This window comes from Armatimonadia bacterium (genome assembly GCA_039679385.1).
GTDB lineage: Bacteria > Armatimonadota > Zipacnadia > Zipacnadales > JABUFB01 > JAJFTQ01.
This window is the reverse complement of the sequence record JBDKVB010000100.1, coordinates 1-57,671: the sequence shown is the minus strand read 5'-3', so window position 1 is coordinate 57,671 and position 57,671 is coordinate 1. Positions and strand designations below refer to the sequence as shown.

General features: G+C 64.5%; 46 protein-coding genes and 5 tRNA genes (1 of these 51 running past the window's edge). 18 read left to right on the top strand and 33 right to left on the bottom strand.

The genetic code is table 11. The features are described from left to right. The 10 genes from ABFE16_12015 to ABFE16_11970 all read right to left on the bottom strand — a co-directional run. A protein-coding gene (locus tag ABFE16_12015; GenBank protein MEN6346015.1) for an FprA family A-type flavoprotein crosses the window boundary here: on the bottom strand, positions 1 to 1,153 show its 5' portion. 53 nt of this gene lie to the left of the window's left edge; only the first 1,153 of its 1,206 coding nucleotides appear in the window; its start codon is at positions 1,151 to 1,153; the stop codon falls past the left edge of the window. 375 nt (positions 1,154 to 1,528) lie between these two features. After that, entirely contained in the window at positions 1,529 to 2,056 is a 528-nt protein-coding gene (locus ABFE16_12010) for a ferritin (protein ID MEN6346014.1), read from the bottom strand. Continuing rightward, entirely contained in the window at positions 2,053 to 2,445 is a 393-nt protein-coding gene (locus ABFE16_12005; GenBank protein MEN6346013.1) for a desulfoferrodoxin, read from the bottom strand. Before ABFE16_12005 ends, ABFE16_12010 begins: the two co-directional genes overlap by 4 nt. A gap of 78 nt (positions 2,446 to 2,523) precedes the next feature. Next, positions 2,524 to 3,096 (bottom strand): rubrerythrin, encoded by a 573-nt coding sequence (rbr, locus tag ABFE16_12000; GenBank protein MEN6346012.1) that lies wholly within the window; start codon positions 3,094 to 3,096, stop codon positions 2,524 to 2,526. 12 nt (positions 3,097 to 3,108) lie between these two features. Next, positions 3,109 to 3,549 (bottom strand): transcriptional repressor, encoded by a 441-nt coding sequence (locus ABFE16_11995; GenBank protein ID MEN6346011.1) that lies wholly within the window; start codon positions 3,547 to 3,549, stop codon positions 3,109 to 3,111. 235 nt (positions 3,550 to 3,784) lie between these two features. Continuing rightward, positions 3,785 to 4,369, bottom strand: a complete 585-nt coding sequence (gene hisB / locus ABFE16_11990) for an imidazoleglycerol-phosphate dehydratase HisB (protein ID MEN6346010.1) — start codon at positions 4,367 to 4,369, stop codon at positions 3,785 to 3,787. A gap of 43 nt (positions 4,370 to 4,412) precedes the next feature. After that, a complete protein-coding gene (hisD, locus tag ABFE16_11985; GenBank protein MEN6346009.1) occupies positions 4,413 to 5,699 on the bottom strand; it encodes a histidinol dehydrogenase in 1,287 nt (428 codons plus the stop codon). Between the two features lie 25 nt (positions 5,700 to 5,724). Beyond that, positions 5,725 to 8,568 carry a hypothetical protein gene (locus ABFE16_11980; GenBank protein MEN6346008.1) on the bottom strand — a complete coding sequence of 948 codons (2,844 nt, stop codon included), beginning with the start codon at positions 8,566 to 8,568 and terminating at the stop codon, positions 5,725 to 5,727. A gap of 25 nt (positions 8,569 to 8,593) precedes the next feature. Then, a complete protein-coding gene (locus ABFE16_11975; protein MEN6346007.1) occupies positions 8,594 to 13,081 on the bottom strand; it encodes a sugar-binding domain-containing protein in 4,488 nt (1,495 codons plus the stop codon). Between the two features lie 77 nt (positions 13,082 to 13,158). Continuing rightward, positions 13,159 to 13,299 carry a hypothetical protein gene (locus ABFE16_11970; GenBank protein MEN6346006.1) on the bottom strand — a complete coding sequence of 47 codons (141 nt, stop codon included), beginning with the start codon at positions 13,297 to 13,299 and terminating at the stop codon, positions 13,159 to 13,161. A 430-nt stretch (positions 13,300 to 13,729) separates the two neighbouring features. On the opposite strand from ABFE16_11970, the gene ABFE16_11965 reads away from it, so the two are divergent. The 3 genes from ABFE16_11965 to ABFE16_11955 all read left to right on the top strand — a co-directional run bounded on the left by ABFE16_11965 (position 13,730) and on the right by ABFE16_11955 (position 16,025). Continuing rightward, positions 13,730 to 14,536, top strand: coding sequence for a M55 family metallopeptidase (locus tag ABFE16_11965; GenBank protein MEN6346005.1), 807 nt, complete (start codon positions 13,730 to 13,732; stop codon positions 14,534 to 14,536). Positions 14,537 to 14,676: 140 nt separating this feature from the next. After that, the gene (locus tag ABFE16_11960; protein ID MEN6346004.1) at positions 14,677 to 15,639 is read left to right on the top strand and encodes a Gfo/Idh/MocA family oxidoreductase; all 963 of its coding nucleotides are present in this window, start codon (positions 14,677 to 14,679) and stop codon (positions 15,637 to 15,639) included. A 155-nt stretch (positions 15,640 to 15,794) separates the two neighbouring features. Next, complete coding sequence (locus ABFE16_11955; GenBank protein ID MEN6346003.1) at positions 15,795 to 16,025, top strand: hypothetical protein; 231 nt, start codon at positions 15,795 to 15,797, stop codon at positions 16,023 to 16,025. A 146-nt stretch (positions 16,026 to 16,171) separates the two neighbouring features. Here ABFE16_11955 and ABFE16_11950 read toward each other — a convergent pair whose 3' ends face one another. Then, positions 16,172 to 16,951 (bottom strand): M55 family metallopeptidase, encoded by a 780-nt coding sequence (locus ABFE16_11950; protein MEN6346002.1) that lies wholly within the window; start codon positions 16,949 to 16,951, stop codon positions 16,172 to 16,174. A gap of 164 nt (positions 16,952 to 17,115) precedes the next feature. On the opposite strand from ABFE16_11950, the gene ABFE16_11945 reads away from it, so the two are divergent. The 4 genes from ABFE16_11945 (at position 17,116) to trpE (ending at position 22,776) form a co-directional block, all read left to right on the top strand. Further along, positions 17,116 to 18,525: a hypothetical protein gene (locus tag ABFE16_11945; protein MEN6346001.1), complete on the top strand. Its 1,410-nt coding sequence runs from the start codon at positions 17,116 to 17,118 to the stop codon at positions 18,523 to 18,525. A gap of 358 nt (positions 18,526 to 18,883) precedes the next feature. Next, positions 18,884 to 19,846 (top strand): tryptophan--tRNA ligase, encoded by a 963-nt coding sequence (gene trpS, locus ABFE16_11940; protein MEN6346000.1) that lies wholly within the window; start codon positions 18,884 to 18,886, stop codon positions 19,844 to 19,846. 575 nt (positions 19,847 to 20,421) lie between these two features. Further along, the gene (locus ABFE16_11935) at positions 20,422 to 21,090 is read left to right on the top strand and encodes a hypothetical protein (GenBank protein MEN6345999.1); all 669 of its coding nucleotides are present in this window, start codon (positions 20,422 to 20,424) and stop codon (positions 21,088 to 21,090) included. A 177-nt stretch (positions 21,091 to 21,267) separates the two neighbouring features. Beyond that, on the top strand, positions 21,268 to 22,776 hold the full coding sequence (trpE, locus tag ABFE16_11930) for an anthranilate synthase component I (protein MEN6345998.1): 1,509 nt from the start codon (positions 21,268 to 21,270) through the stop codon (positions 22,774 to 22,776). 69 nt (positions 22,777 to 22,845) lie between these two features. Here the strand turns inward: trpE and ABFE16_11925 are convergent, their stop codons facing one another. Next, the gene (locus ABFE16_11925; protein ID MEN6345997.1) at positions 22,846 to 25,413 is read right to left on the bottom strand and encodes a DEAD/DEAH box helicase; all 2,568 of its coding nucleotides are present in this window, start codon (positions 25,411 to 25,413) and stop codon (positions 22,846 to 22,848) included. Positions 25,414 to 25,675: 262 nt separating this feature from the next. Here ABFE16_11925 and ABFE16_11920 point away from each other — a divergent pair, with 262 nt between their 5' ends. Together ABFE16_11920 and ABFE16_11915 are read left to right on the top strand one after the other, a co-directional pair. Beyond that, positions 25,676 to 26,392: a hypothetical protein gene (locus tag ABFE16_11920; protein ID MEN6345996.1), complete on the top strand. Its 717-nt coding sequence runs from the start codon at positions 25,676 to 25,678 to the stop codon at positions 26,390 to 26,392. A 126-nt stretch (positions 26,393 to 26,518) separates the two neighbouring features. Next, on the top strand, positions 26,519 to 27,643 hold the full coding sequence (locus ABFE16_11915) for a PfkB family carbohydrate kinase (GenBank protein MEN6345995.1): 1,125 nt from the start codon (positions 26,519 to 26,521) through the stop codon (positions 27,641 to 27,643). Positions 27,644 to 27,745: 102 nt separating this feature from the next. Here ABFE16_11915 and ABFE16_11910 read toward each other — a convergent pair whose 3' ends face one another. Next, on the bottom strand, positions 27,746 to 29,707 hold the full coding sequence (locus ABFE16_11910; GenBank protein ID MEN6345994.1) for a DUF6785 family protein: 1,962 nt from the start codon (positions 29,705 to 29,707) through the stop codon (positions 27,746 to 27,748). Between the two features lie 270 nt (positions 29,708 to 29,977). Here ABFE16_11910 and ABFE16_11905 point away from each other — a divergent pair, with 270 nt between their 5' ends. The 3 genes from ABFE16_11905 to ABFE16_11895 all read left to right on the top strand — a co-directional run bounded on the left by ABFE16_11905 (position 29,978) and on the right by ABFE16_11895 (position 31,996). Next, complete coding sequence (locus ABFE16_11905) at positions 29,978 to 30,475, top strand: hypothetical protein (GenBank protein ID MEN6345993.1); 498 nt, start codon at positions 29,978 to 29,980, stop codon at positions 30,473 to 30,475. 211 nt (positions 30,476 to 30,686) lie between these two features. After that, positions 30,687 to 31,220: a hypothetical protein gene (locus tag ABFE16_11900; protein ID MEN6345992.1), complete on the top strand. Its 534-nt coding sequence runs from the start codon at positions 30,687 to 30,689 to the stop codon at positions 31,218 to 31,220. A 245-nt stretch (positions 31,221 to 31,465) separates the two neighbouring features. Beyond that, on the top strand, positions 31,466 to 31,996 hold the full coding sequence (locus ABFE16_11895) for a zinc-ribbon domain-containing protein (GenBank protein MEN6345991.1): 531 nt from the start codon (positions 31,466 to 31,468) through the stop codon (positions 31,994 to 31,996). A gap of 135 nt (positions 31,997 to 32,131) precedes the next feature. Here ABFE16_11895 and ABFE16_11890 read toward each other — a convergent pair whose 3' ends face one another. The 9 genes from ABFE16_11890 to ABFE16_11850 all read right to left on the bottom strand — a co-directional run bounded on the left by ABFE16_11890 (position 32,132) and on the right by ABFE16_11850 (position 42,552). Beyond that, positions 32,132 to 33,064 carry a carbon-nitrogen hydrolase family protein gene (locus tag ABFE16_11890; protein MEN6345990.1) on the bottom strand — a complete coding sequence of 311 codons (933 nt, stop codon included), beginning with the start codon at positions 33,062 to 33,064 and terminating at the stop codon, positions 32,132 to 32,134. A 173-nt stretch (positions 33,065 to 33,237) separates the two neighbouring features. Further along, positions 33,238 to 33,810: a hypothetical protein gene (locus ABFE16_11885; GenBank protein MEN6345989.1), complete on the bottom strand. Its 573-nt coding sequence runs from the start codon at positions 33,808 to 33,810 to the stop codon at positions 33,238 to 33,240. A gap of 156 nt (positions 33,811 to 33,966) precedes the next feature. Beyond that, positions 33,967 to 35,874, bottom strand: coding sequence for a PEGA domain-containing protein (locus tag ABFE16_11880; GenBank protein ID MEN6345988.1), 1,908 nt, complete (start codon positions 35,872 to 35,874; stop codon positions 33,967 to 33,969). 142 nt (positions 35,875 to 36,016) lie between these two features. Then, complete coding sequence (locus ABFE16_11875; GenBank protein MEN6345987.1) at positions 36,017 to 36,973, bottom strand: hypothetical protein; 957 nt, start codon at positions 36,971 to 36,973, stop codon at positions 36,017 to 36,019. Positions 36,974 to 37,049: 76 nt separating this feature from the next. Further along, positions 37,050 to 37,994 carry a metallophosphoesterase gene (locus ABFE16_11870; GenBank protein ID MEN6345986.1) on the bottom strand — a complete coding sequence of 315 codons (945 nt, stop codon included), beginning with the start codon at positions 37,992 to 37,994 and terminating at the stop codon, positions 37,050 to 37,052. Continuing rightward, positions 37,994 to 38,512: a hypothetical protein gene (locus tag ABFE16_11865; protein MEN6345985.1), complete on the bottom strand. Its 519-nt coding sequence runs from the start codon at positions 38,510 to 38,512 to the stop codon at positions 37,994 to 37,996. Before ABFE16_11865 ends, ABFE16_11870 begins: the two co-directional genes overlap by 1 nt. 106 nt (positions 38,513 to 38,618) lie before the next feature. Continuing rightward, positions 38,619 to 40,091 carry an aldehyde dehydrogenase family protein gene (locus tag ABFE16_11860; GenBank protein ID MEN6345984.1) on the bottom strand — a complete coding sequence of 491 codons (1,473 nt, stop codon included), beginning with the start codon at positions 40,089 to 40,091 and terminating at the stop codon, positions 38,619 to 38,621. A gap of 142 nt (positions 40,092 to 40,233) precedes the next feature. Continuing rightward, the gene (locus ABFE16_11855) at positions 40,234 to 41,286 is read right to left on the bottom strand and encodes an SIS domain-containing protein (protein MEN6345983.1); all 1,053 of its coding nucleotides are present in this window, start codon (positions 41,284 to 41,286) and stop codon (positions 40,234 to 40,236) included. A 75-nt stretch (positions 41,287 to 41,361) separates the two neighbouring features. After that, on the bottom strand, positions 41,362 to 42,552 hold the full coding sequence (locus ABFE16_11850) for a GNAT family N-acetyltransferase (GenBank protein MEN6345982.1): 1,191 nt from the start codon (positions 42,550 to 42,552) through the stop codon (positions 41,362 to 41,364). Positions 42,553 to 42,765: 213 nt separating this feature from the next. Between ABFE16_11850 and ABFE16_11845 the strand changes: the two genes are divergently transcribed. The 4 genes from ABFE16_11845 to ABFE16_11830 all read left to right on the top strand — a co-directional run bounded on the left by ABFE16_11845 (position 42,766) and on the right by ABFE16_11830 (position 49,057). Then, positions 42,766 to 43,464, top strand: coding sequence for an MtnX-like HAD-IB family phosphatase (locus tag ABFE16_11845; protein MEN6345981.1), 699 nt, complete (start codon positions 42,766 to 42,768; stop codon positions 43,462 to 43,464). Between the two features lie 12 nt (positions 43,465 to 43,476). Further along, positions 43,477 to 46,032 (top strand): heparinase II/III family protein, encoded by a 2,556-nt coding sequence (locus tag ABFE16_11840; protein ID MEN6345980.1) that lies wholly within the window; start codon positions 43,477 to 43,479, stop codon positions 46,030 to 46,032. Between the two features lie 157 nt (positions 46,033 to 46,189). Beyond that, the gene (locus tag ABFE16_11835; protein MEN6345979.1) at positions 46,190 to 48,037 is read left to right on the top strand and encodes a hypothetical protein; all 1,848 of its coding nucleotides are present in this window, start codon (positions 46,190 to 46,192) and stop codon (positions 48,035 to 48,037) included. Between the two features lie 36 nt (positions 48,038 to 48,073). Next, positions 48,074 to 49,057: a GNAT family N-acetyltransferase gene (locus ABFE16_11830; protein ID MEN6345978.1), complete on the top strand. Its 984-nt coding sequence runs from the start codon at positions 48,074 to 48,076 to the stop codon at positions 49,055 to 49,057. Between the two features lie 100 nt (positions 49,058 to 49,157). On the opposite strand, the gene murB is transcribed toward ABFE16_11830, so the two are convergent. From murB to ABFE16_11790, 8 genes are all read right to left on the bottom strand, one after another. Then, entirely contained in the window at positions 49,158 to 50,069 is a 912-nt protein-coding gene (murB, locus tag ABFE16_11825) for a UDP-N-acetylmuramate dehydrogenase (GenBank protein ID MEN6345977.1), read from the bottom strand. Positions 50,070 to 50,189: 120 nt separating this feature from the next. Beyond that, complete coding sequence (locus tag ABFE16_11820; GenBank protein MEN6345976.1) at positions 50,190 to 51,287, bottom strand: PRC-barrel domain-containing protein; 1,098 nt, start codon at positions 51,285 to 51,287, stop codon at positions 50,190 to 50,192. 86 nt (positions 51,288 to 51,373) lie between these two features. After that, a complete protein-coding gene (locus tag ABFE16_11815; protein MEN6345975.1) occupies positions 51,374 to 52,258 on the bottom strand; it encodes a UTP--glucose-1-phosphate uridylyltransferase in 885 nt (294 codons plus the stop codon). Between the two features lie 246 nt (positions 52,259 to 52,504). Next, positions 52,505 to 52,580, bottom strand: a tRNA-Thr gene (locus ABFE16_11810). A 78-nt stretch (positions 52,581 to 52,658) separates the two neighbouring features. Further along, positions 52,659 to 52,734: transfer RNA gene (locus tag ABFE16_11805), tRNA-Phe, on the bottom strand. Positions 52,735 to 52,791: 57 nt separating this feature from the next. Then, a tRNA-Val gene (locus tag ABFE16_11800) sits at positions 52,792 to 52,868 on the bottom strand. A 21-nt stretch (positions 52,869 to 52,889) separates the two neighbouring features. Then, positions 52,890 to 52,964 (bottom strand) — tRNA-Glu (locus ABFE16_11795). A gap of 12 nt (positions 52,965 to 52,976) precedes the next feature. Continuing rightward, a tRNA-Lys gene (locus tag ABFE16_11790) sits at positions 52,977 to 53,052 on the bottom strand. 354 nt (positions 53,053 to 53,406) lie between these two features. Here ABFE16_11790 and rpoZ point away from each other — a divergent pair. Then, positions 53,407 to 53,793 carry a DNA-directed RNA polymerase subunit omega gene (gene rpoZ, locus ABFE16_11785; protein ID MEN6345974.1) on the top strand — a complete coding sequence of 129 codons (387 nt, stop codon included), beginning with the start codon at positions 53,407 to 53,409 and terminating at the stop codon, positions 53,791 to 53,793. A 255-nt stretch (positions 53,794 to 54,048) separates the two neighbouring features. After that, positions 54,049 to 55,185 carry a molecular chaperone DnaJ gene (gene dnaJ / locus ABFE16_11780; GenBank protein ID MEN6345973.1) on the top strand — a complete coding sequence of 379 codons (1,137 nt, stop codon included), beginning with the start codon at positions 54,049 to 54,051 and terminating at the stop codon, positions 55,183 to 55,185. Between the two features lie 103 nt (positions 55,186 to 55,288). Here the strand turns inward: dnaJ and ABFE16_11775 are convergent, their stop codons facing one another. The 3 genes from ABFE16_11775 to ABFE16_11765 all read right to left on the bottom strand — a co-directional run bounded on the left by ABFE16_11775 (position 55,289) and on the right by ABFE16_11765 (position 57,670). After that, the gene (locus ABFE16_11775) at positions 55,289 to 56,635 is read right to left on the bottom strand and encodes a sugar ABC transporter substrate-binding protein (GenBank protein MEN6345972.1); all 1,347 of its coding nucleotides are present in this window, start codon (positions 56,633 to 56,635) and stop codon (positions 55,289 to 55,291) included. A 70-nt stretch (positions 56,636 to 56,705) separates the two neighbouring features. Next, on the bottom strand, positions 56,706 to 57,452 hold the full coding sequence (locus tag ABFE16_11770) for an RsmE family RNA methyltransferase (GenBank protein MEN6345971.1): 747 nt from the start codon (positions 57,450 to 57,452) through the stop codon (positions 56,706 to 56,708). Positions 57,453 to 57,544: 92 nt separating this feature from the next. Next, complete coding sequence (locus tag ABFE16_11765) at positions 57,545 to 57,670, bottom strand: IS4 family transposase (GenBank protein MEN6345970.1); 126 nt, start codon at positions 57,668 to 57,670, stop codon at positions 57,545 to 57,547. Position 57,671: the final 1 nt, after the last annotated feature.

Below are 57,671 nucleotides of genomic sequence, written 5' to 3'. Positions count from 1 at the left end.
TCTTGCCGGCCTCACGGCACTCCTGCAGCACTTCCGGCGTAGGTCGGTACTGGCACTCCAGCGGATCACGGAGGATCTCGAACTTGGTCTCCTCCAATTCGCGCTGAACAGCCGCTGCGCCACCCTTCGACCAGCCGTAGGAGCCGAAGCTGAAGCCCGCCTTGCAGATCGGTCGCAGGCCCTTAAGGTAAGTCAGGCCGCCGCCGATCACCGGCATCATCCCTCCGTTGAGGGTGGGTGAGCCGACGGCAATCGTTGCTGCATCCAGGGTCTCGGTGGCAAGCTCGGTGTAGTCGCCAGCGCGGATGTACAGCAGCTTCGCCGTGATGCCGGGCTGCGAGGCGCCTTCCAGGATCGCCCGCGCCATCATCGCCGTGCTCTCCCACATCGTGTCGTACACCACGAGGACCTTGGGCGACGGTTTGCAGACGACCCAGTCCTGGTAGGCCGCCAGAATCCGATCCATGTGACTGCGCCAGATGGTTCCATGCGAAGGCGCGATCATCTTGATGTCCAGCTTCGAGGCCGCCTCAAGCGCCCGCTGAATGGGCTTGCCCGCCCACATGATGATGTTGGCGTAGTAGGTCTTGGCTTCCGCTAACACGGTCTCTATCGGCTCTTCGTCATCAAACCGGTGGCACGAGGCGTAGTGCTGACCGAAGCCGTCCATCGAGAAGAGCAGGCCGTCCTGAGAGACGTAGGTCATCATCGAGTCCGGCCAGTGGACCATCGGCGTCTCAAGGAAGGTTAGCGTCCGATTGCCCAGTTCCAGCGTGTCACCCGTGCCGACGAGTTGCCAGTTCCAGTTCGAGGTGTCGTGGTAGCCACTGAGGATCGCCTGGCACTTCTTGTTGGTGACCACGGTTACCTGCGGACAGGCCTTGACGACGGCTCCCACCGACCCGCCATGGTCCGGCTCGGCATGGTTCACGACCAGGTAGTCCAGCTTTGCGAGCGGCAGCAGCTCAGTCACGCTCTTCAGCAGATGACAGGCGTAGGGCGCCTTCACCGTGTCGACCAGAGCGTTCTTGGTGTCGCGAATCAGATAGGAGTTGTAGCTTGAGCCGCGGCGCGTCTGGTAGCCGTGAAAGTCCCGGACCGTCCAATCCACGTAGCCGACCCAGTCGATGTTGGGGAACAGCGATCTCGTCATAGGAGTATCCCTTCCTGCAGCCTTCCGGCGCGTCCCGACGATCTCGACGCCCGAGTCCCCTTCTCACCAGCCTCCAACCACGCCGGACGTGCTGCTCTTGTGCGTGCCCTTGCCTGACCTACTTTATCTTCTTCGGCTCGCACAGGTCACCCTTCTTCTTCGAGATCGCGCCGCACTTCTTGCACTTGTAGTTCCCCGGCTTGTCCTCGTCCTTCTTCTTGCCCTTCAGACACATTCAGCTCACCCCGGGGCTCTTGGACATGCAAGGGTCCGGAGCCATCAGATGCACAGGGGAGACGACGCCGACTCCTGAGGCTGCCCCGGTTCGGCCCGGAGCGTCGTCCCCCCGTGTGCTGCTTCCGGTAGTTGCCTGGACTAGATCACGCCGGCGCCGACAGCCTCGGCCGGCAAAGTGAAGATGCGCGTCGCCAGTTCCCGGTCCTTCATCAGCAGCCCCTGTCCATTGTCGCCGATGAGCTTCAGCTCGAGGCCGATCTCGGTCGCACTGGCCTCCTCCTCAACCTGCTCGGTCACGAACCACTGCAGGAAGGCGACACTCGCGTGGTCCTTCTCTTCGGTCGCCATGTTCACCAGGTTGTGGATTCGCGAGGTCACGAACTGCTCATGCTCCAGCACGTGCTTGAAGGCGGCGAGCGGCGATTCCCACTCGTTCGGCGGGCCCTCAATCGGCAGCATGTGGGCTCGGCCGCCGACCTCGTTGAGGTAGGTGTACATCATCATCGCGTGCGTCCGCTCTTCCTTCACCTGCACGCGCATCCAGTTCGCAAACCCCTTCAGTCCCAGTGAGTCGAAGTACCCCGCCATCGCCAGGTACAGGTACTCCGAGTACAGCTCCTTGTTGATCTGCTCGTTGAAGGCGTCCTGCATCTTGGCGCTGATCATTCGGCGCTCGCCTCCCAGAGCCCATGCAGATTGCAGTGCTCCCGAGCCGTCACGGCGCTTGCCTCAAGGCAGAACTCGGCCTCCGGTGCGTCGCCCGGGTTGAGGAAGGCCTTGTAGGAGCGGCCGTCGGCGATCAGCTCGATGAACTGGATGTAGTGCTCGTCCAGCATCGGGTGGGCCACACTGCCGACCTTGACCTTGTAGCCCGACGCCGTCTTCTCGATGACCGGTACATGCTTCTCTGTCGCCGCATCCACAGTGTTGGCTTCCAGCAGCTCCATGCCACCGCCGCAGCAGTCGATATCACAGGACTCGCAGTCGCAGGGCACGATGACCTCGACAATCGCCCCGCAGTCGGCACACTTGTACATTTCCAGTTTGTCAGCCATCCGCGTCTCCCTCCGTCGCTGTCAGATTACCCGGGCTTGCCCGGGACTGTTGCTCTTGCCGGGGCGCTCTGCACCCGTCTAGTAGTTCTCGCCCAGGAGCTCAAAGTGTGCCTGGGGATGGTCGCAGGCCGGGCATACCTTCGGCGCCTTCGGACCCTCGTGAAGGTATCCGCAGTTGCGGCAGCGCCATACGACCGGTGCGTCCTTCTCGAAGACCTTGCCGGCCTCGATATTGGCCAGCAGGGCCAGGTAGCGCTTCTCATGCTGCTTCTCGGCAACCGCGATCGAGCGGAAGATCCGCGCGATGTCCTTGAAGCCCTCTTGCTCGGCGACCTCGGCGAAGCCCGGATACATGGACGACCACTCATGGTTCTCGCCGGCAGCAGAGGCCTTGAGGTTGCCTGCGGTCGTGTCGATGATCCCCGCCGGGAAGGCGCCGCTGATCTCCACGTCGCCGCCCTCGAGCAGCTTGAACAGCCGCTTGGCGTGCTCCTTCTCCTGGTCCGCGGTCTCGGTGAAGATCGCGCAGATCTGCTCGTAGCCTTCGGCCTTGGCCTTGCTGGCCGCGTAGGTGTAGCGGTTCCTGGCCTGCGACTCTCCTGCAAAAGCTGTGAGGATGTTCTTCTCGGTCTGCGAGCCCTTCAAAGCCATTGTCTGTCCCTCCTAGTTGGTCTGATCGGGTTGTGTTGCTTCGCGACAAGTCTGGCAGTACCCCTCAAACACAAGGTGATGCCCGGTGATCGTGTATCCACTTGCGACGTGTGCGCTCTCGTCCAGGTTCTCCGGGTCGGGAATCTCGACGTCGTCGACCCGCCCGCAGCCCAGGCACCGAACGTGGCAATGCTCCCTCACCACAGCGTCGAAATGGGCCGACGCAGTTCCCGCCTCCAGCTCCTGCACCAGCCCCAGTTCCTGCAGAACCGCCAGGTTTCGGTACACTGTCGCGAGGGTGATATGGGGCAACTCGTCCCGGACCTGGTCGAAGATCTGCATCGCTGTCGGGTGCGAAGTGGTGCCCTGCAGGAACTCGAGGATCGCCTCTCGCTGCCGTGTTACGCTCCGCCCCGTCCCCTTGGTCGCCTCGCTCAGCCTCTGCTGTGTCATGGCTCTCTCTTTTGATAATGTGATACATTCCTAATTATAGATAGCCTGGTTATGCATGTCAACCCCGTCCGCAAAAAAGGCGGAGGCAAGAGCGTCCTCAAGACGCCGCACGCCTCCGCCGGGATTCTGCCAGGACAGAAGTGAGAGTCGGGATAGGCCACGGTCAGACCCCTAACTCAGGGGGCCGGACCTGCTCGCCGCAGTGGGGTTCGGTGCAGGAGCGCCTTCGTCTCGGCTACAGGACCCCCTTGGTCGATGGCACGCCAGTCTTGCGCGGATCGATCTGGGTCGCCTCATCCAGGGCTCGTCCGAGGGACTTGAAGGCCGACTCCAGGATGTGGTGCGTGTTCCGGCCGGACTGCTGTATGACATGAATCGCCATCCCGGCGTTCGCAGCCAGGGCGATGAAGAACTCACGCGCGAGTTCCGAGTCGAAATCGCCCACCTTCTCTGTGGGCAGGATCAGGCCGTACTCCAGATGTGAGCGCCCGCCGAAGTCGACGACCACGGTCACCAGCGCTTCGTCGAGCGGCGCCATGCCGGTCCCGAAGCGGACGAGACCCTTCTTGTCGCCCACTGCCTTCGCCAGGGCTTGGCCGAAGACGATGCCCACGTCCTCCACGGTGTGGTGCGCATCGATGTGCAGGTCGCCGGTGGCCTTGAGGGTGAGGTCAAAGAGCCCGTGCTTGGCCACGTGGGAGAGCATGTGGTCGAAAAACCCGACGCCGGTGTCGATGTCGAACTCGCCGGTGCCGTCCAGGTTCAGGGTGAGCGTGATCTGGGTTTCCTTCGTCTCGCGGTTGAGGGTTGCGGTCCGCATCAGTTCCTCCAGCTTGCGGTGTCGGTGGTGCTCAGTAGGTCTGCTATCGCTGCCGGCGACGCACGGCCTCAGCATGGGCGGTCAGGCCCTCGCCCTCGGCCAGCTCAATCACGTCTCCAGCGAGTCGATCGAGACCGTCGGAGTTCGCGTAGATGACCGACGAGGTCACCAGGAAGTCATTGACTGACAACGGCGACGAGAAGCGTGCCGTTCCGTAGGTCGGCAGCACGTGACTTGGCCCGGCTGCGTAGTCTCCCAGCGGCACCGGCGCCTTCTCTCCGAGGAAGATGCAGCCTGCGTTTTCGATCCCCTCCAGCAGGTCAAAGGGGTCCTGCACCAGGATCTGCAGGTGCTCCGGGGCGATGTCGTTGGCAATCGCCACAGCCTGACGCAGCGTCTCCGTCACCACGACCAGGCTGCACTCCTCCAGCGAGCGCCGGGTGAGCTCCGAGCGGCCCAACTCGGAGAGCTGAGCTTCCACCTCAGTCTGCACGGCCGCCGCCAGGTCAGGGCTGTCGGTCAGAAGGATGACCGTGTTATCGCCGGTATGCTCGGCCTGGGTGAGCAGGTCGGCCGCGACTAGATCAGGCTGCGCGTGCCGGTCCGCGATGATCAGTGACTCGCTCGGCCCGGCGAGGGACTCGATGCCGACCACTCCGAACACATGCTTCTTCGCCACCGCGACCCAGGGCGAACCAGGGCCCACGATCTTCACGACCGCCTCAATGGTTTCGGTCCCGTAGGCCAGGGCCGCGATTGCCTGTGCGCCACCGATACGATAGGCCTCATCGACGCCGCACTCCGCAGCCGCCACCAGCATCGTCGGGTCCACTGAGCCATCGGTGCGAGGCGGGGTCGCCAGGACGATTCGCTCGACACCGGCTACCCGCGCCGGGATCGCGCTCATCAGTAGGGAAGAGGGCAAAGGCGCGTGCTTGGCTGGAGTGTAGATTCCGGCTGAGCGGACCGGGGTCACCTGGTGGCCCATTACGAGCCCGTCGAAGGTCTCCAGCCACGAGTGGTGCTTCGCCCGCTCCTGGAACCGCTGCACATTCTCGCGAGCACGCCGGAAGGCGCCGATCCAGGCCGCGTCGACTTCGGCATAGGCCGCCTGGATCTCCTCCTCGGTGATCGGCAGGTGCTCCGCCGTGAAGGTCGGGCAGTCGAGTTTCCGGGTGTGCTCGACCACGGCTACGTCTCCGCGGTCTCGCACATCCTCCATAATCTGCCGCACGCTGTCCTCGACCTCGGTCGGCACTTCCTCGAAGGTCCGGTGCCTCAGGGCCTCCAGAGCCGACAGGTCTCGCGAGCGTGCGTCAAGGGTCTTCATCAGGGCCATTTCCAGTTCCACCGTTCTAGGGGGCGGGAAGCCCGGCCGGGGCTAACCACCTGCTCTCGAGTGGGTGCTCACTGCTTCGGGGCTTGCCCGAAGTCACGAGCCACTTCCGAGCAGCCTCCTCTGTGGGCACGACACCGGGGTCGTCCGTTAAGCATAGCATATCGAGTCGCGGATTTGAAACTGCGGTCCCCGGGCCTTCTCGCGCGTAGAGGCGGAAGGTGAAGGGACCTTGGGGCAGTCGGAAGGTGATCGGCTGGCCGGGAGGCGCTGTCGTGGTGCCTGCGCCGCGGCCCGTCCAATGCCACTTCTTCTCGTTTGCGCCGCAGTTCCCCAGGGTCGGCTCAGCACCGAGCGTTACCTCTTCTTGCGGTGTCACGATCCCGAAGGAGTCGTCGGTCCCGCTCGGGTAGCGCACCCGTGCCCAGAGGGTCCAGCGCCCTTCGTGCGGGATTTGCACCGTGTACTCCGCATACCAGGGCTGTGGTGTCTCCCGGCTCTGCCGGCCGGTGCACACGATCACGTCACCAAAGGCCTCCGCCTCCCTGACACCAACCTTCGACCCCAGGGCCATGTGTCCTTCGAGTCTCTTGTAGTCCTCGGCCTGCACAAAGATCAGGGCCGGCGGCTTGATCTGGAGCTGTGAGCTCTCCAGCGCCTGCCGGAGTCGGTCCGGCGACAGGCCGGTGCACAGGAGCGTGGTCCGGAAACAGCCTATTGGGACCGAGATGCTTCCCTTCTGCGCCGTCACTCCCAGCCGCTCTCCCACAAGGTTCGTCGCCGTGACCTGCGACGCCTCAAGCGGGATCAGCAGTTGCCCCTCGCGCAAGGGGTGCCAGACTGTCGCGACGCTGCCGGTGCCGAGACTCCCGACACAGGCCCGTAGCTCCTGCAGAGCTCCCGTCAGCTTCAGCGGCGTCACCGATGCGAAGCTCACCTTTCCCGGTTCCTCGATGAGTGCGAAGTCTCTGCCGATCTCGCCCAGCTTCCGGCGGGTCTCCTGCGGCACCGACCCCGCCAGCCGCAGACGCTCATACTCGCGGACGAGCTTGAGAATCTCCGGCGTCAGCGGGTGCGACTCCATCTGCGAGAAACCGGTCTCCAGCGAGATCGGTGCATCCAGCGCCAGGGACTTGCCCAGCAGGTACTCGACTTCATCCAGTTGCAGCCCGTCGGTGTTGGCTTCGCGCGGCCAGATGCCGAACCAGCCCAGTTCACCCGGCATCATATCCTTGCACCAGGCCTCGACCTGCCGCACGGACTTGTCGATGTGGTCGCGGACCGTCGGCCACTTATCGAGCGGGACGCCGGCGAGGATGTTGCCATGAATCGTGTTGAGGTAGGTGTCGACGGTCGCCGCTCGTGCGTAGGAGTGCCATAGCGTGTGCGGCCGTACCGTGCCCATGTGGATGATTGGCCGGCGCGTGAACCGGCGCATCGTCTGTTCCTGGAAGTTCGCGCTGAAGTAGTTGAACCGCAGCGTGTTCACGTCCTCGCCGCCGTCGAAGTACACCATGTCGAAGCCGCAGTCGTTGAAGATGCCGGCGATGCGGTCGGCCACCTCGGCCATGAGAGTGGTCTCCTGGTCGATGATGTAGCCGTTGATGCAGCCATCCACGCCGTAGTGGACCGCCGCTTCGCCAGTCTTGTGGGCCGAGGCCTTCGTTCCCCAGGCTCCGCGCTTGCAGCCCAGGAAGCGGCTGCCCGACGGGTCGATGCTCTCGTACTGCACGATCTCGTCGCCGAGGATGACCTCCTGGTGCTTGGTGACCCCGCCTTCCCAGGTCTTCTGCTTCGACACGGGACTCCCGGGCCACTGGCTGAGGTCGTCCTTCACCGCGATCGTGGTCTGGTCGGCGGTCACGTCGGCGGCGAGAGCCGTCTGGCGGTCCTTCCAGAAGCGTCGATCGGGCACCGGAGTCACGTAGGGGTCGATCTTGGAGACCTTCGAGACGAAGCAGTGCATCCCGACCAGGATGCCGTGGGCATGGAGCTTGTCCACGACCGCCTTCAGCCCGTCCTTGCCGTGGGGGTAGCGCCCCTCGTTGAACAGGTAGTGGCCGACACTGCGGCACCAGGAGCCCGAGGCGATCATCACCTGCTTGATGCCGCTGCGCTCGCAATAGTCGACGACCTGGTCGACCTCGGACTCCCCGAAGGTGAGGAACCAGTAGGAGCCACGGCTCATGGCAAGGTCTTTGACCGGCGTGCCGTCGGCGTCTTCGTTGGTGAGCAGCCCGCAGGCATGGGACAGATCGCGAGCTACCCGCTTGAAGTCGGAGGTGGGGCAGACCACCACAGCCACTGCGGCGCCTTCCAGCTTCGGCCCGGGTGCGTCCTGGCTGAAGGCTCGCAGGAGCGCGAACTTGCCACCGCTCGCGCCGCAGTCCGTTTGCTGCGAGGCCGACAACAGCGCCACCGCCGTTCGATCATCCCAGGCGCAATCGAGCCGGGTGCCGATCTGGTCGGTGATGCAACAGGGGAGCTGCAGCAGCGTCACCGTCTGCGGGCGAGTGCCCTTGATCTCCACCAGCCGCAGCACAGGGCAGTCGGCTGCCGTGCTCACCTCGTAAGTTAGCACCGTGTCGGTCCCGGCGAAGCGCAGCGACAGCCGCTTACCGTCATAGCTCGCCCCCGAGGCCGCGAAGGTGCTGGCACCTGTCGTCACCCTCGCCACAGGCAGAGCCGCACCTTCGGCCATGCACCCGCGGTTACTCGTGCGGTCAAGCACAGAGCGCCAGGCGCCATCCTCGCCGATCACCAGCAGCATCCGGGCGGTCTCCAGCGTCACCTGTGCCTGCGCTGCCACGGCGAGACTGATCGTTGCCAGGATCAGGCATACCGCGAGCCCTGCGCGGCTCATACTCTCACTCCTCTTGGAGCCTTCCTCAGGGCGTCGCCTCGAAGGCCACTCCCAGGTTCTGGAGCAGGATCGAGACGATGCGCTGCTTCTTGGCAAGGTTCTGCGGCGTCTCGGCCTCGGCAAGACGGGTGATGCCCTGCGCATCCGGCTGCTGTGGTGCCGACTCAGCCGGTGCCATCGTCGCAGGCACCTTGACCTGATTCAGCACGAAGCCGCCCTTGCCCCGCGGATAGCGCACGAGCCCGCCGACATTGACCAGCGGGAACACACGGTCCCGGTACCAGTCGGGCAGCTCGCGCAGAATCTGCACGTTGTCGATGCCGACCAGCGGCATCTCCCGGTGGGTCCGGATGCTGCGCACCACCAGACCGACACTGCGCTCAGCGGTCGCTCCCTGCAATTGCACCTCGGAGGACAGGGCCGTCGCATCCGGCAGCACCATCGTCGCAGCGCGCTTGCCGTCGAGCTGCACTTCGAGGTCGCGGATTGTGTTGTAGTTGGCGTTGTTCCAGACCCGCACGCTCTCGATCTTGCTCGGAAGCGGCAGCGTGAACTCAAAGGGTGGCGAGCGGCTCGCCGGCCAGTCGCCATGCCAGATCTGGACGATGTAGCGCCAGGACTCGTCACCGGTCATCCCGTTGACCCAGTTGAAGGGGTCCTTGTCATCGAAGGTCGGCTTGTAGGGTTCGTTCTTCTGCCCCGGCACGCGACAGAAGGGGGCCAGGTCCGCGCCGTCCACACAGTAGGTGAAGACATCGCGCGAGATCCACTTGTCTCCGGTCCACGCCGCGAGGGTGTCGGCGGAGTACTGGACGACGTCGCGGTTGCCCAGTCCTGCCATCAGTTGGTCCGGCACCACCGTGACCCGCTCCATCCGGAAGGGGCGCATCAGGTGGCGGGTCCCGAGGAGGCTGTTGTACGCCTCGAGTCCGTCCGGCTCAAGGCCCCACAGCATCACCCAGCCTCCGCCCTCGGTGTAGCGGTCCAGTTGAGGACGCAGAGCGAGCAGGGCCTCCAGGTTCCTGCGTGATGCGCTCAGGACCAGCACCGGGTGAGCGACCGGGTCGAGGGCCTCCTGCAGCCTCGCCACCTGACTCTGGCGGCAGTGCAGGTCCGCAACCATCCTGGCGATGTCCGGTCGATCGGGTGCCCAGACCACCACCGACCGCGAGGGCGGCTCATAGCCGTCCGCGTAGCGCAGCATGTTGGCGAGGAGAACTCGCGCCGCAGGCTCCACGTCCAGCTTCGCTCCAAGGCGGAGTTGAGTGGCGAGAAGTTGGCCCTTGCCGCAGGGCATCTCCACCAGCGCCGTGCAGTCGAGGTTGTCACCGCACTCAACCCAGGAGCGACCGCCACCGGTCGGCTTCACCCACATCTTCTTGACCGTCGGCGGGTCACCCGCCCAATTGCTGAAGTCCTGGGCGCCCAGACCCGCGAGCATCGGAGTACCGAGGCCCTGTGCGAAGGCATATCCAGCGCCCACACCCGAACCGGGGACCTCGCGGTTGTTCCGTCGCTCCCGCAGCACCTTGAGGGGCGTCGGAAGCTCGGAGCCGTCGATGGGGTTCTCCTGCTCGAGGAAGATCACGCGTCCGCCGCCCTGGGCATAGCGCACGAAGTCTGCGACCGACTGCCCGGACTGCAGGAAGTCGGCACCCACAACGACAAGGCCGTCCGGTGTGGTCACGGCAGTGAGGTTGGTGACCTGCGTCGCCGCGACGCCCTGCCCCTTCAGCCAGTCGGTCAGCTTCGGCTCAGCCTCCAGCACAAACAGCGGTCGCTTGAGCGACAGCGAGAGCCCCTGCGGGAAGAACGCGAGTTGTTTCACGTCGCGGAAGGCCGGTGCACCCTCCTGACTTGCCTCCAGTACAAGCTGGGCCGGCGTGCGCTGCGTCACCTGGGGAAGGTTGCCGGACAGACTGATCTGCTGCGCGAAGCCGGGCTCGATCGTGAGGGCCTGCGTCCCGCCGAGGACTCTTCGCCCGTTCATCTCCAGCGACCAGGTGAACTTGACGGGCGCGGGTGAGAGGGTGTCGTTGAAGACCTTCAACGTCCGCGTCAGCTCTGTGCCTCCAGAGAAGGAGCCGTTCTGCTCCCGCACGAAGGCCGCCACCGGGGCCATGCTGATCCAGCAGTCCTCAAAGCCGTCCATGCCGCCCCAGGGGAAGAACATGGCAACGTCGTTCCAGCGGTAGCCCTCCATCAGAGAGCGCAGGTAGCGGGCGAACCCCTTGCGAGCCTCGTCGCGACCCATGAACACGCTATCGCCGCCGACCCACGCCCAGCTTGCATTGGTGCCGCTGAAGTAGGACATCTCGCCCATGACGAGAGGTCGTTTGCGATCCCACCACCAGGCGCCGTTGCGGGTCGTTCCGGTGTCATAGCGTTCGAGCGTGTAGGCGTTCTCGGGGTAATACTGGTGCTCGGCCTCAGCGTAATGCAGGCAGTTGATCTCCAGCGAGTTGTCGGCCAGCGCTCCGCCGCCGTCCAGCATGCAAGGGCGCGTCGGATCAAGACCATGCGCCACATCGACGAGGTACTTGCGAGCGTTGGCCTCTACCTGGTCCATGATCCCCGCGTAGCCCAGGCGCCCGTTGATCAGCAGCAGCTCGTTCTCCAGACTGTACACGACGATGGAGGGGTGGTTGCGGTAGGCCTCCACCACCTGCGCGGTGTGCTCGGCGAAGTTCTCCCACGTCACCGGGTTGCGCAGGTCGTAGTTGATGAACATCCCGTCGACCATCGTGGAAAGCCGCCCGGGGATCCCGTGCGTGTCAGTCCAGTCGAGTTGAGCGCTGCGCGGTCCGAGGAGCTTCCCGAGACCCAGGTCGGCGCTGAACCTCTCGAAGCGGTTGTTGCCCTTGCGGAAGTGCGCCAGTGCGAGTTCGGGCGTGTCCCCATCCAGCCCGCCGAGCAGGTTCCAGAAGTTGCACCGCACTCCGTTGATCCGCACGTAGATTCCGTCGAGGGTGACCTCGCGGAATCCGAAGCGCTGGTCGTGGGTGTCCGTCGGCGTCCCTGCGACGGAGACGGAGGTGTGCAGTCGGTACATGCTCGCGGGGTCCTGCCAGGGCCACCATAGCTTCGCCTCCGGCCAGGGCGAGGAGAGTGTGACCGTTGCCGTTCCGCCGGCAGGTACCTGGACGGTTCCGGCAGGAAGAGTCCTCTCCACCTGGCCGGAGCGATCAAAGACTGCCTCCGCCTTAACCGCAGCCTCCACAGCGCGATCCGTGGCATTGCGCAGTCTCACCTGGGCCGTGATCTGCTTGCTCGCGACGGCGGTCTGGACGAAGACGTTCTCGACGTAGACCCGCCCTGTCGAGACCAGGCTGATCGGGTCCGTGATCCCGAAGACGGTTCCGTCGGTGTCGCCCTTGGTCGAGGGGTACAGCGGCGCGACGAAGCGCGTCCACTTGAGGAAGCTCGTGTCGGCCATCGGCAGGTTGCGTCGCTCGTCGAGGGTGACCTTGTGGTACTGCGCGTCGATCGCGTACCAGCCGTCCTTGATGCCGATCCAGATCTCGTTGGTTTGGCCCGGCTTGAGGGCGGAGGTGATATCGCAGGCCCAGGGGATTCGTGTGCTCTTGTGCCAGCCCACGAACTGCCCGTTCACCAGCACCGAGGCGATCCAGTTGGTGCCGCCGAAGTGCAGGGAGAAGCTTCGACCCGCCAGCGAGGCCGGGACTTCTACACGGGTGCGGTACCAGACACGATGCGCCAGGTGGTGCAGGGGACTGGCCTTGAGATCGGAAGGCACCTGGATGCCGCGCCAGTGCGGAGCTGCAGGGACTTCGCGCACCGGCTCGTAAGTGCCCTGATCCATGTCGGGGTCATCGAACCGCGCGATCTGCCAGACGCCCTTCAGCGACAACGTCTGACGGCCCGTGCCCTCGGCCGCAGGCAACTCGAAGACCTGCTGCGCTGCCTGCCGGTCAAGGTCGCTGTCCGGCTCCTGATCGGGCTTCAGCGGACCGTCGGGCTGCCAGTTGCCTTGCGCGAGCGCAATCACATCGAGCGCGAGGATGAACCGCTTCCCGTTGGGCTTGTCGGCGAGAAGCTCCAGCACATGGGTTCCGGCCGTCAGGTTCAGGGCTCCGCAGTCATACCACCCGATCTCATACCACGTGCCGAGAGCGGTCAGATTCGTCGTGAGGTCCTGCGGGCTGATCGTCTTCCACTCGCCCTGGTCGATGCGCCAGTTGAGCGGTGCCCGCACAAACTCAAGGCCCAGGCGGATCCACAGATGATAGGATCCGGCCTGGGCCACTTTGAGGTTATAGACCAGTTGTCGCCCCGCGCCGATCTTGCCCTCTGCCACTTCCTGATCGGTGAGCGAGCCGACGAGAAGCTTGCCCTCACTCACGACCTCCGGCGGACCTCCGGAAGTCTTCAGGTCGAAGTTCGCCTCGTCGGCAGTCTCGGCTTCGCGCCACACGTAGGCAGGTTGAGCCGCCACAGCTACCGTCATCGCCAGGACCGACAGAACCATCACGGCACGAGCGCAGCGTCCCACGGGACACTCCTCCTGTCAGCGAAGGGTCGTTTTGTCGTCCGTCGTCAACGGTCGCGCGCCGGTGGTTGCCTCGGTGCCTACCACTTCCGCTGCAGCATCACCAGCGCCTGGTCGGTCGTCGAGACACGGAACAGGCCTGCGCAGAGCGTGCCCGGCATACACCTGTCGGGGTCACTGAGGATTCCGGCACAGACTGCACTTCGCGCCGTGACGCGCATATTCCTTCGACCTGGCCACGTTGTGGGGAAGGGAAGAATCGAGGCAGAAAAAAAGCCAGCGCGCGTCCCGGGGGGTGGCCGCCCGCTGGCCCATCGCCGCTCGAATCGGAGGATTCTCGCGGGACAACTGAATGTTACGAGGAGCCGGGGCTTGTGTCAACGGTCTGGAACCCTGTTACACATTTCCACAGGTAAACTTTAGGTGCGCTTAACTGCTCGTTGCGCCACGACACGCACTATCCATAGTTGGAGTAGAGCATCTGACCTAACACGGAACGGTCACGATGCCCGCACAAGGTGCGGGTCGAGCACGAGGGGAAATCCGCACTACAGACGGGGTGAGTGACTTCGCCCGGGGCTGATCCGTGAGCCCCTCGAGTGAACCGGGCGGGCACCACCGCAACTGCCATGCACAACGGGAGTGAAGCTGATGAGGGTCTACCTGATGACTGACCTGGAAGGGGTCGCCGGTGTCTGGAAGTTCGAGGAGCGTGACGACGTCTCCGCCGAGAACTTCGAGTACCGAATGCGTGCTCGTCGCTTGCTGACGCGTGAAGTCAATGCCGCGGTTGCCGGGTTCTTTGAGGGCGGCGCGACGGAGGTGATCGTCAATGACGGCCATGGCGCAGGCTACACCATCGACGTTGAGTTGCTGGACGAGCGCGTGACGGTCGTCCATGGCAAGGAGCGCCCTTTCTGGCTTCCTCTTCTGGACGCCACCTGCGATGCCACAGCCCTCGTGGGTGCTCATGCCAAGGCCGCAACTCCCCAGGCCAACCTATGCCACTCCATGAACCTGACGGTCCGCAACTACACCTTCAACGGCATCTCGCACGGTGAGATCGGGATGCAGGCAATGATCGCCGGTCACTATGGTGTCCCCATGATCTTCCTGTCCGGCGACGCCTACGCTTGTCGTGAGGTCGAGGGCTTCATCCCGGGCATCACGACAGCCGCCGTCAAGCAGGGCCTCTCACGACTCTCTGCCGCTTCGATGGCGCCACCGGCTGCCTGCCGACTGATCCAGGCCCAGGCGAAGAGGGCCATGGGCACGATCGGCCAAGTCGAGCCCTACAGCATCCCCGGGCCGCTGGTATTCCGTGACGAGCGCTACGCACCCTCCTTCGACCCGGAGAACCCGCCTGCCGTCGGCACGGTCATCGATGCCCACACCCTGGAGATCAAGGCCCCCGACATCATCGAGTTGTTCTACCTCAAGTATGGCTACCCGCGCTAGATGGTGGGGCCCCGGGTCGGCAGCGTCCCTGCGTCTCTCGAAGACGAGGTGACGGAGAAGGTGCAGCCGCTGCGAGTGCCGAATTGCCGAGGGCTCATGCACCCAGTGGCTGTGCCCAGCAAGCCAGGAGGAGTTCAGTTATGGCCAGCAAAGTGAAAGTTGCCCTGATCGGCGCCGGCGGGATGGCCAACAGCGTCCACTACCCGTCCCTGGCGACCTTTGACGATGTCGAGCTTGTCGGCCTGTGCGATCTCATGCCCGACAAGCTGAAGGCCACGGCCGAGAAGTACGGCATCAAGAAGACCTTCTCGGACTACAAGAAGATGATCGAGGATACCGCGCCGGACGCCTTGTACGTCCTCATGCCGCCTCATCATCTCTTCGACATCGCCATCCACGCGCTCACCAACAAGATCAACCTGTTCATGGAGAAGCCCCCCGGTGTCACGGCGGAGCAGACGCGGCAGATGGCACGCTGCGCTGAGCGCAACGGGTGTATCACCCTCGTGGGCTTCAACCGACGCTACATCCCCTTGCTGCGCCAGGTCCGCGACATGGTCCTCGACCGTGGCGGCCCCATGCTCCAGGTTCTCTCATGCTTCTTCAAGTGGCACACCGGCGGTCCCTACTACAACGGCGCGATCGACATCCTCTCCTGTGACGCCGTGCATGCGGTCGACACCATCCGCTTCCTGGGCGGCGACGTGAGGAAGGTCGTCGGAGAGGTCAGCTCCCAGGGCATGTCCTTCGACACCCGCTTCAACGCCCTGATGGAGTTCGAGAACGGTGCCGCCGGAATCCTCATGGCCAACTGGCGTGTCGGCGGCCGCATCCACCAGTTTGAGATGCACGCCGAGGGTATCTCGGCCTATGTCAACCCGAACGCCGATGCCCACATCTACGTGGAGGGCGCCGAGAAGCCGAAGCGCATCACCACGCAGAAGGCCGCCGGCAGCGATGAGTTCCGTGTCTTCTACGGCTTCGAGGGCGAGAACCGCGCCTTCATCGACGCAGTGAAGACCGGCCAGCAGCCCGAGACCTGCTTGAGCGATGCAGTGAAGACCATGGAGTTGGTGGACAGGATCTACCACGAGCGTCTCTAGAGGTGCCAACCCCAGAAGACAGGTCCGCGTCCCTCGGGGAAGAAGGAATTGGGGGCGCGGGAGGGGAATGAGTTCTGAGACAGTTAACTCCGAGCCCCTCAGGCTGCCCTCGTGCAGCGGTAAGGCGAGGGTCCAACCAGGGAGGATCAGCTAGCATGGCTAGTCAGCAAGCCAGCCCGCTGGCCATCGTCACCGCCATCATTGTCCTGCTGGTAGTCCTGTTCGTCATCTACCAGCTCACCTGGGCCAAGCATATGCCCGGTCCACAGGACAACGCCCAGATCGAGGTCGGCAGTGGCAGCGCTGCACCGGAAGCTACCATGAATGCCACCGGGGAAGCAGAAGGGCAGCAGACACTGGAGCCGGCCATCAACCAGGTCCTCTGACCCCTTGCGGTCGCGCCCTCGTCTTTCGGGGCTCGTCCGCAGCAGGGCAGAGGGCATAGCGCAAGGGTACCAGACACGGTTTGGGGGACAGGCTACACGTCTGTCCCCCTTGTCATGCCTGCGCAGTTTCGCTTGCGGAGCTCGCCTTACCTGGGAAACAGCTCCAGCGCGCAGTCCGTGTACTTACGCACCGTGCGAGCGTCGATGCGGTCCACGCGTCCTGTGGCCTCGGCGCTGTCGGCGTAGTCTGCCCGCGTGAACTCGACTCTGATCTCATAGGGCTTCTGCGGCTGGAAAGGCTTGGCCTCGTGCACGATCGCGATGGCATCGTGAGCGGCCTGCCGGATCCGTGCGTGAGCTTCCTCCACCGGCAAGGCCTCGGCCCGCTGGCGGCCCACTCCACGCTTCACTGCCGCCGTCTTGCAGGGCCGGAAGAAGTCGTGCGCCTCCTTGCAGGCGGCCTCGTCCCCGCTCATCATCACCAGCGGCACGCCGAAGTGCCCGGCAACCAGCGCCCACTGTGCCAGCTCGCCCATCTTGCGCCCGTTGATCGAGTAGTTGTACCAGGCCAGCGAAGACTGCGTGTGGTCGAGGAACGCGTTCATCGTCCCGGCCATCGCGTGGGCTCCGATGAAGTAGGTCGCATCGCAGCGCTCATCGAGAATGCCCCACCACTTCTTGTTCGGCTTAAGGTCATGCTGGGCCCGCGGGTCGAGCATCTCGACGATGAAGTTGTTCCCGCCGCCGTGGCTGTCGAGAACGATGACCTCCGTAGCTCCTCCCGCGAAGGCGCCGTCAACCGCCGCGTTCAGATCCCCCATGAGCAACTCGCAGCTTCGCCGGTAATCCTCGCTGTCACGCGGCACCATCTCGCCGCGGTCGATTCCGCTGATGCCCTCAAGATCGGTGTGGATGTAGATACGCATAGTAAGACCCCCTGCTGTGAAGTCTCCAGGCACCGGGTGGTTCCTCGTGAAGGGCTCCTCGCCCTGCAAGCCGATGCGTTGCGGCCCGCTCCACTTCTCATCGACCCTCGCTTTGCGCTATCATTGGTGCATTCACCTTGCCATGACAGGAGTGTGCTTGGCCTATGTCCGTCCCCTTGAGTCTTGATGACCAGGGCTTCAGTCGCCTGGTGTCGCCCCGGGTTGCGCAGGTCCGCCTCGGCGAGATCAGCACCGCCCTTGCCACAATCCGCGATCAGTTTGTCAGCGAGAACGCAGCCGGCCTGTCCGTGCTGGAGCAGAACCTCCGGGCCTGGACGACCCTCCATACCCGCAATGACCTGACCGAGCGGTCCTTGCAGGTCGCAGAGAGGGTCCGCGCGGGCTTCGAGGTCTTCGTGCACGTCGGCATCGGCGGCTCAGACCTCGGCCCTCGCGTCTGCCATGAGGTCCTCGATCACACGCTGTACAACGAGCTCTCGGCCGAGAGGCGCGGCGCACCGCGCCTCTACTTCACCGGCGACACCTTCGACCCGCGGCCCTTGCGGGAGCTTCTTGGAATGTTGGAGGCCCAGGGCGCGCTGGGCCGAACCGCCTTCAACATCGTCAGCAAGTCCGGCAAGACGCCCGAAACGGTCTGCACCCTTCTCGCGATCAAGGACCGACTGGGCGAGAACTGGACGAAGCAGGTCGTGTTCACCACCGGCGAGCGCCCCGGCGACAGCATCCTTTTCGACCTCGCCGCCGACAAGCGCGAGGAGTTCCTGGGAATCCTGCCGGTTCCTGAGGGCGTTGGCGGGAGGTTCTCGGAGCCTTCGCCGGTGGGCCTGCTGCCCCTGGCCGTGGCGACCGACAGCAATCTCCAGACCCCGCAGGAGCGGGTCGAGCAGGCGATGGCCGGCTACGCCCGGGCCCATGAGTTGGGCCTCCTCGATCCCGAGGACCCGCAGAATCTCGCCTTCCGCCTGGCACGCTGGCTTCACCTGGCTGAGGAGCAACTGGGCGTCGGCTCACTGGTGCTGTACGACTACTCCGGTTGTCGGATGCTGGGTGACTGGCTGGTCCAGCTCTACACCGAGTCCATCCAGGAACGCGGCGGCGGCCTGAATGTCATCGCCTCCCGTGGGCCAACGAGCAACCACTCCCTGCTCAACGGGATCATCAGCGGCCCTCGCGACAAAGCGATCCTGTTCCTGCGCTGGGGAGACCTGGGCGAGGACCTGGACGTGCCCACCGACACCTCCCTCGGCGGCGGCGTGGATATCTTCATGGGCCGGAGTATGGCAGCGCTGCAGGAGGCCTCTTTGCAGGGCACGGTAAGCGACCTTGCTCGCAACGGCGTTCCGGCCATGGTGCTGACAGTGCCGGCTCGCGACACCTACCACCTGTTCCTGCTCCTGCGCCTTCTGATGGACATGGTGGCTGTGAAGGGGCGGCTGCAGCAGCTCCATCTCGCGGCCGACGGACAGATCAACTTCCCGGGCGAGCTCACCTATCTGCAGGCAGGCGTCGAGGGATACAAGCACGCCATGCGCGACTGCCTGAAGAACCTCTGAGGAGCGCACGGGCATCAAAGGCGCCCCTGCATGCCGCGAAGTCACTGGCGCAGGGCCCTTGACTTCTCGTCGCGGTTCCGGTACATTGATGTCAAGGTAAGGAGCGACCATTCTATGGACTGTGCCAAGAGAAGCCATCGAACCTGGTCTTGGCGTCGCACGCGATAACGCGAGCGACCCGCCATCCTGCCTGTCTATACTAGACACCAAGGCCGTGGGCACTCGCAAACGCCCACGGCCTTTTCCGTATCTGGATCGTCGTCACCAGGCCGTGGGCAGCGTATCGCTCACGGTCTTTTCCGTACCCGGACGTAGATCGCCCGGCGAATGACTGCAGAGGATGTGACAGGAGTACACCATGCGAGCCCTATCTGGTATCCAACCCTCCGGCGAGTTCCATGTCGGCAACTACTTTGGCGCCATGAAGCAGTATGTCGACCTGCAGAACAAGGCCAATGAGGGCTACTACTTCATCGCCAACTTCCACGCGCTGACCACCATCCACGACGCGAAGGAGCTGCGCCGCCTGACCCAGGATGTCGCGATGAACTTCCTGGCCTTCGGGATCGACCCGAAGCGCAGCGTCCTCTTCCGGCAGTCGGATGTGCCCCAGGTCTGCGAGCTCACCTGGATGCTCTCCTGCGTGACGCCCATGGGCCTGCTCGAGCGCTGCCACGCCTACAAGGACAAGGTGGCGCAGGGGATCCCCTCCGACCACGGGCTTTTCGCCTACCCGGTGCTCATGGCCGCCGACATTCTGATCTACGACTCCGACGTGGTCCCAGTCGGCAAGGACCAGAAGCAGCACGTGGAGGTCTCCCGTGACCTCGCCCTCAAGTTCAACGAGACCTTTGGTGAGACGCTGAAGGTGCCGGAGCCCTACATCATGCCCAACGTCGCCGTGGTCCCCGGCGTCGACGGTCGCAAGATGTCCAAGAGCTACGGGAACCAGATTGCGGTCTTCGACACCGAGTCCAGCATCAAGAAGAAGATCATGAGCATCGTCACCGACTCCACTCCGGTGGAGGACCCGAAGGATCCGGACAAGTGCAACGTTTTTGCCCTGTACAAGCTCTTCGCCACACCGGAGCAGACAGCGGACATGGCCGAGAGGTACCGCAAGGGCGGCCTGGGCTATGGGACCGCCAAGAAGGAACTGGTGCCCCTGGTTCTGGACTACTTCGCCGACGCCCGCAAGCGCAAGCAGGAGTTGGTGAACGATCCTGGCTACGTGGAGGACGTGCTTCGTGAGGGTGGCGCGAAGGCCAGGGAGACCGCCTGCGAAGTGCTCGAGCGCTGCCGGAAGGCCACGGGGTTCTAGACGCAACAGGCATCTTGGCAACCGGGGTGTGTGCCGCCGTTTGCACCACAGGGCGCGCACCCCCGCAGCCGGGACAAGATGGTTCGAGACGTCTTTCCCGTCTTGCCCCGGCTGCGCTCCGACGCAGAGCCTGCCACCTTTTCGGGGCGGCCAGGTTGGGCGTACTGCAGACGCCCGAAAGAGGCACGCGACAGCGTGCTCACCTGCTCTCCAACGCCGCGATCAGGTGACCGGCATCGGACTCGTACGCAGCCGCCGCGCGCGTGGCCTTAGTTTTGTTCGATCCTGGCTGGTTGGGTGGGGACGCCTGCCTACCGGCCCAGCAAAGGAGATGACCCGCATGGCTTCCATAGCACACCGGCCGCACCCCGGAGCTGCGATGGCGCCGTGCTGTTGGCGCCCGGCTCGCCCACGGTTCTCCGGAGCTGCCACTGCGAGCTGGGCCCGGTAGCGGGATCCGGCCTCCCGTCCTATCCGCAACCCCGCCACGCTAGGATGCAGGGGAATTGACCTCTGCGGTAGAATGGACGCAGCAGTTCCAGTGCGGGCACACCCCGCATCCCCCGGAGGACGCCATGAATGTCACCAAGCTTTCCGGCTGGGTGCTTATCGTCTTTGCCGTCATCTATGCCGTGGTCACGATCATCAGCTTCAGCCCCAAGTACGCCGCCGCCAGCCACATCGGCGAGAAGGCTTCCGACTACGGTCTCCAGACCACGGGCACGAACCTCCGCTTCCAGATGGGATCCGAGCTCCTGGTCGACGTCCTTTGCATCGGACTCCTGGTGATCGCGGGCTGGTGGTTGACCACCCAGGAGGTCGTGCAGATCGCCTGGGCAGTGATCGTGGGCCTCGTCCTGCTCGCATCGGTGGTGGTCCGGACGACACCGATAGTGCCACTCAATGTGCTCACCTTATCGCCTGGTGCTGCCTTCTATGGTGCGCAGTTCCAGGCGGTGGTGACCGGCGACCCGGCCACCAAGTACGTGGTCATGACCCGCGAAGAGGCGGGGAAGATGAGGCCGGCCCTGGTCTCCACCGCGACCGGGCAGAAGATCGGCGAGGTCGTGCTGGACCTGCGCAATCCTACCGGCTACCAGAAGTTCATGAGTTGCACGACCTACCCGGTGACCATCACTGGGACCATCGCCGGAACCTCCGGGATCGCTGCGGGACGAAGCTCGCGAACCGTCGCCTTCCTACACGTCCGAGACGCATACATGGGGATGCCGCAGAAAAAGTGAGGCCGGCCCAAGACGGCAGGGGACAGGCGTCAGAGCCATACCCACTTGTACCGCTCCTGCCGCTCGCCGAAAGCCCTGGCCTCAGGCTGGTACTCCCCGCTGACGCCTGAAAGCCTGATGTCGGTTAGCCCGGGGATAGCCCCTGCCTCCCCTGGTGCGCCGCAGGAAGGGTGTGCGATGCCCACCTACACCCCCTCACTTGACGAGTTTACGGCTCGGGCCGAGCAGGGCAACCTCGTGCCCGTCTACCGCGAGATCATCGCGGACCTCGAGACCCCCGTCTCCGCCTTCCTCAAGCTCAGAGCCATGGGCGACGAGAACGCCTTTCTGCTCGAGAGCGTCGCTGGAGGCGAGAATCTTGCCCGCTACTCCTACCTGGCCACGAACCCCTCGCGCGTCCTCTCCAGCAAGGGCCGGGAAGTCACCCTCCGCGACGCCAAAGGGGAGCACCGGTCCGAACTGCCGGCCGGCCAGGACGCCCTGCATGTCTTGTCCCAACTCCTCAAGGAGTACCAGTTCGTCCCTCTGCCAGGTTGGGAGCGTTTCCCCGGCGGTGCGGTCGGCTATCTCGGCTATGATATGGTCCGGTTCTTCGAGGAGCTGCCGGAAGAGAACCCCGACGACCTGGACCTGCCCGACTGCCAGTTCATGCTTGCCGACACCCTCGTCATCTTCGATCATGTTCTGCACCGGGTGCGCATCCTGGCGAATGCCCACATCGGCGACGACCCGCAGCAGGCCTACTGGGATGCCATCGAGCGCATCGAGAAGGTCGTGGCGGCGCTGCAGCATCCACTCCCTGAGAGAACGCCGACCGCACCGGCCAGGGCACGCATTCCGGAGGATCCCTCAGCACTGCCCTCGACCATGACGCGAGCCCAGCACCGGGCTGCGGTCCTCAAGGCCAAGGAGTACATCTCCGCGGGCGACATCATCCAGGTGGTGCTCAGTCACCGGATGCAGGCCGAGGTTAGTGTTGACCCCTTCGACCTGTACCGGGCCCTGCGGGCCATCAACCCCTCTCCCTACATGTACTACCTGCAGTTCGGCGACCTCAAGATCATCGGTTCGTCTCCTGAGATCCTGGTCACCGAGGACGCTGGCAAGGTCAGCACTCGACCCATCGCCGGAACTCGACGTCGCGGCAAGACAGCCGAGGAAGACAAAGCGCTCGAAAAGGAATTGCTGGCCGACGAGAAAGAACGCGCCGAGCACATCATGCTGGTCGACCTGCACCGCAACGACATCGGGCGAGTGTGCAAGCCCGGCACGGTGAAGGTCGACGAGTTGATGGTTGTGGAGCGATACAGCCACGTCATGCACATCGTCAGCAACGTCCTCGGTGAGCTGGACGACGACCATGACCAGTTCGACCTGCTCCGTGCGACCTTCCCGGCGGGCACCCTCTCCGGCGCCCCGAAGATCCGGGCGATGCAGATCATCGAAGAACTGGAGCCCGTCCGACGTGGCCCCTATGGAGGGGCCGTCGGCTACTTCGGCTTCTCGGGCAGCATGGACACCTGCATCATGCTCCGCACCATCGTAATGAAGGGCAACACCTGCTACATGCAGGCGGGCGGCGGCATCGTCGCCGATTCGGTGCCGGAGACTGAGTACCAGGAAACCCTCATGAAGGCCGGTGCGCTGCTGGACGCGGTGCGCATGGCCGAGTCCGGTCTGATCTGAACCTTCGCGAGCAAGTGGACGCGGCGCTCCGACGGCCCAAGCCGCCGGCGTCGCGTCCACTGATCCCCGTTAGGCGGCCACTGCCTCGGCCGGGAGATCCAGCATCAGCCCCCGCCGGCTGATGGTCTTCACGATGGGCTCGGACCCCTCAGGCATCGCGCTCATGAGCTTGCGCGCCAGATTGTGCCGATGATAGTAGATCTGCGCGGGCTCGACCGGGTTGTTCGCGCCCCATAGCTCGTTATACAGCTTGTCGAAGGGCACGCAGCGTTGCGGTTGGTGCGCAAGCAGGGAGAGCAGCTCGAACTCCATCGGGCGTAGGGCTACGACTTGCCCCCGGAAGGACACCTCGTTCGGTCGCCCCGCGTCGATCACCAGAAGTGGCGCATCCACCGCGGCCTCTTGCGTGACCTCCTCCGCACTGGGCGCCGCGACCTCGACCCGCAGCGGTAGTATCTGGGCCAGTTCAGCCAGTGTCGCCGGCGGAAGCAACGCCTCCAGGGCACCGGGTGTCGCGGCTGCAAGATCGTCTCGGGTGGTAATCCCCGCCCCGGCAAGGCCCAGCACGTGGTCCCGCTGCAGCGACGGGATATGGAGCCTGTGCAGCGGAAGACAGACCGGCGGCAGTGTTGCCGTCAGCGACTCGCCGAGTTCCTGCAGTCGGTCCACGTCGTCGGGGTCGCCACCCCGTTCCTCAACCATTCGCGCCAGGCACTGCACCAGCCAGCCGATAGTCTCGCCGACAATCGCCGCTCGCCCGGAGTGCAGGCCGGTGCGCAGCTCGAGATCGGCCGTGGTCTCCTCGCGCGACCAATCCAGGGCGGTAAGTGTGATGCGAGCCGCCGTCTCGCGTTCGGCCGCCCTCAACGGCCCACTCCACAGCAGCGCGCGGGTTCGTTCGGACCAGCCACAGTCCGAGTGCCCCCGAGCCTCGAGCAGCCGCATCCAGTGCCCCTCGCTGCGATCGCGGGGGAGAGGTATCGCACGGGCCTCCGCCGACAGCGCAGCCATGACCACCGCCTCGAGGTCGCTGGGAGCATCGTGGAGGCTCTCCAGCGCGGCGGTCATGGAGGCCACGGTCGCGAGCGACAGACCACAGGTGGCCGCCAACTGACCGGCGCCGGTGAGCGCAACGCGGTCGCCGAAGGGCGAGCGCAGGATCAACCCGGCCTTCTCAGCACGCTCAAGGGCCTGGGCTTCCTCGGCCGTGTCACCAGCCGCCGAAGGAGTGGGAGTGAGCAGGTGGAGCGGCTCGCCGTCGAGCCCCTCAGCCGCCGTGCGCAGGAGTAGGCGCTGCACCGCCGGCAGGCGCTGGAACTGACCGCTGACCGGTTCCGGCGGCGCCTCAACGTAGCGGCGAAACAGCCCGTCTTCGGTGAACCCGGCTTCGCCCACCAGGAGCGCACGGCCATACTCGTCGCCGAAGCCCAGCCGCCCGGCGCGTCCTGCCATGTTCTCAAACTCCGCCTGTGTCAGGGGCCCGAGTGAGGGCTGACCACCGGGGAGGCTGCGCCACTTCAGGGGTTCAACGATCACGTTCCGGGCGGGGAGGTTCAAGCCGACGGCCAGCGTGCTGGTCGCGAACAGGCAGCGCAAGTCGCCCGAGGCGAAGGCCGCCTCAACCAGGTGCCGCTCGGACAGATGCAGGTCCGCATTGTGGAAGCCGACGCCGCTGGCCATGAGCTCCGTCAGGGCCCGTGCTGCCTGGGTCGGCGGAAGGTCCCTGGCCGCCTCCAGCGACTGCCCGGTGGGTCGATCGAGGTCTGGCGCCTCTGCTCTCTCCATCTGCTCAGCAGCCATGCGGGCTGCTCGGACGGTGCTCGCCCTGTCGCGCAGGAACACCAGTGTCGGCTCATCGCGGAGCGCTAGCTCGGCTGCAAGGCGGACAGTAGCCTCGAGCTCCGAGGCGTCCTCCGGCAATTGCACCTCAATCGGCTCTTCGCCGCGGGACTGCGAGTTATGCTCCAGGTAGCTGAAGGCGCCATCGCGCCATACCCCCTTGCGCATCGGCACCGGACGGCGGTTCTCCTCAACGAGACGCGCCCCGAGCCAGTCTGCCAGCTCCCTCGGATTGCCCAGCACTGCCGACAGCCCCACGATCTGGGCACGGCCGACTGCTGCGAAGCGCGCCAGCAGCAGCTCCAGACACGGTCCACGATCCTCGTCGCCAAGCATCTGCAGCTCATCAACCACCAGCGCCCCCACCGTCTGCAGTAGCGAGGAAGAGGCCATCAGCATCGCCCAGAGCTTCTCCGGAACCGTGACGGCGATGTCGAACTCGCCCCGCAGGATCTGCCGGTCGGACTGCCGCCGCTCCTGCGTCGAGATCAGCACCCGCATCCCCAGGGGTGCGTAGAGCCGACTGAACTGCCGGTGCACTGCCTCCGCCAGTGCACGCGTCGGACACAGGTAGAACGCCCGCCTGCCCTGACTGGCGGCATGAGTCGCCGCCATCTCCGCGATGAGCGTCTTGCCGCAGCCCGTCGGACCACTGCCCACCACGCTTTTGCCCGTGAGTACTTGCCCATCGAGTACTGCCTTCTCCTGGATCGGTAAGAGGTCTTCGTTGTAGTGCTGCGTCCAAACCGCCAGGAGATCCGGATGTGCCCCGTAGGCCTCCAAAGAAGCCATTCTCATTCGGATCCCCCCGTTTAGTTGTTTGTCGAACAGATATTCTAATCACTTCGAGACCTCTGTCAAGCACTTCCGTCAGAACACGTCACCCCGCGAGGCAGCGAAGCCGTTCAGGAGCCCCTGTGACAGCAATCCAGCTATCTCGTTACGGCAGGAGTGGTTTCGCAACCCCCGATTCAGGTATAATGTCTCTGCAGCCCACGTGCAGTGGGTGTGTCGGCTGTGCATTACGTTGTCCACAGCATTGCTGCCCGAGGTGCTCACGATGATGATCCAGACCATGTCAGTTCTGGTGACGCAGATTTTGGCGGTGATGGTGTCCCTGGGGACGGGCACAAACTACTCCGCCGTCCAGACCATCTCTGTGGGCACCTTTGCCCCCTCGAATCAGCCCAACTTCCTGATTGGCTCCATCTCCCTGTCCCGCGTGCGCGTTTCCGATCCCCACTATAAGTTTGACGGCTGGAAGTGGTCGGCGCCGAACTCCAGTGGGACAGGAACACCCGTCAGGGGCTCCAACGAGACCTACAAAGACGGCACCGCCAAGATCACCCTTGCCGGCGGCCTTCAGAGCGTGAGCTGGGAAGTCAGCGTCATCACCCCGGACAACGTCGAGCACTCACTGGGCACCGGGACAGTCACCAAGAGCACTCCGCCCATGACTGGGGCCATGTACCAGTGGAATACGGTCGCCATCTCCGGGGAGAGCAGTCCCCTGATCGCCCCGAACGGTACGGCCCTGCCGGCCTATGTCCGCAATGACCAGACGACCATCTACTACGGGCCGACCGGGAACAATACCGTCACCTACAACTGGAGCGCCCTCAACCAGTGGACGAAGGAAAGCACCCAGAACGGCGGCGAGGGCTTCGCCGATCCCTTCGTGGTGAATGGCGCTCTCCTGGGGCCGACCTGGTCGGGCTATCCAGCGGTGCCCAGCATGCCTTACAAGCTCCAGTGGCGCATCTTCAAGATGTTCTAGCTCGAACTGATAGACAAGCGGACGTCCTGATTGGGACTCGCACCGTGACCCCTGCGCGGCATCCTGGCAGGGGTCATCTGCTGACTCCGAACCCCCGCGTTCGCTCCTCCGAGGTGTGCTTGCCCGATGGACCTACAGCGTTTGACCGTGCTTGAGCTCGCACCCGCCGCCGATGAGTTGTGGGAGATGGACCAGGACCCGCAGAAGGGCTACCTGTGGCACAAAGACGGAGCTGTCGTCTTTCCGGATGTCGCGAGCGGGGCCAAGCTGCGACCCCGGGTCACGGCAGCCTACGCCAGCGGCAAGGCGACCAACATCGCGCGCGTCTTCGACGCCTTCCTTCGACCTCAGGCAACGACGCCGCTGTCACGTCAGGCTCAGAAGGCCCTTGCAGCCGATCTGGTCACCTTCCTGCCGCAGCAGTCGGACGGCTACCGTCGCCCCGAGGTCCCAGGCCCGGTACTGTCACAGTTCACGCCCGGCGGCGCTTACATGGCTTGCCTGCAGGCCCGTGACCTGCACGCCGTCGACCTGCACTTTGCCGGACTGCCGCCGACAGGTGAGACCCAGGTTGACCGTCGCTGCGCCAACCTCCGCGGCTCTCAGGGCGGCGAGATGATCAACTTCAGCCCGTATCTGTACTGGGAGCCCTCCTGCGTCGAGGCGGTCCTGCACTACCTGGCTACGGCGTCCCTGGGCAAGGTCCTCGGACTTGCGGGCAGTCTCCCGCTCGTGCAGTCTCAGCCCGATCCGTCGCTCTACGCCTCAATCATCTCGGCAGCTCGGGCCGTAAACCCGCAGCTCCTGGTTTCGCTGGACGTCGGCGGCGCTCCCCTTCAGGCGTGCCTCGAAGCAGGTCCCGAGGCAAGACCCGATGTGGTCTGCGTGAACGCCGACGAGTACCGCGCCATCCCGCAGGACTGGCGGCAGCGCTTCACAGGTGTCGCTGTGGTCCATGACCGTCAGGGATGCTGGATTCTGCGGGGAGAGACTTCGGAGGTCTCGCTGCAGCGCCGGCCCGACGTGCTGACGGCTCCCGATGCCGAGGTCGTCCACACCATCTGCGCCGGCGATGCCGCTCACGGAGGTCTGCTTCTGGGTCTGATGCTCTACGGCACGACACCCGAGGGCCTGGTCACTGCGGTGAGACTGAGCCAGGCCTGCGCCCTGACTGTAGTGGAAAGCGAGCACAGTATCCGTGGACTGACGGCGGAGGCCGTTGAGCGCAACCTGCCACGTATCCGCACATGAGGGCGGGAGCCTTCGCGGATCGCATATCTCGAGTCACGGAAAGCCCGGCGGAAGTCTCCGCCGGGCTTTTGCTTGCAGTTTGGCTGGCAACGCCGCTCTGGCCTAGGGCCAGAAGGCATAGGTGTTCACGCGGGTGAACATCGAGTAGATCGTCCACAGCGCTCCCGTCATGACGTCGCCGAGGATCAGACCGAAGGCCGCCGGAGCCAGGGACCGCACGCCCTTGATCCCACCGTAGCGGCTGACGAGGGACTTGACGGTCCAGGCCAACAGCATCGGCATCCACATGTGCGCCATGTACCAGGTGGTTGAGATTGCGTACCCGGCCGGATGGATCGGCCACCATACCCAGGTGGTCCGGACTACCATCAGCCCAAAGTAGAACACGAAACCAACCAGCGTCGCACCGGTGCGCCACCAATTGAAGCCCTCCGGCTGGCGTGCCCATCCCGAGAGCTGGTTCCAGGCCTCCTGCGAGGACCACGGCATCCACTTGGCCCAGTCGGCACCGAGACCGCACTGGTACCCCAGGTGCAGGTTCCAGAAGTAGGCAAAGAAGGTGCCGATCGGAACGAAGGCCATGCACGCCAGCAGCAGCTTCTTGCTATCGGCGCCAAGCCGCTCGGTCAGATACAGCCCCTCGAACATGTGCGGGTAAGGGATGTTGCGCATGCCCCGGGTGAAGCCGAAGAACACCGACAGCGAGGTGATGTTCTGCATCCCGAGGATCTTCACACCCAGGATGTTGCCCTGCATCACCGTCGGCCCGAGACGTTCGATCTCGTGGGTCGGAAGGCCCATCTCCGCCCGGACGCGTCCCACCATCATGGTCATCAGGTAGTACTGCACGAAGAACGCGGCTGACACCCACCAGGCCATCTTGATCGAGATCCCGGCCGCGATGCAGTACACAAGCCCGGCCAGGAAGATCAGGAAGGCCGCCCGGTAGCGCAGGGGCTCCTTCTCGTCATAGGAGGAAGGCGTCCGTGAGGTGATGCACTGCCAAACCTCCTTGAAGTGCCCGCGAGCCGCCCAGAGCGCAAACCCGATCAAGGCCAGGTAGCCGCCGAAGGATTGCTCCTTCATGAACGGATACTCGCGAACTCCGCTGACGCCCGTCCAGGCCGCGAAGATCGCTTCGCCCTTCCAGAGGAGGTAGAAGAGCCACAGCGACAGGCTCAGCTCCTGGGGCAGCAGCAGCCCCAGCCCGGTGATGAAGGGATAGAAGCAAGCGTGGAAACGTCCGACGGCATCCCACGGGCGACCGACGAAGAACTTGGACAGGTTGAGCATCTCGCTCTGCCCGATCTTCACCGGAATCACCGGGATCGACGGGAAGAAGACGTTGAGCCCGTTGATGATGTTGATGAGAGCTGCGGCGCCGAAAGCAATCCAGAACACCGGGGTCCGCAGCCCCGAAGGGGATGTGCGGCTAAGCTCGAAGGGAAGCTGCACGATCGGGAAGCTCATGCGCTCCCGTTCGACCCATCGCTTGCGGAACAACACAGCCAGCCCGGCCGGCGCGCCCCACATGAAGGTGAACAGCAGCCACCAGCGCAGGATCACGGGTCCCCAGACGCGGTAGTTACGCGCGTCAAAGATGGAGCTGTCGCCGCGCCACAGCCGCTCCAGGGCGGGCATGTCGTTCACGGTCATGCTCAGCGGCATGTACTTGCCGAACAGGTCCTCCCACTTGTTCTCGGGAGTGGCGAAGTAGGCGTAGCCCTGCATGGTGCCCCAGCTGGTCTTCAGCGTGTCAAGGCCGCTGGCACAGGTCGAGACCGAGATCAGGATGAAGAAGCAAAGGAGCTCGGCCGGGGAGAAGGCGTAGCGTGGGGCCCACTTGTGCAGCACGCCGTTGATGAGACGGAACATCACCAGGAGGAACAGGCAGTTCCAGAACAGAGAGACGACCGTCGGGTCCTCGATCCCCCGTCGGTGCAGGTCGGCCATGAAGTAGGCGTTGACCGGCGCCACGACCAGAGAGATAAGGAGAATCCGCAGCGTTACGCCGCGACGACGGTAGTCCTGATACTCGTGTTTGTCTACTGCAATCTGCTGCATTGGGCCGCGCGGCTTTCCGGGGTAGTGGGGACGAACACACTATTTTGCCGAAAACACGGGACCTTGTCAACCGCTCACGGGTCTTCTCTGGGGCATGTGCTCCTGCCCGGGGTGCATGGCTCCCCAAACCAACAACCGAACTCCGTCCCTGAATCCCGTTTCAGATTCCCAGAACCTTTGGAGTGAAGGGCCGTCTATCTGGGTAGTACTATTGACAATAGTAGTCGACCCCGCTATAATCCGACTGTTCGGCAGGGAAGGAGGTGCACCGTGGTGAAGCTGACGCGCTCCGCGAAAGGCGTTGTCCTGACGGCCCTCACAGCCCTCGTCTCCTTGGGCCCGGTCTTCGCTCAGGACACAACCCTGTGGTACCGCGGTTACTTCGATGGCTCCGTAACGATCCGCTACGGTGGCCCGAACCCGGGATACTACTACCGGCCTTCGCGCCCAACTGCGTACCCCCTCCACGAAGAGCAGTATTCCTATCCGTTGCCCTGCAACGTCTGCGGGGAGTTCCATCCACAGGGCGCCTTCGTTCCGCGGCTAGGGAAGGTCTGCACGGGACGCGGGACGCACCTGGACCTTGACCTCGTCTATCGGCCCCTTGGGCGCCAGTTGCCGGGCCAGTACTTCTACGAGAAGCAGAACCACTACACCTTCCGCTCGCCCATCAACCTTGGGTGGCCGTATATGAAGTACAACCAGCGGACAGAGCCCACGGGGACGATCCAGATGGGCCCTCCAAGGACGAGGCCGTGGACCTGGTAGAAGCCGCTGTCACTGTGCACGTCACCGGCCAACCTTGACAATCGAAGCAACGGCGCAAAGCACCTGCAGCGCTGTTTGGGCCGCCTCGGCGGCCCTCTCTTTGGGATGCAATTACTACATATCGTAGTAATGTTGGGTAGCCTCAGGCAACCAGTCGGGTTCGCCCGGCTCTTGATATCAGGATCACCGCTCAGCAACGAAAGGAGTGGACATGATGACAGTCGCAATCCCACGCAGTGTTGTCGTCGCACCTCTGATCGCGGTGCTTGCCCTCACAATGGCAGCCCCTCGAGCCCATGCAGGTGACGCCGGCAAGATCCTGGGAGCCATCGCAGCCGGGTATGTCGCCTACGAGGTCCTCGACCGTTTGGGGGATATCCGGGACAACGGTCCGCGCTATGGGCCGCCACCACCTGCCTATGGACCGCCGCCACCTGCCTATGGACCACCACCACCTGCCTATGGACCACCACCTGGCCGCCCAGCTCCATACCAGAACTACAACCCGCCTGCGCCCTACCGGGGCTCCGGAGCAAACTACTGGTACAAGGAAGGATACCAGGACGGTTTCCAGGACGGAACTCAGAACGGCGTTAACAAGGGCTACAAGATGGGGTGGCGTGACGGGGAGAACTACGGCTACCAGCGCGGTACCAAGAACGGTTACCGCGTCGGATACGGAGACGGCTACGATGACGGCCATTACGATGGCTACATCCAGGGCTCTCACCGCGGACGACGCTAACCGAACCCTCAGCCGGTGCTCCATGCACCCCTTGCGCACCGGCAAGACTGCGCTCAAGCCCGACTGACCAGGACACAACACAACTGAAAGACTGCTGCCCTCCAGCAGAGCGGATGCCGCCGCCGGAACAACCGGTGAAGACGAGCCGCAGGTCCACAAGGCCTGCGGCTCGTCGGTTCTGGCGGCAGGTCCGCCCTTAGTGCAGCGCGAACTTCAGAGGTATACTGCTTTCCCGAGGTGACGGCATGACTCTTTTCGATCGCTTCAAGCACGCCGCAGAGCAGGTTGTTGACTCCGCCTCACGACAGGGCCAGGTCCTCCAGCTCCAGAGCAAACTGGGGCACGTTCAGGAGGACATCGAGAGACAGTACGCTGAGGCAGGCAAGCGTGTCCGCGAGATGCACCGGGCGCGACAGGTTGCCGACAGCCAACTCCTGGTCATCATGGAGCGGGTTGACGAGCTGGAGAAGGAGATGGAGGGGCTACGCCAGCAGGTACAGGACGTGCAACAGGGCAAGCCGGTGGAGACAGCCGCTCCGGCTCCGGAGAGCGCTGCTACGGTCACGCCGCCGCAGGTTGTGACGGCGTCTCCGTCCCAGGCTCCCGCACCCGAGGGCGCGCCACCGACCACTCCGACGGCAATCCCGGTCCATCAGCCGCCCGTCGCTGCACCACCTGCGGAGCCCGAGAAGGTCCTGTGCCCCGAGTGCGGCGCACAGGTGGCCGCCAAGGCGCGTTTCTGCCCGGAGTGCGGTGAGAAGCTGGCTGAGAGCTAGTCGGCCACTGCGCACCCGATAGCCGGTGCTTGTACCAGACAGGGCCGTGGATAAGCTCGCCCTGAGGCGCCTGCCACGGCCCTGTGGAATGATACCCGTCAGTTGGCTCCGCAGACCCGAGACGTCCTGCTCGGGCTAGCCTGCAAGCCTGCTGCGACGCACGCCTCGTGCCCGGTCGAGGTAGTCGAGCCACGGCTCCAGCTCGAACTCCTGGATCAGGTCCTCAACGGTAACGCCCTCCATCTTGCTGGCCAGCGTGAAGTGTGCCTCCGGGTAGTGGACCTCGATCTCCACGCCCGGCCCGTACTTTCTGATCATGTCGGCGAACTTGTTCTGGTTGGTGTCGAGGTGGAAGAGCATCCGGTCCATGTTGATCTGGGCCGTTGCGATGGGGGGGAGGAACCCGGCCCGCACCTGGTTGATCTCGTACCCGGTCTCTGCCAGCACACGACCACCCATGTCGACGATGTAGCTGCGCGCGGGGACCGACGAGACCATGTACATCCCGAAGTCCCGTGCCCAGTGCGACAGCCGGTCGCCGCCGATGAACATGGAGGAGAACACACAGAGGCGGCACCGCTTGGCGGCCAAGCTCTGGCCGACCTCGATGAACTTCAGGTCGAAGCAGATGGCCGCACCGGTGGGGCCGAAGTCCAGGTCAAAGACGTACGCGTCCTCGCCCGGCACGGTCCCCTTGTCCATTTCCCCGATGGTTGGCTGGTACTTGTAGTACTGACCGACGACCTGCCCGTCACGCCCCAGGAACACGGAAGCATTGCGCATCTTGCCGTCGATCAGCGCGGGGAGGTTGCAGACGATGTACATGTTGTGCTTGCGCGCGATCTCGCCACAGAGCTCAGTGGTGGGACCGGGGACCGGCTGCGCCTGCTCAGAGGAGTCTGTGCCGTTGTACACGTTGCAGAACTCGGTGAGTGCGACCAGGTCCGGCTTGGCGCGAGCGGCTTCCTCCAGCAGCTCACTCAGCCGGGCGTGGACCTCCTCAAGCGACTTGAGGCCCGCCGAGCCACCGGACCACGCAATCGTCGAGACACGAATCAACTTCGCCATCGAGAGCACCTCTCAGCGTGGAAGGCGGTCTGGCCCTGACCGGCCCCGACCCTTCCGGACACGAGGATAGGCTGCATGCCGACGCAGTTCCCTGGGAACCTGCACACTTCGGCACACGCACTTCCGCGCAGAGGTCTCCGATTCCTGCCTAGGCTGGGGAAGGGGAGGCGAAGTTACCCTTGAGGCGCCGGACGTGTCTTGCACTTGATCGCGTGCTGCACGGCCATCTTCAGCTCGATGGCCGTGACTTGGCCGCCGAGGAACTCGTTCTGCAGCAGCTTGTTGAGTGCCGCGAAGACCTCGGTGTTGGACTTGCCCTCTCCCATCCAGGTGTCGACCTGGTGGTTAAGTGCTTCTTGGCGTTTCTCGGGGATCTGCAAGACGTGGTCGTGGATGACTTTGAGGGCCTCGCGTCCGTCGCGGGTCTCGACGCTGCCGCCGAGGGACGAGTCCAGGTAGGTGAAGATCCCATCCTTGTTGTTGTAGGAGATGTTCAGCTGGGTCGTCGAGCCGCCCGGCGTCTCATAGATGATCGCGATGTTGGTGGTTTCGTCGCCTTCGCGCTTCCATGTGGAGTACTCATGGCGAAGGTTCCCATACCCTTTGCGCCGCTCGAGCGGCGATTGGTATGTGGAGAGGATCTTGTCGAGCTCCTTCTGGAGCCACTCAATTCCGTACTCGGACTGCTCCGGCAAGGAACCGTCCTCCAAAGTCGGCATATCGGTAGACGAAATCGATTCTACCACGCACGAACGCCTCCCGCAACCCTGCTTAAGTGCGATCTGTCCCAGGCCCTGAACTCCTGGGCACCGCACCCAGGGCCAATCTCGCTCACGCGTATTGCGCGACACTCGCGAAGCGGCGCGGTTCTTTGCCGGGCTCAAGCCCGGTCACGATCCTGGCTACTGGTTCGGACCCGCCTGCGTGCCCCGCAGCAGGCCCACTTCGACTTTGGTGGCCTGGCCGTGGATTACCGGCACCCGAGCCGACCACGGCAGGTACCCCTCCAGCGTCAGGGAGATCAAGCGCTTACCCACCGGCACGTCCTCGAGGGTCAAGGGCGTTACCCCGACGTCGCGACCATCCAGCAGAACCCTCGCTCCGGCCGGCACGCTCAAGCACACGATCTTGCCTTCAGCCCGGCTCAGCGCCTCCTGAACCGCAGTGGTCTGCTGGTCGGACACTTCCACCGTCTTGGCAACAGGCAGGAACCCATCCAGGGCGAGGTTGAGCTGATGCTGACCGATCCCAAGTCCGGTCAGGGCCAGCGGACTCTTGCCCTTTTCGACCCCATCCAGTGTCACCACTGCCCCCGGCGGAGTGGTCTCGACGCGCAGGTTCCCTGCCAACTGACGCAACCTGAACCGGAAGGTCTGTGCGTCCTGCTCTGGGGTCACGCGCAGCTCCTGCTTCTCCACCGAGTAGCCGGAAAGCAGCAGTTGCAGCTCGTGGACACCCGCTTGAACCTCCTGAAGCTCCACCGGGCTCACCCCGACTTCCTGTCCGTCGACAGACACCCTGGCACCTGCTGGATCGGAGGCGATCAGCACGCGCTTGAGGTCCTTCTGGAAGCTCAGGTTGAGCGCGGTCGGCTTCTGGCGACGCACCGTCACCGCCTGCTGCAGAGGCTTGTAGCCCTCGAGGCTCAGTATGAGGCGGTGATCGCCGGCCGTGATCTCCTCTAGCTTAAGCGGGGTGGTGCCGATCGGGTTCCCGTCTAGCGTTGCGCTTGCACCGGCCGGTGCTGTCGCCACCTGCAGAGACCCAGAGGGCGCAAGCTCCTTCACTGCCAGGCTTACCGCGATTGCGTCTGTCGCAGCCGCCGTCACCTCGACGCCGGCCGGCTGGCAGTCCTTCCGCAGCACCTGCACGGTGCTCTTCACGCCCGGCGCAAGCGTCAGCGACACCGGAGTCAGCCCTGCCACCTTGCCCGCCACGAGCACCACTGCCTCGCCCGACTCGCAGTCCACGATCATGCCCGGCAGACTCAGCCCCTGCTGCTTTGAGCCGGGGAGTGGGGGAAGTCCGACAAGCTGCCCGGCGTTCACTCGCAGCCCCGGCGTAACGACGGTTGCGGCGATCGCGTGGTCATCCGACGCCGCTGCCGTGCGAAGCCGACCCTTCAGCGGCCCCGGTCGGAGGTCTTGTCGAGCCAGTGCCTGGCTGCGAGCGGTCGCATCGCCACCGGCATGGTAGATCACCGCATCATATACACCATACTCGGTGTTCGGCGCCAGTACTCTCCCGCCAAGCGGGAAGAGCTGAATCGTTGATCCCTCGGGGCTCTCAATCACCGACAGCACGCGTCCAAGCGCCGGCAGAAGCTCCAGCGTCGCCGTGAAGAGGTCCGCAGTCGGGTCTGTACCGGCGGCCAGAGGCAGGGCCCCACCGGGGAGCACCTGGCCCTCAAGGGTGAGAGTCTCTACCACGTGAAGCTGTGCAAAGATCCCGCTCGTGGGCAAGGGGTCGTCCACGAGGCTGCCGACGTCGCCCACAAGCCGACCATAGACCACTGCGTCGACGCCGAGCTTGTCACCAAGGGCCCGCGCCACTCCCGGCTTCAGCGCCAGCAAGTCGGCCTCAGCAGCCGCCACTGCCCGGTCCACTTCCGCGCCGCTCACAATCTGGAGTTGCGCATGACCGGCGAGGGCTGCCCGGAGGCTGTTCGTGATCTGCTGTGCCAGGGCCGCATCTGCACCGATCGCCCGGAAGGGGGCCACGGCAACGCGCAACTGTGGCGCATCCAGGCCTGGTCGTGGGGCCTCCTGAGCCGACGCCGAGACCAGGACCGCTAGCAGGAGCAGGCCCACCAGCCCGCACCTTCCTGGATTGCCGATTCCTGATAGAGCCAACACCTTCACCGCTTTCCTAGCATACCTTCCCGTCAACCGCCGCTCCCTCCATGTCTCAGCGGCGCCGGTCGGCGGTCCGTCCCTTCTACTCGCAGACCCGCTATCGGCCGCCGGTCGCATCCTTGAGCAGCCGCTCCATCTGACCCTGGGTTCCGCCACCGGTTGAGCCTGCGCCCTGCGAGGGCGACGGTGTACTCGGGGTCGGTGCTGCGCCTGAGCCGCTCGGCGCCGGGGCCTCAAGGAAGGGGCTCACCGTGGTCTCCCGGAAGCCCGGCAGTGCGATGTTCGCAACTCCGATGCCCTGGCCGCTCATGTGCGAATGTGCGGTCACTTGCTGACGGACCCACTGCCCACTGCCGCGGTCTGGCTCCGTGTCCTTGGCAAACAGAACATACGTACCCGGACGCGGCCCGTTGAAAACGTAGGTGCCGTTCTCGTCGGTCTTGCTCTCGTAGAGTCGGGTCTTGCCGTCCGCGGCGCACAGCAGCACCGGGATCCCCGGCACCGGGACTTCCTTCTGCCCGGTCATCATCCCCGCCGTGATCTGGCTGATGGTCCGCGTCGCCTTCCCCGAGACCACGCCGGTGTTCAGAAAGGCGCCGACACACATCCCGGCTCCTGCAAGCAGCAGGACACCGGTCGCATGGAAACCCGTGCCCGGCAGCAGCGTACCCAGACCGACGCCTGCGAGTCCGGCCACCAGGGCCAGCGCTGCCATGCCGCCCAGCGTTGCGCCGCCCATCGGAAGCAGGTGCGCCTGGGTGTAGAACAACCCGGCGGCGAGCCCGAAGACCAAGGTCACCACGGCCGCCGCCAGGCCACCACGCCAACGGCCGAAGGAACCACCCACGTACCCCATGGTCAGGAAGACCAGTGCATGACTCGCCCAGATGCCCGTCGCAAAACGCGTCAGCCTGGCGGCCGGCAGAACGTAGGGGCCGGCCAGCGCCGTGAGGTATCGGACCGTAACCAGTAGGGTGACTGCCCCGATGACCGCCGGAACGACCAGTGCCATGTCGGTCCGGCCTTCCTCTTGCGACTGAACCGAGCGAGCCATGGCAGTCAGCGCTCCCTTCCAACACCATATACGCACCGCGTCACCGTCTAGCGAGACCAGGGCCTGGGCCAGGCCCCTAGATCCCCGAATGAACGCCGCTCAGAAGACTGCGCAGGCCCGTGAGCGACCCACGCAACTTCCGACCCAGAGCCCGACCGTCCACTCCCCACTGGCCTGCGGGGAGCGCCCAGTCGCCGCGGCAGAGCGTCAACAGCCCGACCTCAGGGGGACAGCGGAACCGAATCACGGGCTCGACCACGCCGACGCCACGGCTCACCACCATCCGCGTGCCGTGACAGTCGAAGAGGCCCCAGGCATAGCGCGGACCGTACTTGGTCGGCACGACCGGTGGGCCCACCAGCGGCAGATTCACCTGGCCGCCGTGAGTATGGCCTGCGAGCACCAGGTCGATCGACAACTGTGCCGCTGCGTCGGCAATCTCCGGCGAGTGAGCCAGTAGCAGCCGGAAATCCTCGTGCGGCACGCCCTTCAGCGCCCGGTCGAAATCATGGCGCTCCGTGCACGGGTCATCGACGCCGACCACCCAGGCGTCCTTGTGCCCCGCCAGCCGCCTGGAGGTGTTGGTCAGTACCTCGATGCCGCAGTCCTCCAGGCCATCGGTGATGTACTTGGCACGATCGCAGAAATCGTCGTGGTTGCCCAGGCACGCATAGACGCCCAGAGGGGCATGGAGTCGCGACAGAGCCGGTTGCACATGCTCCAGGTTCTTCCAGTTGTACGAGACGAAGTCGCCGGTCAGAGCGATCAGGTCCGGCTTAGCCGCCTGAGCCATCTCCAGAGCCTGGATCACGAAGCTCGCCGGCACGTCGTCCCCGACATGGAAATCCGACAGGTGTGCGACACGCACCCCATCAAGGGAGTGGGGGAGACGCGGTACCGGCACCCGCCAACAGGTCAGGCGCAGGTCCCAGGTATCCTGCCCTTCGCCACAGCACACTCCAGCGGCGGCAAGGCTGGCCACTCCGCCGCCAAGCAGCGCCAGGAAGCGTCGCCTGTGCATCAGCGGACCCCTCCGCGCCGGTAGTCGTGATAGAGCGTCTGCCAGAACACCACCGCCGACACCATGAAGATCGCCGCAGGCGCCAGGCTGTCGGCCATACGGGCCAGAAGTGGTGTCGCCATGATATTGTGCCACGCCAGGAAGTAGGCATAGGCAGCAGTGCCAATGGCCACAGTGAAGGCCATCCACACAGCCAGCAGCTTCGGCGACGGAGCCAGCCATCGACCGTCTCGGCCCCGTAGTGCCTCCTTGCCATGCGTGTAGTGCAGGAAATCGTGGAAGATCATGCCCTCGTCAGGCGGATAGAAGTACCGCCGGTTCCTCATGTAGTAGATGAACAGGGACACGGAGAGCAGCACGCCGAAGAGCTTGATGCCCAGCAGCGCTCCCCAGCCGCCGAGACCCCTGGACACCAGGAGCAGGTAGCCCGGCCCGACTTCCCTCGACAGGTCGGGCGTGCGCAGGTAGGTGCTGAGGATGTCGCAGGCGTGAGCGAACACGATGAGCAGCAGCCCCACCGACAACTCCCTCCACTTCGAGGGACCTGAGATCGTCTCGGTGGCCGCCGGTGACCCGCTCACGTCTTGCGTGTCGTGCTCCTGGTTCGTAAGCGTGCCGCCTCTCCTAGTCCAGCGCCCAGCGTTCGGGCCGGTTGCTTGTGTCCATGAGCACCGTCTTGATCCGCGTGAACTCCTTGAGCCCCTCGATCCCGCACTCGAAGCCAAGGCCGCTGACCTTGTACCCTCCATAGGGCATCCAGGGCCCGAAAATGTTCGTGCAGTTGATCCAGATGATCCCGGCCTGCAGTCTCCGCGCGAGGTTGTGGGCACGACTCCCGTCCCGTGTCCACAGAGCCGCAGCCAGTCCATAGTCCGTGGCATTGGCGATCGCCACAGCCTCGTCGTCGTCCTTGAAGGACAGGACCGCCAGCACCGGGCCGAAGATCTCCTCTTGCGCGATGGGCATGTCCATCGTGACCTTGTCAAAGATCGTCGGCATCACATAGGTGCCCGCAGCCAGTGCGGCCTCTGTGGGTCGGCCGCCACCGGTCAGCACGCAAGCCCCACAGGACTTGCCGGCCTCGATGTAGGACATGACGCGCTCATACTGCTGGGCCGAGACGATCGGCCCCAGCTTGGTATCCGGCGCAAAGGGATCGCCCACCTTCAGCGACCGAACGACGCCCAGCATCTTCTCCAGGAACTCGTCCTTGATGCTCTCGTGCAGCAGGAGCCGGCTGCCTGCCGTGCAGATCTGGCCGGAGTTGAGAAAGATGGTGCGCACAGCCGCTGCAAGCGCCATGTCCATGTCCGCATCGGGCATGACGATATTGGCTGTCTTGCCGCCCAGTTCCAGCGTCACCTTGGCCAGGTTGTGCGCAGAGGACTCGAGCACCTTGCGACCCGTCTTCGTGCTGCCGGTGAAGCTCACCTTGTCCACTCCGGGATGCCTCGAGAGCGCTGCCCCGGCAGCGCCATCACCGTCTGGAAGCACCTGGATAACGCCCGGCGGGAAGCCGACCTCCAGGGCCATCTTCCCGACTTCCAGCGCCGTCGTCGGAGAGGCCGGTGCGGGCTTGAAGATAATGCAGTTGCCGGCCGCCAGGGCCGGGCCGCCCTTGATACCGCACATGCAGATCGGGAAGTTCCACGGCATGATCGCCGCCACAACTCCCTGGGGTTCGCGAAGGGTGTAGCCGAAGGTGTTCGGCGGGGTAATCAGCGTCTCGCCTTCCAGCTTGTCGGCCAGTCCGGCGAAGTAGCGGAAGAAGGCCGCTGCCCCGGGAACATCGCCGCCGGCCGCCTGCGAGTAGGGCTTGCCCATATCGCAGGTCTCCATGCGGCCGAGTTCCTCTGCACGCTCGTCGATGCGGTCGGCCAGCTTGTACATCAGAGCCGCCCGAGCCGTCGGGTCCATGGGCGCCCAGTGCTTCTCGAAGGCTCGACGTGCCGTGGCTACCGCAAGGTCGACCTCCTCAGCACCCGCCGAGGCCACGTGGCAGATGACCTCTCCCGTGGCCGGATTGAGGTTCTCGTAGGTAGCACCCGACTTGGCCTCCACCCACTCGCCACCGATCAGAATGCGCTTCGGTTCCATGGGATCTGTGCCTCCTGCGGCTTATTCGCTGTGGAACTGCTCGGCCTGCCCCTCTAGCCCTCACGGAAGCACACAAGGGGTCTGCCCTCATATGCGCCCCGGTCAGGTCTGTCAGGATGGGGCTCAGACGGCCGGTCGGTAGCTACAGGGTCCAGGTGATCTTGGCGACGCCTCGCGGCTCGTCTGGGTTGATGCCCTTGTGAAGGGCCAGATGCAGGGCGAAGAGCTGTCCGACGACAACCGAGACCAGAGGCGCGAACTCCTCGTCGATGGCAGGCACACGGAAACTGACAGTCCCCCGGTCGAGGAGGGGGGCCGAGTTCGAGACCACGATCGTCTCCGCCTGACGTTCGTCGAGAGCGTCGAGAAGCTCGCTCACCGACTGGAGGGCCTTACCCTCCGGAGCAAAGACCATGCACGGATAGCCGGGCTCTATACTGGCGATCGGACCGTGGAGGAAGTCGATCCCGCTATACGCTGCAGGGACCACATAGGCGCACTGGGCGATCTTGAGCGCCGCCTCGAGGGCGGTGCAGAGGCTGAAGCCCCGGCCCACTACCGCACAGCCCGGCATGTACCGGTATCTCTCAGCCCGCTGCTGGATCTGCCCCTCCATCTTGAGGACTTGCTCGATGCATCCGGGCACGTCATAGATGCGCTTGGCCCGTTCTACATCACCGGCCCACAGAGAGGCAAGCTGGTGAATCACTGCCAGCGCCGTCGTGTACGTCTTGGTGGCCGGGACGCTCTTCTCTTCCCGGGCATGGGTGGCCAGCACCACGTCGGCAGCCTTACCCAGCGGTGAGTCTGCGGTGTTCGTGAGTGCGCAGGTGATCGCGCCATGGTGCCGGGCATGCTCCAGGAACTCCACAACCCCAACCGACTGGCCGGACTGCGAGATCCCCATCACCAGACAGTTCTTCATGTCCAGTTGCGCGTCGTAGACCGTCAGCAAGGACGCTGCGAGCACCGACGTAAGCTTGTTGGCGATGATCGGAAAGGCGTACCGTGCGTACATCGCCGCATTGTCTGAGGTTCCTCGTGCTACGAGGAGAACCTGCTGGACGTTATCCTTCCGCAGTCGCGCGGCAAATTCGCGGATGTTGTCGGTCTCCGCGGCGAGAGTGGCAGTGACGGCCGCCGGCTGCTCAATGATCTCTCGGCGCATTCGATGGCCGAAGCTCGTTCTTGGCATCTTGCGGTCCCCCTTGCGATTCAGGGATTGCCTTGCGTGTAGTTGCTGCTCTTTGCTGCTGCAGGGTCCCAACCCCTAGATATAGTCCAGATGGTGGTAGACCCAGGGCGCGAAGCTCAGGGCAGAACCCAGCCGCTGGGCGATGTCCACACTACCGTTCTGGACGCTGATCACGTCATGCTCAATCGCCGACTGCACGTCGAGGCGTCGGCCCAGCATCCGGTAGATCTCGGCATCCTTGCCCTCGACGGTGATCTCTGTCTGCGCCTCGGGACCCTCGTACAGCACATAGTCCCGGGTCGGCGTCCACACCTTGATCTTCAGATCGGCCACCAGGCTCAGGTCGGTGCAGACCTTCTCAAACAGCGCCTGCGGCCGGATCACCTGCGCCATGATCATGGTGTGCCGCACAGGCTCCACGAACCCCATCTTCCGCATCAACGACCGGAAGGGGTCGTCCTGGCTGGTTACTCGAGCCACCGAACCCTGGCGTGCTGCAGCTTCCGCCCCGACCGCCGAGAGAACCCGCTGCATGGCCTCCCCGCCGCTCCGACTGGCCATCTCCTGGATCGTGATCGTGCCGTCGGAGTGCGCCGTACCTGTGCGCACACCACCGATACAGTAAGCCTCCAGGGGACCGGAGACAGGAGTTCGCCAGTACAGCGTCTCCTGCGGCAGCACCTGGTAGATGTGCCCCCCGAGCTTCTTGTATTGATATCCGGGGTAACGAGGGGGAAATCCCGCGATGTTCCCGAAGCTCCCGACGAAGGCCTCGTGGATTCCCGCTGCGTCCGCGGCGATCTCCGCCAGGCTGCCGAGGGCAACTCCCTCTCGGGTTCCGCTGGGGCTCTCCCACATTCCTCGACGAAGGTAAATCATATCATAATGGCCGCTTTTTACATAGAAGCGGTACCCATCGGACCGCTCTGCACCGCGGTAAACCATCATCACGTCGATGCGGTCGCTGAGGAACTCACGGGCCGCTTCGATCATGGCGGAGCCGACGCCTCGTGAGCGCATGTCCTCTCTCGTGCCGACGGCGTTCTCGAAGATGACGCGGATTGGCTTGCCCGGCGCGGCGAGGAAGTCCCGCTGGTCCATGGGAATGCAGCCCACGACCTCGTCTCCCAGGTATGCCAGAGACCCCGTCATCGTAGTGGTCTCGAGCCACTGCTCCAGGGTCAGGGGCGGGAAGATGGCGTTGCGAATCTTGAGCGCGTCTTCGGCCAGCTCGGGCTGGTACTCAACTACTCGCAGACCTTCCATGATGCCTCCGTAGGTCAGGTCTCAGATGCCAGGCACTAACCTCCCGGTTCCGGATCCTCCTGAGCACCCCAATCTGCCGGGAGCGGTACTCCCTGATGCGGTCTACTTCGCTTCGCCGGACCGTATCCCTTCTGTACGACCTCGTCAAATGGGTTATAATGCGCTCCGACGGCACCCGCCGTAGCTCGTCTTGGAACCATGGAGACCGACGGTATGAGGCCCCAGGCAGTACGCCCCCTCGGCGAGAACGATCTAGTGTTCTGCGATTTCGACGGTACCATCAGCGTCATCGACACCGGCATCGCCGTGATCGATGCCCTCAACCTGGAGAAGGCCTGGGACCTGGAGCATGTGTGGCGGCGCGGCGAGATCGACTCCATGCAGTGCCTCGCCGGGCAGTGGGCCATGGTGGACTTGCCGCCCGAGGAGCTCTACGCCCTTCTGGACAGCTTCCCCCTGCACGAGGACTTCCGCGACTTCGTCCCCTTCCTCAAGGAGCGCCGGGCCCATATCGTCGTGGTTAGCGACGGCCTCGATCTGTACCTCGACCGCATGTTGACGCGGTTGGGTCTGACCGCCTGCGACGGTGAGCGGGTCCTCGACCGTCAGTACGACTGCATCCCGCGCTTCGTTAACCATGGTACGATCGACGAGCGCGGCGTCACCGTCAGCTTTCCGCACCGCACACCGGTCTGTGCTCAGTGCGGCAACTGCAAGCTGCATCACCTCTTCGAGCTGCGCCCGCACTTCTCCCGCGTCCTCTACGTGGGAGATGGCCACTCCGACATGTGTCCGGCCAAGTATGCCGACGTCCTCTTCGCCCGCAGTCATCTCGCCGAGGATGCGGCCCGCAGGGGCATGCCCTTCTTTCCCTTCGAGAGTTTTGGCGACATCATGCAAGTGCTCAGATAGGAGGACCAGCCCATGCGCGCTTCTCTATCCTCAGGTTGGTGGCTGTTCGGTCTCGCCCTGTTCCTCGGGGCAGGTCTGACGGGGAATACCCCGGCCGTGGCCCAGCCGCCTGCCCTCAGCCTCTGCTCCTGTGACGAACTCTCCCAGTGCTCCGGCGGCGAGTTGGACACCCAGAACGTGAAGGAGGGCAAGGCCGCCCTTCGCTGGGACCACAGCAAGAGCGTCTACCTGAACCTCAACGGGATCACGCCCGACTGGAAGGCCTACAACCGCCTCAGCTTTTGGATGTACTCTCCAAAGGCCACCAAGGCGCGGTTCATGATGATCGTCCCCTCAGAGAACCCCAAGACCGAGGGCTCCGACTACTACATGCATGATATCGTGGTCGACTTCACCGGCTGGAAGCAGTTCAGCTACGCGATCCCGCGTGACTTCGACGCCGCCCGTGAGCCCCGTGGCTGGGACCAGATCGATGGGATGAACTTCACCGCCTCCGGCTGGGACAACACTCCCGATCCCAACACTTGCGTCACCTTTGACGATTTCAAGCTCTCCTGGGAGGCACCGCCCGTGGGACCCAAGACCACCGATGCAGAGTTCTTCGCATCCCTGAATCTCGACTATCCCGGCCTCGAGCGCACCAAGGCCCTCGTCCAGGCCGGCGACCTGGCGGGAGCCAAGGCTGCCTACGTCAAGTACCTCAAGGTCCGTGAGACGCCCCGCTACTATGTCAACTGGCGCGACAAGCCCGAGCCCGACAAGCGTCCGGCCAACCCCGATACCCGGGGCGCCGACCAGGCTCTGAAGCACCTCTACTACGTGTGCGACGTCCCGCTGCAGTTCGAGGACAAAATCGACTGGGAAGCCAACCCGACGAATCCCTTCAACCCCGAGTGGACCTGGCAGTTCGGACGCCACAGTTGGTGGTCGGGTCTCGGCCGAGCCTACTGGAACACCGGCGATGAGAAGTACGCCCAGGAGTGGGTCTGGGAGCTGCGCAGTTGGATCCACGATAACTTCCTGCCAGAGCGCGTGAACAACAGCGTCGGCTCCCGTTGGCGCACCATTGAGTGCGGCATCCGCCTCCAGGGCAGTTGGCCGCAGGCCTTCTACTACTTCCTGTCCTCCCCGACCTTCACCGACGACGACGTTGTGATGATGGTCAAGTCAATGGCCGAGCAGGCCCAGTACCTGTACAACTACCCGACCGGCGGCAACTGGCTAACCATGGAAGCCAACGGGATGTGCCATGTCGGGGTGCTCTTCCCCGAGTTCAAGCAGGCCCAGACCTGGCGCGAGGAGGCCGTCAAGCGGCTTTACACAGAGCTTGATAACCAGGTCTATCCCGATGGCGCACAGAAGGAACTAACCACCGGCTACCACTACGTTGCTCTGGGCAACTTCCTCGATCTGGCCCGGATTTGCATGTTCAACGACATCGCGCTCCCCGAGAACTACGTCTCCAAGCTCGAGCGCATGTGGGCCTATGGAATGTGGGCCATGATGCCGGACCGCACCTTGCCCTATCTCAACGATGCCTGGAACGTCAATGTGCCGGGGACGCTACGCCAGGCGCTTGAGTACTTCCCGCAGCGCGAGGACTTCCGCTGGATCGCCACGGACGGCAAAGAGGGCCGGCAGCCCGATCATCTGTCCCACTTCTTCCCCTGGGCAGGTTGGTCGGTCATGCGCACCGGCTGGGGCCGTGATGACAACTACATGCTCTTCGACGTCGGCCCCTTCGGACTCGGTCACCAGCATGAGGACAAGCTCGCAATGGTCCTCTCGGCGTACGGCAAGTACCTGCTGGTCGACGTGGGCAGCTACGCCTACGAGCGATCGGCCATGCGCAGCTATGTCGTCGGCCCCTGGGCTCACAACATCGTTGCCGTCGACGGTCTGACGCAGGCCCGGCGGAACGTGCGCTCCAGCAACGTCAACACGGAGCCGCAGACCAATCCCTTCCACACCACCGCCGCCTTCGACTACTGCGAGGGCGTGTACGATGACGGCTTCGGCCCCAAGAACGAGCTGAAGGTCGTGCAGCGCCGTCAGGTGCTCTTCGTTAAGCCCGAGTACTGGGTCGTCGTCGACACCCTCACACCACCGGATGCCGCCGAGCACCAGTATGCGTCGCACTTCCACCTGGGCACCGCAGATGCTCAGGCCTCCGGCGCCACGGCCTCGACTCTCGGCGACAGCGCGAACTTGCATATCCTCACCGCAGGACGCCAGCCGGCTGTGGCCGACATCGTCAAGGGCCAGGAGACTCCCTACTATCTGGGTTGGATCGGTACCCACGGCGTCGGCAACAAGCACCCGATGCCCGTTGCCCGCTTCACCTGGAAGGCGACCGGCGTCACGCAGACCGTCTATCTGCTCTATCCGACGCGACCGGGCCAGGAGTGCCCCGTGCGCCAGTTCCACCTCCTGCCGGGTGACGGCCTCAAGGCCGAGATCCAGTTCGCCGATGGCCGCCGCGACGTCATGGACCTGGGGGCCGACTGGCAGGTCACGCGCTATGCCGCCGATGGCGCCGTCTCTGCGGTGCTGAAGGTCGAGCCCTAACACTCAGGCAACCGAGGCCGGCCTGCGCGTTCCTCTGGACTTAGCTGGACCGCAGGCCGGCTCCTCCTTCCCAGGGGCGTGACAGCCACCCACCATGTCAGAGGCCAGCCCTTCCACCCTTGCCCCCGCAGTGGGGGAGGATACTGCGTCGATTCCCGTGCTCAGGCCCGGCCGGTGGCACTGGCTGCCCATCACCGCTGCCTGCCTGCTGACGGGACTGGTGTGCGGGATGCCGCATTGGCTCATGGCCTCCCGGCTGGCCTCTCAGGGCAAGACTTACGTCCCGCAGGTCGTCAGGGGCGTGACAGCCCTCACCTTCGACGAGACCACTTACTACGCACCGCGCGTGCGTGAAGTCCTCGACGGTCACCTCTTCAGCGCCGATCCGGACGGCCTGGAGCACAAGAACGGGACGCCCTTCCTCGGGCAGGCCTGGCTGGACAGCCTGATCGCCGGTCTCCTGGGGTTCCTGGTCAAGCGCAGTGTGGCGAACGTCTTCATCCTGTGCGACTTCCTCTTGCCGCCTCTGTCGGTCTTGCTCCTCTATGCCGTCTGCCGCCGTCTCGGGGCACATGAGGCGGTCGCTATCGCCGCCGCCCTGGTCTGCGTGCTGGCGCATGACCAGGTAACGCTGCCCTTTGCCCTGGTCGCACACCCTTCACTATCCACTCTCGCCGACCGTCTGCACCTGCTCTCCAGCGATCGCCCCGTTGAGTTCACACGACTCACCGTCCCGCAGTTGGCCTTCATCCCCCTGGCGGCCACCCTTCTGGGGCTGTTCACTCTCTACGAGCATCCTCGCTGGCGCACCGCAGCCTGGACCGGCGTCGTCTTCGCTGCCACGATCTACTGCTACGCCTTCTACTGGACTTTCGCCCTGGTCGGCGGGCTGCTGCTGGTTGGCGTCACAGCCCTGCGTCGGGACTCCCGCCGCAGCGCTCCCTTTCTCTTGGCCGCCCTGGGCCTTGGCCTGGTGATCGGTCTGCCTGTCCTGTACCAGAGCGTCGCTCCTCACGGGTTCTCGGGCAAGGCAGAGATGATGGCTCGACAGAGCTGGGGCGGAAGGCATGTGCGCTGGGCCTACCAGAAGTACGACCTGGCCCTGCTGGTCCTCCTGGTGGCCCTGTATCCGAAGCGCCGGCGCGAATTCCTCCCCCTCCTGGCTTTCCTGCTCGCGCCCTTTGCCTGCATCCTCGGAGCCCGTGTTGCGGGCATGAACACCCAGGAGTGGCACTGGCTGGGGCGCTGCTGGCAGCCCTGGAGCGCCGTTGCAGCGGTTCTGCTCCTCGGCGCCTGGGTACTGCCTGTGACCCGTCGCTTGTGGCGCGCGGAGGATCCGCTGGTCATGGCACGTCGCGGGCACCAGGTGACCTGCGTGGCCTTCGGGCTCCTGTCGCTTCTGACCCTCGCCTACACGGCCCAGGACCATCGTCTCTATGCCGCGCGGATGGCCCCGGCACATACGCTTCCCGCGTGCACTCAGACGGCGCTCCATGAGCTGTCCCTGCGTGCCCCGGTGGATAGCGTCCTCATGGCGCTCGATCCGGATGCCCTTGCGCTGGCGCCGGTCTACACCGCCTGCAACGTATTCCTGCCTTACTGCATCGTCACCCCGGCAACGGCAGCCGAACTCCTCGACCGCACTGCCGCCACCTTCGCCGCCTACGGTCTCTCCGATCGCTCGATCTCGCGCTTGTTGAGCGGTCCTTCCGACAAGACCGGCGACACCGCCGCTGACTGCGGCCTGCCGAACTGGCTCTTCCATCAAACCCTCGCTGAGGGCGGCATGCCCGGCGAGGCCGAGAGTATAGCCCTTGCCGCGAGCCATGCGCTGCGCAAGTCGAGCCCGGCAAAGCCCTCCGACAAGTACCGCGTCGACCTCCTCTGGTGGGGTCCCTACGAGCGGGCTCTCGCCGGCCCCGGGCAGGAACGCAAGCTCGCTCGCTACCTGTTCATCGACGCGGGAGACGTGAAGGTGTACCGCCTGCGCACCCCGAAACAGTAAGCTCCCTGGACCACTGGACCCCCGGAGGTAGCGACCATGGTGACCACCCTTGCGAAGGTGACCCTCAAGTCGGGCGAGTCGATGGCCGTCGTGAAGACCACGGCTCCTGAGCCGGACTGGATCGACCGCATCCTGCCCTTCCTGTCCCACAAGGGCGACTCCTGGCTGGAGCCCATGCGCCAGGCCTACTCCGAGGGCCTCGATGCCCTGACGATGAACGACTTCCTCGGCGTCCTCGACAGCGGCGAGATCGTCGGCAACATCACCACCGTTGAGCACCTCGGGGTCGGCGTGCTGCAGCACGTCTTCACGCCGCCCGAGCACCGGCGCAAGGGGATCGCCAGCGCGCTCCTCCGCGGCCTGTGCGACGATTTTGCCGCCCGCAGCGGCCGCGCGATGTATCTGAGCACCGGCTACGACACGCCGCCGTACCACATCTACGAGAGCTTCGGCTTCGTCGGGCGGGGAAACAGCGGCAAGATGACCTGGCTGCCAGACGCGGGCTTCCTCGAGACCCACTTCGCCCCCGGACCGGCCAGCGTCAGGGATACTCGCTGGGAGGACTGGCCGCTCCTCGAAGCACTCTACGCCGTCACCGGCCAATGGCAACTCAAGAGCTTCTACTTCCAGCAGTTCGGCCACGCTGCCTATGAGGGCGAGTACCTCGGTCTGCGTCAGGGGCTGGCGAAGGGCAGCATCCTTGGCACCCGGGTCCTGTCGAGGCCCGATGGCGCGATCCTGGGGCACGCACTCCTGGCGAAGCAGCCCGCATGGCGCGGACGGCCGCTCGTCCTTGACGTCATGGTCCATGCCAACTTCCACGAACGTGCCGCCGAGTTGGCCGGCAGCCTGGCGATCCCGGCGGGTGCCAAGGTCCAGGCCTTCTGCGACGCGCAGGCGACGGCGAAGATCGCAGCCCTGCAAACGCTGGGTTTCGAGCAGGAAGGGTGCTTCCGCGGGCAGATTGAGGACGAGAACCACGTGCCCACGGACGTTCTGGTGTTTGGCAAGGTGGGGTAGAGGCTGGACAGCAACCTGGGAAAACGATACGGGCGGCCATCTCTGGCCGCCCGCTTTGCTTGAGGGAACTGTCTACTGTCGCCGATCCTGCCCTGACGGGCTACTCCTCCGCCGGTTCGCCGAGGATGCAGATCTCGGTCTTGAGGTCCACGTCGAACCTCTCCTTGACCTTCGCCCGCACGACCTCGATGAGCTTCAGGACCTCCGCGGCCGTGGCCGAACCTTCATTGACGATGAAGTTGGCATGCTTCTCCGAGACGACTGCTCCGCCGACGCGCATCCCCTTGCAGCCGGCCCAGTCCACGAGCCGCCCGGCGCCCTCACCCGGACTGCGCTTGAACACGCATCCCGCGCTCGGCATGGCCACCGGCTGCTTCTCGCAGCGCGTCTCGATGATGTCGCACAGCTTCGCGTGAACGACCGCCGGGTCGTCCTTCACCAGCCTCAGGGCCGCCTGGACGATGATCTCCGGCGAGCCCTGGAAGCAGCTCATGCGGTACCCGAAGGTGAGCTCCTGGCGCTGGAGCGTGCGGAACTCTCCGCTGGGAAGGACCGTCTTGACCCACTCCGTAAGGGGCCCGATCTCGCCGCCATGAGCGCCGGCATTCATCATCAGTGCGCCGCCGAGGGTCCCCGGAATCCCGGCAGCCCATTCCAGGCCGCCGAGCCCGTGGTGGGCACAGGTGCTGCACAGCGAGGCCATGCGCACGCCGCTCTCGGCGATGATCAGGTCGTCCTCGACCGTGACCCGCGACATGCCGTTGGCGATCTTCACGACCACCCCACGGATGCCGCCATCCAACACCAACAGATTGGTGCCGTTCCCGATCACGATCGGCTTCTGCCCGGCCTCCTTGAGAAGCCGCACCGCAGACGCCAGTGCTTCCCTAGTGTGGGGGACCACCAGAACGTCGGCCGGCCCACCAATGCGGAAGGATGTATGCTCCGACATCGGGACGTGTGTATCGACGTCCAGGTCGGCTACCTGCTTTAGTCCGTCAATCAGATCCATATGTATAGGCGTGACACGAGCACTACCCGCAGACGCATCCGGCACGGCCGCCTGCGAGCACGCTCGGAGACTGGCTCTCCTGGTACTGGTGGTACACACTGTGTGCCCTCGTACGCCCACTCACTGAGCGTCGCCTTGGGCCTCCGACTCGCAACAGGGCTTGTCTTCCTCGCCGGCACCTTCAGCGCAGGGCAGTTCTTCCGCCGGCTTCTCCCCACAGGGCTGCTCTTCGCAGGGCTGTTCCTTGGCCTCGGCGCAGCAGCTCTCCTGGGCAGGTACCGCTTCGGGAGCCTGCTCCTCCTTGGCCTCGGCAGCGGGCTCCTCGGCCTTCTCGGAGGTCTCCGCCTCCTGCTCGGGCGCAGCTTCCTTCTTGCCGATTCTGACTTCCTTCACCTTAGCCGCGGCCTCTGAGGCTTTCTCGCTCACCGCCGCCACACCAAGCTGCAGCCGCTTCCGCATGGCCTCGGCAATCCCTTCGCCGTGCTTCTCGGCCTCCGGGGCAGCCTCACCCTCCGCAGCAGGTTGGGCTTCGGCCTTCTGTTCCTCGTGGGCGTGGGTGCGCTCGGCGATGGTCTCTTTCACCTTCGTCGCAGCTCCCGAGGCCTTCTCGCCGACGCTGGCAACCCCGCGCTTGGCCGCTTCGGCGCCCTCTTCAAGGCTGTGGGCCGCCTGCTGTGCCTGTGTCCTGGCGATGCCGCCCAGCTTGGCGATCTGCGACTTGAGCCCGCCACCAAGCTCGGTCTCGCCCAGGGCAGCGGCCGGGATGACCACGCTGTCGTTGCCATCCACCGTTCCGGGGATGGGGGAGACCGTCTGCACTCCCTCGATCAGGTCCCGCCAGGCGCCACTGGAGATCTCGTAGCGGGTCACCCTGCGTCCCGTGGCGTCAATGAAGACCGCGCCGACCACTCCGACGCGTTTCCCGCTGTCCGTGATGACCTCACGAGGTGGCGCCTCGGGGTCACGGCGCTTCTGCAGCAGCACGGGAAGCTCCGACAGCGGCTTGGCCACCCGGTGGGTGGTCACCATCACTGCATCCACGCCAACAATGTCGATGTCGCGCGCCTCGACACCCTTCTCCGACGCGCCTTTGCCGATGATCAGGCCTTCAACGACGCCTGCGGCCAGATCGACCACAACCTGGCTGACCGGGCCGAGGTCTCGGCCCTCTTGCGACGAGATCACACGCAGTCCAATGATGGAGGCGACGTCACGCATGGGCTTCGTCCTTTCCTCGTCTCACCGCGAGAATCTCCACCACCCCTGCCTTTCTCCGCATCCACCACTCATACCTGCCGGCAATCTCAGCTCGTCTCAAGTGTCCCGAGAAGCTTGTGGGCAAACTCACGCAGGCCCGGACCGAACTCCGGGTGCCTGAGCATGACCTCCATGAAGGCCCGCGCGTAGGACGGGAAATCGCCTACGTCGAGCCGCGCCTCTTCCTTCGCCAGCGGCACTGCATACACCGGAAGACCTGCAGCCACCATCCCCCGAATCGCGTCCGTGAGCTGCACCTCGCCACCATGTCCCGGCGCAGTCTGCCGCAGGTACTCGAACACCGCCGGCGAGAACACGTACCGGGCGCAGACCGCCAGGTTGCTCGGGGCCTTGTCCGGCCCGGGCTTCTCGACGAGGTCCTGCAGCTTCACGTAAGGCCCGTCCACAGGTCCGACCGGAGCCACGATCCCGTACTTCTTGGTCGCTTCCGGGGAGACGCGCTGCACGGCGATCGTCGCTGCGGCTCCCATCTCACAGTGCGTCTGGACCATGCGCTTGAGCAGGTCGGAGCGACCGGGGCTGGTGATGACGCAGTCGCCCAGCGCCACCACGAAGTGATCCGTGGAGGTGAAATCCTCGGCGTGGGCTACGGCATCGCCCAGACCACGTGGGGACGACTGGCGGATGTAGAAGAAGTGGACCCTGGAGGTGTCGAAGATCTCAGCGCAGCGCTCGCACTTGTTCTCGGGGTGCAGGCCATCGGCGGGGTCAAAGTGGTCCTCGATCGCGCGCTTCTGACGCCCGGTGACGATGAGAAGCTGGTGCAGACCCGCCCCGACCAGTTCCTCTGCGACAAACTGGATCGTCGGGCGCGTCCCGAGTGGCAGCATCTCTTTGGGCTGGGACTTCGTCGCAGGGTACAGTCGCGTGCCCAGGCCCGCGGCAGGAATGACGGCCTTGGTGATGGTCACAGGGATTCACTCCCTCGGGATTGACTCCCTCACGGCACGGGGTATGACGACTACACGGACCGGGGGAAGGGAGCCTTAACGGCTGACCCCCATAACGAAATCGCCCGGCCCCTCACTTGCACGGCCCAGGAGGGCCGCCGGTGTCCGACCAGGCGTCTGCGTGCGCTAGACGGCGACCCCTGTGTGACCCAATCCCCGCCTTGCAGGGCCTGAGTGCCTTCCTGAGCCGCCACGTACCTGTTTGTCTGGAGCCAGCGATCAGAGTCGAACTGATAACCTGCGGATTACGATTCCGCTGCTCTGCCAATTGAGCTACGCTGGCCCCACTCCCGCCCTATTCCACGACGGGTTTTCCTGAGACAGCCGCCGAGAAGATCGGCGGCTGCCCAGTAGAAGACTTTGGTGGCGAGGCTCAGAATTGAACTGAGGACACACGGATTTTCAGTCCGTTGCTCTACCAACTGAGCTACCTCGCCACGTGTAGGCGCCGGATTGCTATGACCGGCCGAAGAGATGCCCCTGTATGCTAGACCTGGTGGGCGGAGCAGGGCTTGAACCTGCGACCTCGTGCTTGTAAGGCACGCGCTCTGACCAGCTGAGCTACCCGCCCAAGGTAACCTGTCAAGAAGTGTGGTAGCCCCTAGGGGAGTCGAACCCCTGCCGCCGCCTTGAAAGAGCGGTGTCCTAACCGTTAGACCAAGGGGCCCCTGGTTTTTTTTGGTGAGCCGTGAAGGACTCGAACCTTCGACCCTCGGATTAAAAGTCCGATGCTCTACCGACTGAGCTAACGGCTCGAGCGTGCCGCAGGACCCGAGGGCATCTGACCACCCCAACCTGGCTCTCACAGCATACTCCGCCGTGCCACCCTCGCAGGACGGATTATGACTATACACAACTTGCTTGGGCCTGTCAACCGCACTTTTGGCTCTCCTCGCGTGACCTCCAGTTGACGTCGCCGGCGGGTATGAATATACTATAAGTCTCACGGTGGGTGATTCCGCGTCCTGTTGCTGGCAAAGCCCCGCGTACGCCTTTGGCAGCAAGAGGACGTGTAACGTTGCCTGCCCGACTGCCGGTCTCCAATCCGTTCGCAGTGGCCGGCCTTGACGCTCGCGCCCTCAGCTCCGCCGCACCTAGGAGGCAGATACGTGGACGAATTCCCACTCGAGAGACTGGTTTCCAGCGTCGGCAGCCGCTTCGCTGTTGTCGTCGCGGCCGCCCAGCGCGCCAAACAGATCAAAGACGGGTCGCCACCTCTGGTCACCGTCAACTCCCGTAACCCGCTGACCATCGCCCTCGCCGAGATCGCCGAGGGCAAGGTCGTCATCCATGCCTCCGTCGACCGGCCCGAGGAGCTTGGGATCACCACCAGCGACCAGTACTACGCAGGCCGCGACGGCGAACCCGAGGAGCCGATCCTCTTCCCGCGTGAGGCCCGTCAGACCCGTGCCTCAGTACTTGCCGGCGAGGCCGTCGACGTCGAGGAAGAGGAAGAAAGCGACGAAGAGGACGAAGACGGCGACGAAGACGAGTAACCGAGTCCCTGTCTGATCGCTGGGTGCCGAAGGCCGGTGTACCTCGGCACCCGCTGCATACCAGCCGAACCCGGGCAAGCAGCGCAGACGGTGTCCTCTGCAGATGTCCTCTGTGTCAAACCGGACCGTTGCTTGCAGGCGGTGGCATCTCGTCGGCATGGCTGTCGCTAGTAGATGCGTTGTTGCCGGGCGCTCCTCAGGCTCCTATCCGGAGGGGTGCCCCGGCCTGAGAAGGGGTACCGAAGGCTCCACACTATGACCAATGGCGGCGTGAAGCAAGACTACTATGAGTTGCTGGGCGTCGAGCGCGACGCCTCCGATGCGGACATCAAGCGCGCTTACCGCAAGATGGCTCGCGAGTACCATCCGGACGTCAACCGCGACAATCCCGAGGCCGAGGAGATCTTCAAGCAGATCAGCGAAGCCTATGCGGTGCTGTCCGATCCTGAACGGCGGGCGAAGTACGATCGCTTTGGCCCGGAGGGTCAGGGCGACATGGGCTTCGGCGGAAGCCCAATGGACATCTTCGACATCTTCGCCAGCGCCTTCGGCGGCGATCCCTTCGGGTTCGGGCGGAGCGCCGGGCGTACCGTCGAAGTCGGCCGCAGCCTGCGCTACGACCTGCAGATCACTCTCGAAGACGTTCTGAAGGGTGTAGAGCGGGAGATCACCTATCCCCGTCTGGCCACTTGCGAAGCCTGTGACGGCACCGGTGCCGCACCAGGAACCTCAACTACTCGCTGCGCAACCTGTGGCGGCGTAGGGCGTGTCCGCTCCGCCCACAACACCTTCCTGGGCACCATCTCCTCGATCCACGACTGCCCCGACTGCCACGGCACGGGCGAGATCATCGAGCACCCTTGTGAAGAGTGCAAGGGGCGGGCTGTTGTCCAACGGCAGGAGACCCTCACGGTTACTGTCCCGGCCGGCATCCAGGACGGAGAGGAACTCGTCCTGCGGGGGTTCGGCGAGGCTCCCCCTGGTGGCGGCAGAGTCGGCGACCTCTATGTCAGAGTCCGCGTCCGCCAGCACAAGCGGTTCGCTCGACACGGTGATGACCTGCAGATGGAGCTGCCCATCACCTTCACCCAGGCAGCCCTTGGGGATACCAGGACCATCGACGGCCTCGACGGGCCGGTGGAGATCAACCTCCGGGCCGGCCTCCAGACAGGTTCCCAGGTCACCCTTCCCGGCCGTGGCCTGCCGCGACGCGGCTCCACTCACCGTGGCGATCTGCACGTCTATGTCCGGGTCACCACACCGACCGACCTGACGGACCGGCAGCGCGAGCTACTCATGCAGTTTGCGGCCGAGCGCGGTGAAGACCTCCAGCCCGACGAGGACAAAGGCCTCTTCGAGCGTCTGCGCGACGCCTTCACAGGACGCCAGTAGCCCCACCGTCGGGCGCGCCCTGGTCTCGGCAATATGCGGATACGAATGAGGGCCCTCCCGAAGGGGAGGGCCCTACTGATTCCGGCTCGCGTCATCTGGGCGGCTACCCGCTGCCCTTGTGGCCGCGGATCTCCTCCAGCTTCTTGTTGACCTTCTTGGCGACTGACGTCAGGCCCTCATCAACCGAGACCTGCCCGATCCAGATCCGGTCGAGTTCGGCCTGCAGGATACCCTCGACCTGGCTGTACTCCGGGAAGTTCGGCGGTTGCAGGCCATACTCCACGGCATCCACATACACCTGGCGGTTGTACGAGGCCTTCCCCTTGGCATAGGCGCCCTTCAGCACAGACAGCCGCGAAGGCATCTTGTCGAGCTTCTCGGCCATGATTGCCTGAGCCTTGGGGCTGAGGAGGAACTTGAACAGCTCCCAGGCCTCCTTGGGGTGCTTGCTGTGGGCATACACCGCGTAGTTCTCGGTCCCCAGCATCGTGGACTGTGTCCTCTTCTTCGGGAAGGGAGCCACATCCCACTTCAGGTTCGGCACGCGGTTCAGGGTCTGGATGTCCCACGGCCCAGTCATGTACATGCCCACGTTGCCCCGCGCAAACTGGTTCAGCGCCTCGTTGCGCTCCGTGGAGGTGGTCGCCGGCGCCAGCTTCTCTTTGATCCGCAGGTTGGCCATAAAGCCCAGTGCTTCCTTGGCGTTGGCGCTGTCGATCACGCACTTCTGGCGGTCCTTATCCATCAGGTCCGCGTTGTTCGACCACAGCCACGGATACAGGCGTGCGCCCCAGAAGTCGATGATGCAGCCCCACTGGTCGGGCTTGCCGTCGCCATCGCGGTCCTTGGTCAGCTTCTTGGCGATCTGGTGGTAGTCATCCCAGGTCCAGGAGGCCTTCGGGTAGGGGATACCCTCGGCGTCGAAGAGACCCTTGTTGTAGAAGATCGAGTACACCGAGGTGTAGCGGGGCAGCGAGTACAACCCGTCCTTGTACTTGCACAGCTCCACCAGTCGCGGGTGGATGTCCTCCAGGTGGAAGTCCGGGTCGTCCTTGATGAACTGGTTCAGGTCGGCCAGGGCGCCGGCATCGGCGAAGCCAATATAGTAGGCACCGTGGAGCGACATGACATCCGGTCCCGTCTTGGTGGCGAACATCGTCTCCAGCTTCTGCATGGCGTCTTTGCTGCCGGAGATGTTGTCGATCTTGACCGTGATGTCGGGATGCTCTTTCTCGAACTCCTTGATGAGCTCCTGGTTGACCTTCAGCTCATCGACTTCGGTCCAGGTGAAGAGGGTCAGCTCGGTCTTGCCCCCGACGCTCCCAGGAGTCGGGGTATTCACTGCACCGCCTGGCGGCGTGCCTGAAGGTGTGGAGGGAACGCGCTCCACGCAACCGGTGATCACCAGAACCAGAGCGGCAAGGACGGCCGGCAACGACAGCTTTCGCATCTCTGCTCTCCTTAACGAAGGCCTCAGTAGCTTCCCCGGGGCGAGGCCCTGACGCCTCGCCCTCCCGGGCTCATCTGGTCAGCTCATACATTACAACCGCAGCAGTGTACATCGAAGCGGTCTCGGCACGCAGAATCCGCGGGCCCAAAGACACACAGATCAGGCCTTCGACGCGGGCAGTTTCCACTTCGCGCAGCGAAAAGCCTCCTTCTGGGCCAACGAACACCGAGACCCGGCCGGGATGGCTCAGACCGCGAAGCAGCGGCTTCAGGTCCGCGGTCGCCTCCCCGGCCAGCGCTTCATAGGGCAGCAGACCGGGTTCACCACGACCCCGCCAGTCCGCGATTGCCGCAGACCAGTCGAGCGGAGCCGTCACCTCCGGCGGTTGGCTGCGACCGCACTGCCGACAGGCCTCGGACACGATCCTCCGCCAGCGCTCGAGCCGATCCTCGATCCGATCCTTCGGCGGCCGCGCGATGGTCCGCTCCGTTACTATCGGCACGAACCGCGACACCCCAAGCTCAGTGCCCTTCTGCAGGACCCAGTCGAAGTGCTTGCCCTTCAGAATCGCGGCGTACAGGCTGAGTTGCAGGGCCGGATCGGCGCTGGTCTCCAGCGCAGCCACGACCCGCGTCTCGACCTGCTGCGGCGTACACGCCGCCACCACCACCTCATAGGCGCGACCCACCGCGTCGACGACCGTCAGGGCTTCGCCCGGCTGCACACGCACCACTCTCAGCAGGTAGTGCGCGTCCTCGCCGGTAATGATAACAGACCCGTCCAGCGCCAGCTCCTGGTCGATGAACACCCGTGTCATGAGATACCTACCTGTCTGCCCTGGCACTTACCCACTCTCGTCGCCCGAAGGCCGCCCCGGCACCTCACCCCCCAAGCCCCCTCTCCACGCGTCTATACATTACCCACATCTAGGAGATGGGGGGCGAAGAGGAGGGCGCCCAGGACGATGTCATGCAGGCGGTTCAGCCCGCGCCACAGCGTCTTGGCTCCCGGTTCGCCATCGCCCTTGCGAGCCAAA

Excerpts from the sequence above, each read along its gene's own strand:
- ABFE16_11995 (MEN6346011.1), bottom strand. The coding sequence starts at position 3,549 with ATGACACAGCAGAGGCTGAGCGAGGCGACCAAGGGGACGGGGCGGAGC.
- hisB (MEN6346010.1), bottom strand. The coding sequence starts at position 4,369 with ATGCGGACCGCAACCCTCAACCGCGAGACGAAGGAAACCCAGATCACG.
- trpE (MEN6345998.1), top strand. The coding sequence starts at position 21,268 with ATGCCCACCTACACCCCCTCACTTGACGAGTTTACGGCTCGGGCCGAG.
- ABFE16_12005 (MEN6346013.1), bottom strand. The coding sequence starts at position 2,445 with ATGGCTGACAAACTGGAAATGTACAAGTGTGCCGACTGCGGGGCGATT.
- ABFE16_11920 (MEN6345996.1), top strand. The coding sequence starts at position 25,676 with ATGATGATCCAGACCATGTCAGTTCTGGTGACGCAGATTTTGGCGGTG.
- ABFE16_11900 (MEN6345992.1), top strand. The coding sequence starts at position 30,687 with ATGATGACAGTCGCAATCCCACGCAGTGTTGTCGTCGCACCTCTGATC.
- ABFE16_11875 (MEN6345987.1), bottom strand. The coding sequence starts at position 36,973 with ATGGCTCGCTCGGTTCAGTCGCAAGAGGAAGGCCGGACCGACATGGCA.
- ABFE16_11840 (MEN6345980.1), top strand. The coding sequence starts at position 43,477 with ATGCGCGCTTCTCTATCCTCAGGTTGGTGGCTGTTCGGTCTCGCCCTG.
- ABFE16_11955 (MEN6346003.1), top strand. The coding sequence starts at position 15,795 with ATGGCTAGTCAGCAAGCCAGCCCGCTGGCCATCGTCACCGCCATCATT.
- dnaJ (MEN6345973.1), top strand. The coding sequence starts at position 54,049 with ATGACCAATGGCGGCGTGAAGCAAGACTACTATGAGTTGCTGGGCGTC.
- ABFE16_11850 (MEN6345982.1), bottom strand. The coding sequence starts at position 42,552 with ATGGAAGGTCTGCGAGTAGTTGAGTACCAGCCCGAGCTGGCCGAAGAC.
- ABFE16_11820 (MEN6345976.1), bottom strand. The coding sequence starts at position 51,287 with ATGCGTGACGTCGCCTCCATCATTGGACTGCGTGTGATCTCGTCGCAA.
- murB (MEN6345977.1), bottom strand. The coding sequence starts at position 50,069 with ATGGATCTGATTGACGGACTAAAGCAGGTAGCCGACCTGGACGTCGAT.
- ABFE16_11855 (MEN6345983.1), bottom strand. The coding sequence starts at position 41,286 with ATGCCAAGAACGAGCTTCGGCCATCGAATGCGCCGAGAGATCATTGAG.
- ABFE16_11895 (MEN6345991.1), top strand. The coding sequence starts at position 31,466 with ATGACTCTTTTCGATCGCTTCAAGCACGCCGCAGAGCAGGTTGTTGAC.
- ABFE16_11925 (MEN6345997.1), bottom strand. The coding sequence starts at position 25,413 with ATGAGAATGGCTTCTTTGGAGGCCTACGGGGCACATCCGGATCTCCTG.
- trpS (MEN6346000.1), top strand. The coding sequence starts at position 18,884 with ATGCGAGCCCTATCTGGTATCCAACCCTCCGGCGAGTTCCATGTCGGC.
- ABFE16_11935 (MEN6345999.1), top strand. The coding sequence starts at position 20,422 with ATGAATGTCACCAAGCTTTCCGGCTGGGTGCTTATCGTCTTTGCCGTC.
- ABFE16_11915 (MEN6345995.1), top strand. The coding sequence starts at position 26,519 with ATGGACCTACAGCGTTTGACCGTGCTTGAGCTCGCACCCGCCGCCGAT.
- ABFE16_11860 (MEN6345984.1), bottom strand. The coding sequence starts at position 40,091 with ATGGAACCGAAGCGCATTCTGATCGGTGGCGAGTGGGTGGAGGCCAAG.
- ABFE16_11770 (MEN6345971.1), bottom strand. The coding sequence starts at position 57,452 with ATGACACGGGTGTTCATCGACCAGGAGCTGGCGCTGGACGGGTCTGTT.
- ABFE16_11950 (MEN6346002.1), bottom strand. The coding sequence starts at position 16,951 with ATGCGTATCTACATCCACACCGATCTTGAGGGCATCAGCGGAATCGAC.
- ABFE16_11775 (MEN6345972.1), bottom strand. The coding sequence starts at position 56,635 with ATGCGAAAGCTGTCGTTGCCGGCCGTCCTTGCCGCTCTGGTTCTGGTG.
- ABFE16_11945 (MEN6346001.1), top strand. The coding sequence starts at position 17,116 with ATGTCCGTCCCCTTGAGTCTTGATGACCAGGGCTTCAGTCGCCTGGTG.
- ABFE16_11870 (MEN6345986.1), bottom strand. The coding sequence starts at position 37,994 with ATGCACAGGCGACGCTTCCTGGCGCTGCTTGGCGGCGGAGTGGCCAGC.
- ABFE16_11960 (MEN6346004.1), top strand. The coding sequence starts at position 14,677 with ATGGCCAGCAAAGTGAAAGTTGCCCTGATCGGCGCCGGCGGGATGGCC.
- ABFE16_11830 (MEN6345978.1), top strand. The coding sequence starts at position 48,074 with ATGGTGACCACCCTTGCGAAGGTGACCCTCAAGTCGGGCGAGTCGATG.
- hisD (MEN6346009.1), bottom strand. The coding sequence starts at position 5,699 with ATGAAGACCCTTGACGCACGCTCGCGAGACCTGTCGGCTCTGGAGGCC.
- ABFE16_11970 (MEN6346006.1), bottom strand. The coding sequence starts at position 13,299 with ATGCGCGTCACGGCGCGAAGTGCAGTCTGTGCCGGAATCCTCAGTGAC.
- ABFE16_11845 (MEN6345981.1), top strand. The coding sequence starts at position 42,766 with ATGAGGCCCCAGGCAGTACGCCCCCTCGGCGAGAACGATCTAGTGTTC.
- ABFE16_11980 (MEN6346008.1), bottom strand. The coding sequence starts at position 8,568 with ATGAGCCGCGCAGGGCTCGCGGTATGCCTGATCCTGGCAACGATCAGT.
- ABFE16_11910 (MEN6345994.1), bottom strand. The coding sequence starts at position 29,707 with ATGCAGCAGATTGCAGTAGACAAACACGAGTATCAGGACTACCGTCGT.
- ABFE16_12010 (MEN6346014.1), bottom strand. The coding sequence starts at position 2,056 with ATGATCAGCGCCAAGATGCAGGACGCCTTCAACGAGCAGATCAACAAG.
- ABFE16_11965 (MEN6346005.1), top strand. The coding sequence starts at position 13,730 with ATGAGGGTCTACCTGATGACTGACCTGGAAGGGGTCGCCGGTGTCTGG.
- rbr (MEN6346012.1), bottom strand. The coding sequence starts at position 3,096 with ATGGCTTTGAAGGGCTCGCAGACCGAGAAGAACATCCTCACAGCTTTT.
- ABFE16_11890 (MEN6345990.1), bottom strand. The coding sequence starts at position 33,064 with ATGGCGAAGTTGATTCGTGTCTCGACGATTGCGTGGTCCGGTGGCTCG.